The organism is Bradyrhizobium sp. CCH5-F6, assembly GCF_001556045.1.
Lineage (GTDB): Bacteria > Pseudomonadota > Alphaproteobacteria > Rhizobiales > Xanthobacteraceae > Bradyrhizobium.
Window position 1 is genome coordinate 1 of the sequence record NZ_LSIC01000064.1, and the last position, 48,877, is coordinate 48,877.

At 57.8% G+C, this 48,877-nt stretch carries 35 protein-coding genes, 1 tRNA gene and 2 pseudogenes; 14 read left to right on the plus strand and 24 right to left on the minus strand.

The annotated features are described in order from the left end of the window. A partial coding sequence (locus AX729_RS40900) for a hypothetical protein (protein ID WP_210183192.1) occupies positions 1-196 on the plus strand: 196 nt, incomplete at its 5' end. 106 nt (positions 197-302) lie between these two features. Here the strand turns inward: AX729_RS40900 and AX729_RS11785 are convergent. Genes AX729_RS11785 through AX729_RS11800 form a run of 4 tightly spaced genes read right to left on the minus strand, consistent with a single transcriptional unit; the run spans position 303 to position 5,777 of the window. Next, a complete protein-coding gene (locus tag AX729_RS11785; RefSeq protein WP_245325129.1) occupies positions 303-1,250 on the minus strand; it encodes a Bug family tripartite tricarboxylate transporter substrate binding protein in 948 nt (315 codons plus the stop codon). 35 nt (positions 1,251-1,285) lie between these two features. Beyond that, positions 1,286-2,923, minus strand: a complete 1,638-nt coding sequence (locus AX729_RS11790; protein WP_061023160.1) for a hydantoinase B/oxoprolinase family protein — start codon at positions 2,921-2,923, stop codon at positions 1,286-1,288. Beyond that, positions 2,920-4,512, minus strand: a complete 1,593-nt coding sequence (locus AX729_RS11795; protein ID WP_245325131.1) for a hydantoinase/oxoprolinase family protein — start codon at positions 4,510-4,512, stop codon at positions 2,920-2,922. Before AX729_RS11795 ends, AX729_RS11790 begins: the two co-directional genes overlap by 4 nt. 26 nt (positions 4,513-4,538) lie before the next feature. Then, complete coding sequence (locus AX729_RS11800) at positions 4,539-5,777, minus strand: NAD(P)/FAD-dependent oxidoreductase (protein WP_061023164.1); 1,239 nt, start codon at positions 5,775-5,777, stop codon at positions 4,539-4,541. 102 nt (positions 5,778-5,879) lie between these two features. On the opposite strand from AX729_RS11800, the gene AX729_RS11805 reads away from it, so the two are divergent. Further along, complete coding sequence (locus AX729_RS11805; RefSeq protein WP_061023166.1) at positions 5,880-6,791, plus strand: LysR family transcriptional regulator; 912 nt, start codon at positions 5,880-5,882, stop codon at positions 6,789-6,791. A gap of 769 nt (positions 6,792-7,560) precedes the next feature. On the opposite strand, the gene AX729_RS39590 is transcribed toward AX729_RS11805, so the two are convergent. Both AX729_RS39590 and AX729_RS11815 read right to left on the minus strand, forming a co-directional pair. Further along, the gene (locus tag AX729_RS39590; RefSeq protein ID WP_156456887.1) at positions 7,561-8,121 is read right to left on the minus strand and encodes an NlpC/P60 family protein; all 561 of its coding nucleotides are present in this window, start codon (positions 8,119-8,121) and stop codon (positions 7,561-7,563) included. Further along, positions 8,090-8,551: a hypothetical protein gene (locus AX729_RS11815; protein ID WP_061023170.1), complete on the minus strand. Its 462-nt coding sequence runs from the start codon at positions 8,549-8,551 to the stop codon at positions 8,090-8,092. Before AX729_RS11815 ends, AX729_RS39590 begins: the two co-directional genes overlap by 32 nt. Positions 8,552-8,565: 14 nt before the next feature. Between AX729_RS11815 and AX729_RS38560 the strand changes: the two genes are divergently transcribed. From AX729_RS38560 to aepY, 7 genes are all read left to right on the plus strand, one after another. Then, the gene (locus AX729_RS38560) at positions 8,566-9,726 is read left to right on the plus strand and encodes a leucine-rich repeat domain-containing protein (RefSeq protein ID WP_156456888.1); all 1,161 of its coding nucleotides are present in this window, start codon (positions 8,566-8,568) and stop codon (positions 9,724-9,726) included. An 8-nt stretch (positions 9,727-9,734) separates the two neighbouring features. Beyond that, positions 9,735-10,574, plus strand: coding sequence for an NHL repeat-containing protein (locus AX729_RS11825; protein WP_156456889.1), 840 nt, complete (start codon positions 9,735-9,737; stop codon positions 10,572-10,574). 271 nt (positions 10,575-10,845) lie between these two features. Further along, positions 10,846-11,604, plus strand: coding sequence for a phytanoyl-CoA dioxygenase family protein (locus tag AX729_RS39595; protein ID WP_061023175.1), 759 nt, complete (start codon positions 10,846-10,848; stop codon positions 11,602-11,604). 10 nt (positions 11,605-11,614) lie between these two features. Next, positions 11,615-12,736, plus strand: a complete 1,122-nt coding sequence (locus tag AX729_RS11835; protein ID WP_197433581.1) for an iron-containing alcohol dehydrogenase — start codon at positions 11,615-11,617, stop codon at positions 12,734-12,736. A 104-nt stretch (positions 12,737-12,840) separates the two neighbouring features. Next, positions 12,841-14,421, plus strand: a complete 1,581-nt coding sequence (locus tag AX729_RS11840; protein WP_061023217.1) for a B12-binding domain-containing radical SAM protein — start codon at positions 12,841-12,843, stop codon at positions 14,419-14,421. 34 nt (positions 14,422-14,455) lie between these two features. Then, positions 14,456-15,787 (plus strand): isocitrate lyase/phosphoenolpyruvate mutase family protein, encoded by a 1,332-nt coding sequence (locus tag AX729_RS11845; protein WP_063817243.1) that lies wholly within the window; start codon positions 14,456-14,458, stop codon positions 15,785-15,787. Between the two features lie 5 nt (positions 15,788-15,792). Beyond that, positions 15,793-16,938 (plus strand): phosphonopyruvate decarboxylase, encoded by a 1,146-nt coding sequence (aepY, locus tag AX729_RS11850; RefSeq protein WP_245325134.1) that lies wholly within the window; start codon positions 15,793-15,795, stop codon positions 16,936-16,938. Positions 16,939-17,070: 132 nt separating this feature from the next. On the opposite strand, the gene AX729_RS11855 is transcribed toward aepY, so the two are convergent. The 3 genes from AX729_RS11855 to AX729_RS39600 form a co-directional block, all read right to left on the minus strand. After that, a complete protein-coding gene (locus AX729_RS11855; RefSeq protein WP_156456890.1) occupies positions 17,071-17,298 on the minus strand; it encodes a hypothetical protein in 228 nt (75 codons plus the stop codon). An 81-nt stretch (positions 17,299-17,379) separates the two neighbouring features. Next, positions 17,380-17,928, minus strand: a complete 549-nt coding sequence (locus AX729_RS11860) for a CDP-alcohol phosphatidyltransferase family protein (RefSeq protein ID WP_061023185.1) — start codon at positions 17,926-17,928, stop codon at positions 17,380-17,382. A 152-nt stretch (positions 17,929-18,080) separates the two neighbouring features. Continuing rightward, the gene (locus tag AX729_RS39600; protein WP_156456891.1) at positions 18,081-18,911 is read right to left on the minus strand and encodes an NHL repeat-containing protein; all 831 of its coding nucleotides are present in this window, start codon (positions 18,909-18,911) and stop codon (positions 18,081-18,083) included. A 274-nt stretch (positions 18,912-19,185) separates the two neighbouring features. Here AX729_RS39600 and AX729_RS11865 point away from each other — a divergent pair, with 274 nt between their 5' ends. The 3 genes from AX729_RS11865 to AX729_RS38565 are packed head-to-tail and all read left to right on the plus strand — an operon-like array spanning position 19,186 to position 21,660. After that, positions 19,186-19,593, plus strand: coding sequence for a hypothetical protein (locus AX729_RS11865; RefSeq protein ID WP_156456892.1), 408 nt, complete (start codon positions 19,186-19,188; stop codon positions 19,591-19,593). Positions 19,594-19,642: 49 nt separating this feature from the next. Further along, entirely contained in the window at positions 19,643-20,476 is an 834-nt protein-coding gene (locus AX729_RS11870) for a radical SAM/SPASM domain-containing protein (RefSeq protein ID WP_197433583.1), read from the plus strand. Beyond that, a complete protein-coding gene (locus AX729_RS38565) occupies positions 20,476-21,660 on the plus strand; it encodes an aminotransferase class III-fold pyridoxal phosphate-dependent enzyme (protein WP_082770414.1) in 1,185 nt (394 codons plus the stop codon). Before AX729_RS11870 ends, AX729_RS38565 begins: the two co-directional genes overlap by 1 nt. A gap of 35 nt (positions 21,661-21,695) precedes the next feature. Here AX729_RS38565 and AX729_RS11880 read toward each other — a convergent pair whose 3' ends face one another. The 7 genes from AX729_RS11880 to AX729_RS11910 all read right to left on the minus strand — a co-directional run bounded on the left by AX729_RS11880 (position 21,696) and on the right by AX729_RS11910 (position 37,183). Beyond that, positions 21,696-22,409, minus strand: coding sequence for a glycosyltransferase (locus AX729_RS11880; protein WP_061023193.1), 714 nt, complete (start codon positions 22,407-22,409; stop codon positions 21,696-21,698). Between the two features lie 657 nt (positions 22,410-23,066). Next, the gene (locus AX729_RS11885) at positions 23,067-23,654 is read right to left on the minus strand and encodes a PIN-like domain-containing protein (RefSeq protein WP_061023194.1); all 588 of its coding nucleotides are present in this window, start codon (positions 23,652-23,654) and stop codon (positions 23,067-23,069) included. Continuing rightward, positions 23,651-24,334, minus strand: coding sequence for a MerR family transcriptional regulator (locus tag AX729_RS11890; RefSeq protein WP_061023196.1), 684 nt, complete (start codon positions 24,332-24,334; stop codon positions 23,651-23,653). Before AX729_RS11890 ends, AX729_RS11885 begins: the two co-directional genes overlap by 4 nt. A 379-nt stretch (positions 24,335-24,713) precedes the next feature. Continuing rightward, positions 24,714-28,538: an ATP-dependent DNA helicase gene (locus AX729_RS11895; RefSeq protein WP_063817244.1), complete on the minus strand. Its 3,825-nt coding sequence runs from the start codon at positions 28,536-28,538 to the stop codon at positions 24,714-24,716. An 86-nt stretch (positions 28,539-28,624) separates the two neighbouring features. Further along, positions 28,625-32,650, minus strand: coding sequence for a type ISP restriction/modification enzyme (locus AX729_RS11900; RefSeq protein ID WP_061023199.1), 4,026 nt, complete (start codon positions 32,648-32,650; stop codon positions 28,625-28,627). 4 nt (positions 32,651-32,654) lie between these two features. Beyond that, on the minus strand, positions 32,655-35,801 hold the full coding sequence (locus AX729_RS11905; protein ID WP_061023201.1) for a helicase-related protein: 3,147 nt from the start codon (positions 35,799-35,801) through the stop codon (positions 32,655-32,657). After that, positions 35,798-37,183, minus strand: a complete 1,386-nt coding sequence (locus AX729_RS11910) for a hypothetical protein (RefSeq protein ID WP_061023203.1) — start codon at positions 37,181-37,183, stop codon at positions 35,798-35,800. Before AX729_RS11910 ends, AX729_RS11905 begins: the two co-directional genes overlap by 4 nt. Positions 37,184-37,570: 387 nt before the next feature. Here AX729_RS11910 and AX729_RS39605 point away from each other — a divergent pair, with 387 nt between their 5' ends. Together AX729_RS39605 and AX729_RS11915 are read left to right on the plus strand one after the other, a co-directional pair. After that, the gene (locus AX729_RS39605) at positions 37,571-38,560 is read left to right on the plus strand and encodes a hypothetical protein (protein WP_156456893.1); all 990 of its coding nucleotides are present in this window, start codon (positions 37,571-37,573) and stop codon (positions 38,558-38,560) included. Then, complete coding sequence (locus tag AX729_RS11915; protein WP_082770415.1) at positions 38,557-41,400, plus strand: DEAD/DEAH box helicase; 2,844 nt, start codon at positions 38,557-38,559, stop codon at positions 41,398-41,400. The genes AX729_RS39605 and AX729_RS11915 overlap by 4 nt, the downstream gene beginning before the upstream one ends. Positions 41,401-41,880: 480 nt before the next feature. On the opposite strand, the gene AX729_RS11920 is transcribed toward AX729_RS11915, so the two are convergent. The 8 genes and pseudogenes from AX729_RS11920 to AX729_RS11950 all read right to left on the minus strand — a co-directional run. Then, entirely contained in the window at positions 41,881-43,638 is a 1,758-nt protein-coding gene (locus tag AX729_RS11920) for a type IV secretory system conjugative DNA transfer family protein (RefSeq protein ID WP_156456894.1), read from the minus strand. 12 nt (positions 43,639-43,650) lie between these two features. Continuing rightward, a complete protein-coding gene (locus tag AX729_RS11925; RefSeq protein ID WP_061023208.1) occupies positions 43,651-44,268 on the minus strand; it encodes an Lrp/AsnC family transcriptional regulator in 618 nt (205 codons plus the stop codon). A 176-nt stretch (positions 44,269-44,444) separates the two neighbouring features. Beyond that, on the minus strand, positions 44,445-44,765 hold the full coding sequence (locus tag AX729_RS11930) for a LysM peptidoglycan-binding domain-containing protein (RefSeq protein ID WP_156456895.1): 321 nt from the start codon (positions 44,763-44,765) through the stop codon (positions 44,445-44,447). A 1-nt stretch (position 44,766) separates the two neighbouring features. Beyond that, positions 44,767-44,985 (minus strand): hypothetical protein, encoded by a 219-nt coding sequence (locus AX729_RS11935; protein ID WP_156456896.1) that lies wholly within the window; start codon positions 44,983-44,985, stop codon positions 44,767-44,769. 1,328 nt (positions 44,986-46,313) lie between these two features. Further along, complete coding sequence (locus AX729_RS11940; protein ID WP_156456897.1) at positions 46,314-48,095, minus strand: site-specific integrase; 1,782 nt, start codon at positions 48,093-48,095, stop codon at positions 46,314-46,316. Between the two features lie 18 nt (positions 48,096-48,113). Then, positions 48,114-48,257 (minus strand): annotated as a pseudogene (locus AX729_RS41775) (DUF6538 domain-containing protein); the annotation flags it as partial. Positions 48,258-48,368: 111 nt separating this feature from the next. Beyond that, positions 48,369-48,445: transfer RNA gene (locus AX729_RS11945), tRNA-Met, on the minus strand. A 199-nt stretch (positions 48,446-48,644) separates the two neighbouring features. Continuing rightward, positions 48,645-48,877 (minus strand): annotated as a pseudogene (locus tag AX729_RS11950) (hypothetical protein); the annotation flags it as partial.

Here is a 48,877-nt window from a genome sequence, read left to right on the forward strand (position 1 = left end):
GCGTCCACCGCAAGCCCGGCTCGCGAACATGACGACCACACGATCGCCCCTCAAGAATGAGCCGGGATGGACGACACATACGGCAAATCAGAAATTCGGTAAAGTGGAATATTTTCATTGGGAGGGGTTGACGGGGGCGTCGGTGTTTTGCCCGACGGGCATTTCCCGCGAGGCAAAGGTGTACCCCACAGGCTGATGCCACCGGACCACCCGTTGCACCAACCTCAGCAAGCGAAGAGGCAGGGTCGAAAAGTCCTTTGCCGCAGGTGAATTTCAATCAGCACCGCGCCGGCGGCGCCAGCTCAATTCACCTGGGCACCCGAATACTTCACAATCGGCGTCCACTTCTTCACCTCGCTCGCGATAAAGGCCTTGAAGGCCTCAGGGGTCGAGCCCTGGACGATGAAGCCCTGCGCCGCAAAGTAATCCTTGATGTCAGGAGATTGCAGCGCCTTGTTCACTTCCGCGCTCAGCTTTTCAACCACCTCGGGCGGCGTGCCGGCCGGCGCAAACAAGCCTTGCCATGACAGCGCCTCGAACCCCTTCAGTCCCGCTTCATCCAGCGTCGGCACGTCCGGCAGCAGGGGGTGCCTGGTTTTCGAGGTGACGGCCAGCGCGCGAATCTTTCCGGCCTGAATCTGCGGCATCAGCACCAGGACATCGCCGAACGTGACCTGGATCTGACCGCTCATCAGGTCGGTGAGCATGGCGGCGCTGCCGCGATAGGGAACGTGCACCATCGAGACATCGGCCGCCTGCTTGTACATCTCGCCGGTGAGATGCATCGACGTGCCGTTGCCAGCCGAGCCGAAACTCAACTCGCCCGGTTTCGACTTGGCGAGGGCGAGAAACTCGGCTGCCGTGTTCGCCTTCACGTCGGGGTTGACGGCCAGCACCAGCGGCGCAGTCACCAACGTCGACAGCGGCGCGAAGTCCTTGATCACGTCGTAGGGCAATTTCGGGTACAGCGCCTGCGCGATGGCGTTGCTGCCGGTGACGCCGGCCAGCAGGGTGTAGCCGTCGGGTGCGGATTTGGCTACGAAGTCGGCGCCCACGGCGCCGCCGGCGCCGGGTCGATTGTCGACCACGACCGGCTGGCCCCAGGCCGCGGCGAGCTTCTCGCCCACACGACGCGCGAGCACGTCGGTGCTGCCGCCCGGTGCAAAAGGCACGACGATGTGGATCGCCTTGTTCGGGTAGTTGGCTTGCGAATGACCCGGCGCGGGCAGCAGCATCGCGAGGCCGGCCAACGCCAGCGTCGCGCGGCGCGAAATCAGGAAGCGGATCATGAGTAACTCCTTGCGGGTGGATTGGCGGCTTCGGCTGGAGCCAGGGATCCCCAGCCGCCGCCGCCAGCGGTTTCGATGATCAACAGGTCGCCGGCGGACCACGCGATGCGGGCGCGCGCAGGCAAGAGCTCGACCGCTCCGTCCACACGCAAAACCCGGGCCATCGACGTGGCGCCGGCTCGACCGCCTCGCGCGCCGCGCGCACGGCCGACATGGCGCTCGCCGCGATAGGCGATCCACCCCTGGCCTTCGAGCAGCCGATAGGCGCGCCGCACGCCGTCGCCGCCGCATTGCAGACCGGCGCCGCCGCTGCCGCGGCGGATCTCGTAGCATTCCACACGCAGCGGCGCTTCGGTCTCGATCACCTCCACGGGGGTATTGCGCGCATTGCCGACGTCGGTGGAGACGCCGGCGCGGCCGGGCGCGTGGACGCTGGCGCCGGCGCCGCTGGCAATGATCTCGGTGAACATCCAGCGTCGCCCGTCGACCCGCGTGCCGCTGAGCGCGAGGACGGTGGCCACCCCGGCGTGCGGCGCCACGCCCGTCCCGCTTGCCGACTGTGACCAGGCTCCGAGAATCGCGTTGCAGGCCAGCTTAACGGTCGCCGTGCGCGCATTGACCGCCGCCGGCAGCGCCGGATTGACCAGGCTGCCGGGTGGAAGCTTCAGCGTCAGTGGCGCGAGGCAGCCGGCATTGTTGGGTGCATCCGGTGCCAGCGTGCGCATGAAGAAAAGAGTCGCCGACAGCATCGCCGCCGGCGATGCATTGAGGGGCCCTCTCACCTGCGGCGCGGTCCCCTCGAAGTCGATCGCCAGTGTGTCGCCCTGCTTGCGCAAGCTCACCACGATGGAAACCGGCGCGGTGTCGACGCCATCGCCGTCGAGTTGATCGCGCCAGGTCCATTCTCCGTCGGGCGCGGACGCAAGGGCTGCGCGGGTCATGCGTTCGGTCTGCGCAATCAGGGCATCGCAAACCTCGGCAAAACGAGGTCCGGTGTGACGCGCGATCTGCTTCAGTTCGCGCGCGCCTTGCGTCAGCGCCGACCACTGCGCTTCCAGGTCGCCACGCAAATTGTCAGGCGTGCGTGAGTTGGCGGCCAGGATGGCGTCGATATCGGGCCGCACACCTTCGGCGCTGCGCCAGCGCACCGGCGGCAGGCGCAGGCCCTCCTGGTACACTTCGGTTGCGTCGGGCGGAATGGAGCCGGCGGCCATGCCTCCGACATCCTGATGGTGCAAATTGGCGGCGGCGAAGGCGATCACCTCGCCATCGTGGAAGACCGGGTGGACCAGAGCCAGGTCCGGCAGATGCGTGCCGCCGGACCAGGGGTCGTTGAGCAGATAGGCGTCGCCCTCGGACATCGTTGCGAGCGGAAAGCGTGCGAGCACACCGGCAACGGCCGGAATCAGCGATCCCAGCAACAACGGCAGCGAGCGCGCCTGGGCGAGCAAGCGTCCGTCCGGCAGGAACAGCGCCGCGGCACAGTCGCCGCTCTCGCGGGCGATGGACGACACGGCGGCGCGCATCATGCCATGCTGCATGCGGTCGGCCGTGCCTTGCAGCGCCAGACGCAGCGGCTCCATGCGCAGGGCGATGACCGGATCAGGTGCGACGTCGCGCGCGCGCTGGATCATGCCTTCGCCTCCAGCGCCAGCGTCTGATCCGGCGTCAACCGCCACGACCAGCCCGCCGGCACAAAGGCGGTGGTCATCGGCGCGAACAGAGAATGCGGCCCCTCGCCTCGCGGCGGCAGCGAATCCCACGGGCTTTCGCTCGCCGCCAAGCGGACGGCGCTCTCGTCCGGACCGTAGAGCATGCCCAGCGCCGCCATCACGCCGGCGTGCGGCATCACCAGCACACGGCGCATACCGGCCAGTTCGGCGATCTCGGCCGCATGCTGCGCGCCGCCGCCGCCGATGGCGACGAGCACCGCATCCGCCGGATCGAGGTTGCGCTGGAAGGCGTGGGTCTTGAGCGCCTCCGCCATGCCGGCGGCGGCCGCGCTCACGACGGCTTCAGCGGTGCGAAGCACCGACAAGCCGAGCGCGCCAGCCACGTCGCCAAGCGCGGCCTCCGCGGCGGCGCGATCCAGCACCATCCCGCCGGCCAGTCGGGTCGGCAAGCGGTCCAGGACGCACAGCGCATCGCTCAGCGTCGGCAAGTCACCGCCGAGACCAAAGGCGGCGGGCCCAGGCCATGCGCCTTGCGAGCGCGGCCCGAGGCGCAACGCACCGCCCGGCAGCACCGACACCACGCTGCCGCCCCCGATGCCGATGGACGTGATGTCCGCGCAGCGCTGGCGGATCGGCAAGCCGCCGCATTCCAGCGCGTCGGTAAAGGTCGGCCTGCCGTCGAGCAGAATGCTGATGTCGGCGCTGGTGCCTCCGATATCCAGAACGATCGCGGGACCGGAGGCTGCGAGGCCGGCGGCCACGCCTTGCAGCGCCGCGCAGGGACCGGACATGGCGAGACCGATCGGCTGCTCGGCGAGATCATGCCATGGCGCAGTGCCGCCGGCCGATCGCATCAGGCGCAGCGCAGGCAGACTGCGCACTGTCAGGGCCTCGGCCAACGTGTGCAGATAATCTGCGGCGAGCGGCTTGGCATAGGCGTCCAGCGCCGTGGTGAGCCAACGCTCGAACTCCCGCGGTTGCGGATCGACTTCGCAGGACAGGGAAACGTACAGGTTCGGAAGGCGCGCCTGCAGCGCCGCCCGCAGCGCGCGTTCATGCGTCGGATTGCGGTGCGAGAACAACAGACCGACCGCCAGCGCGCGCACGCCAGCGGCGCTCACTGCATCCGCAATGGCGTCCACGGCCGATAGTTCAAGTGGCTCCACCTCACGCCCCTCGGCATCAATGCGCCCGCCTATCTCGAAACGCAGCGGCTCCGGAAACAGCTTTGCTTCGGGCACGGCCGGCATGATCACCGGCTCATACAGCTCCTTGCGGTCCTGGCGCGCCAGCACCGGCACGTCGCGCATGCCGCGCGTCAGGACGAGGGCCACCGGCGGCTCGTTCAGCTCCAGCAGCAGATTGGTGATCACGGTGGAGCCGTGCACGACGCGGCCGACGTCATCTGCCCCGATGCCCGCCTGCGCGCACAGCCGATCGAGTGCCTCGACGACCGGCTCCGCCAGCCGGCGTCCGGCGCGCGGATGTTTGAGCGATGCAACATGCCCGTCGCTCCGCAAGGCCACCGCATCGATGAAGGTGCCACCCATGTCGACGGCGAGCGACCAGGACGCGCTCAACGGAAGCGCTCCGGCGAAAACGGCGTCAGGTCCACCTGCGTCGGACGTCCGGCCACCAGATGCGCGATCTCGCGGCCGGTCGCCGCGCCCATGCACATGCCCATATGGCCGTGGCCGAAGGCGAGCCAGGCGTTGTCGGCCGCGCGGACCGGACCGACCACGGGCAAACTGTCCGGATGACAGGGACGATGGCCCATCCAGCGCGTGACGGAGGATGTGTCGAGGTGCGGGAACAGCTGCTGTCCCTGACGCAGCAGGGCGTCGGCGCGCGCCATGTTGGGCGGCGCCTTCAAGCCCGCGAACTCCACCGTGCCGGCGAGCCGAAGGCCCATGGCCATCGGGTTGACCATCAGATTGTGCTCCACCGCCATCACGGTGTGGCGGAGTGTCAAGTTCGAGCTCTGCACGGTGACATGGTAGCCGCGCTGCGTCTCCAGCATCACCGGGCTGTCGAGCTGTGCCGCCAATGCGCCCGACCAGGCCCCGGCTGCCACCACCACGCCGTCCGCCGCCAGCGGCTCGCCGCGCTCGAGCAGCACGGCCGTGACGCGCCGGCCCTGACGCTCGAAACCGCGGACGCGGTCCCGGACGTGACGCGCGCCGTCGGCGATACAGCGATTGTAGATCGCCTTGACGAGGGCAGACGGATCGGACGTGGAGCCGTTATCGGGCGCCAGAATGCCGAAGCGAAAACGTCCCTTCAGGTCCGGCTCGAGGCCTTCCAGCTCGTCCTGTTCGACGTCCAGCATCCGCACGCCCAGCGATCGTCGCAGGTTCATGCCCCAGGCCCACTGGGCCGCCGTCTCGCGAGAGGAAAAGACATACAGGCAGCCGCTACGCCGCACCAACTCGCGGGCATCGGCATGGGCGAGCAGCGGATCGTAGCAGTCGAAGATGGGCGCCAGCAGCGAACGCAGCGCGGTGGCGATGCGCGTCACCTCTTCGCGTGATGAATGACGCAGCATGCGCAGCAGCCACGGCGCCACCAGCGGCGCATAGGCCCAACGCACCGTCAGCGGTCCCAATGGGTCCAGCAGCCAGCGCGGGACCTTCTTCCACATGCCCGGCATGCCCACCGGCAGGCAGGCACTGGGCGAAAGCGAGCCGGCATTGCCGAAGGAGCAGGCCTCGCCCGCGTCCAGCGGATCGACGAACGTCACCGCGTGGCCGTCGCGCTGCAGCCAAGCCGCGGTGCAAGCGCCGACGATTCCGGTCCCTATGACGACAATGTGCATGGAAGGGAATTCTGAGAAATAATTCACCCATCACACAAGCGAATTCTTTTAATACTGTCATCAGGTTTTCTGATAACCGGTCCATTCGCGCGAGGAGATGTGATGCGGCCCGCCGTTCTCTCCACTCTGAGCCTGCGCCAGATGCGCGCCTTTGCCGCGGTCGCTCGCGCGGGCAGCTTCACGGCGGCGGCGCGACAGATCAACCTGACGCAGTCGGCCGTCAGCATGCTGGTTCAGCAGCTCGAGGACACCCTCGGTCTGAAACTGTTCGACCGCGGCGCGGTCGTGTTGTTGACGGCGGCCGGCGAGCAATTGCTTCCCCTGGCGCGCCGCATCCTGGACGACGTGCAACAGATCGCAGAGGGCGCTTCGGATCTTCGCTCCCTTCGCACCGGCCTGTTGCGCGTGGTCGCGCCACAGATGCTGGCATGCACGTGGGTGGCGGCAGTGCTGGGCGAATTCGAGCGGGCCCATCCGGATGTCGGCCTGCGCGTGACCGACGCGATGGCGGACGAGGTGGTGAGCATCGTGCGCCGGGGCGAGGCGGAACTGGGCGTTGGTCCCGAGCGCGCCACCGGCGAGGATGTCACCAGCACGTTCCTGATGGATGTACCGATCCGCGTGGTCTGCTCGGCGAAGCACCCGTTGGCGAAGCAACGCGCCGTCTCGTGGAAAAAACTGCGCGACGAGCGCTGGGTCATTTATTCCAGCGAGTTCAACCGACACCTGGAGAGCCTGCTGCATGCGCACGACAGCTCGCTTTCCATGCAGACCGCCGTCGAGGTCAAATATCTCACCACCGCCCTGGCGCTGGTCGGCGTAGGGACGGGCCTGGCCGCCGTTCCCGACTACGGACGGCTGTTCGCGCCGAATTTCGACGTGCGTTTCATCAAGCTGCGCGCTCCGGAAATCCGCCGCCGCTACTATATCTATCAACGGCGGGGACTCGTGCTCTCACCGTCCGCGGAGGCGTTCGTCAAGCTGCTGCGCAGCGCGGCACGCAGCGATGGATGAATTCGTGCACACGAATTTGCGAGCGCACGGCTCCCAAGAGTGGCCATAGAAGTCCTACGCCTGACAATCTGTCTGACGAGCGCGCGGCGTCGCCGGCCATCTTTTTCCTGACGATCCGATTGCGCTGCGTGCCCGGTAGATGATCTTCAGTCGCAATCATTGGCTCGCGCCAAATGAGACCGCCGGTGAGCCGGCGCTGTCGCAAAGCGCTTGGCGCGCCATCACCAGATCGTGGAAAATCGGTACGTTTGGTAGCGGGGGAGGGACTCTCTACCAATCGCGAAAATTCGCAAGTAACTTCAACGAAATGTTATGTTTAGCGCCACCGGTGTCTCGTGCTGGTGATACATCAAGAGTGGTATGCCGACAACCTGTTGCCTTGAGTAAGACAGCTCACCAATCATTTGGCGGTCGGACCGTCCTATGACGGTTCACCCAATGGCACTTTCCACTCCGCCGATCCGTTTTTGGCTTTCGCAGCCGCTATGGCCCCGCTCAGTTCGGCCGCGGCATAGTCAGCGCCATCTGCCCGCACCATCGTGCAGTCCGGGAACCTCGGCAACGGAGCAGAAATACTTTCGGAAGCGCTGGGCTCGGTGACTGTCGTGTTCGATAGCCTGATCGACGGGCGCCGCTCTCGCTCGATGTCGGGAAAAAATGATCGGACTTTCCACCGACCACCAGCTTGGCTTGGCCCATCGTCTTGTAGCCCGTATCCGGTAACCCGATGCGAGGTGTCCGGGCAACCACCTATTGGCAGTACGCCGTTTCATACTTCGACGACGTGGTCCTCGATTGATGTGGCGCTTGTTCTTTTGTTTCCCTTCGCCGCGGCCCAGTCAATCGTACGCAAAGCGACGTTCTTGCGATCGAGGGCGCCCTCAATCTCGCGCCACTGCCGTCGAAACACGGTCTCGGACGTTGGATCGACGCGAACAACCATTCCGGCTGTTGAGGATGCCCATATCCACGTCCAATCTAATAACCGCACCGCTGCATGTTCGTAGATGGCGTCCTCATCCCAATCGAAGAAAGCCAATACGCATTCCTCGCGAGTATCTAGGTCTTCGATATCCTTCGTGAGATTATGATGACCTTTGCCTAACTGGTCGGCTGTCATCCAGGGAAGGTGAGAGACCCTAATCCGTAGAGCCTGCCGTACCGCCCTCACGATTAAACTAGAGCAGTCGATACCTCCATATCCTCGCCCACCAAAAACGTAGGGCAAGCCTCGTAAACGCAAGAGCGCTTTTTGAAATGCTAGTTCTTCACGGATCGGCAACTTAGGTTTGCCACCATCAACCGGCTTGATTTTCTGTATCGCCGCCAAGACTTTGAGCCCCTTCGACTACCGGTGGCCAAGCCTTCGTGGCCGTGAGAGAGAATGGCTTCCCACGAAGGACTTCGTCTCTAATCATCGAATTTGCAGAAATCGTCATTATCCCGATCACTGCGTCAAACGTGTAGTCGATGGTTGGCCAGAAGGGAGGAATGTAAAGAAGTAGTTCAAGGCCATCCTTGAGAAGTTGATTGTCTTTGCATTCAGTTAGAACGACAATACCCGGGTTTCCCGGCTTTACTCGCCCGGCCACTTCCGTCTCTTCCTTGCCAAGCCGGATGACCCCATGGACGCGCGCACGGTCCGCATGGATAATGTTCAAACCTCCCGTCAACCCAATCGGAGTTGCCCCCTCAATCGGCGCAGGCCTTTGTTCAAGCAGCGATAACGCCCATTTCCCGCGGATTCTAACGCTCGACATGAATCCTCCACGCGTTGAAAAATTATCGGCAAACAACGCTTGATGCTACCTTAGTGATAGCTTTTGGCAAGACCCCGCGTTATGGTGGCAACGCTCTTGGGTCTGAGAAATTTACCCCACGGTACTATCAGCCAATTGCGGATCGTGAAATGTTGTCTCGACTCGTCTTGTCCCACGGACGATTTCGCTCCGAAACAAAAAAATTGCTCGTGCAACGCGATGTCGAGGCTATAGATCTGTCCAGCAACGAACTAACAGAAGTCCCACAAGAAATCTTACAGCTTGCATCGCTCCGAGAAATTGATCTTAGCAACAACCGTCTCGAGACCATTCCCCACGCACTTTTTGATCTTCCCAACCTCCAACTTCTTGATCTCAGCGAAAACCAAATTCGATTTCTGCCGGCCGATCGGCCGAAGGCTGTCGGGCTTCTATCGTTGAATTTAAGTGGCAATCTTCTCGGTAGCTTGCCCGAGGGATATGCAGCCTTATCCTGCCTGAAGGAGCTCGACATCAGCGGCAATCGGCTTCGCCGCATACCCTCCCCGATTGGCAGAATGACAGGCCTCGAGATCCTTTCGGCTTTCGCGAACGGCATGACTCACATTGGCAGCCCGTTAGGATCCCTGGAAAGGTTGCGGGTCGTACACCTCGAAGAGAACTTCATAGACGCATTCCCGACCGCGTGTACTCCTCCGAACATGGTGGAACTCTACCTGTCGGGAAATTCGTTCGATCACATTCCAGATATCGGACGCAGCAAGAGCACGATTGAGGTGCTCAATCTGGAACGAAATCAGGTTTGCACTGTACCTCGATCCATTTCCGAAATGCACTCGCTCAAGATGCTGTTTTTGCACGGCAATTGCTTTACTGAATTCCCAAACGAACTGCTGTGCTGCGCGTCTCTCGAAATGCTCTTTCTGCAAGACAACAAAATACGAATTATACCGAGCGCGATCTCCGACATGTCAAAACTCCGTTGTCTTTTTCTCGGAAACAATCGGATCGAGCACTTGCCTGACGCCGTCTTCTCAATGCCGAACCTCGTGAACCTTAGCGTGGAGAACAATTCCATTACCGAGCGAGATGAGAGAGGTGAAGCGCTGCTAGTCTACAATCTTGCTGGCAATCCCCTACTTTCGAACATCGCAACTCAAGCTACCGCTCGATGAGAACCCACATGACTACGCACCAGGCCCCGTCATCGAACTATTTCGCCAAATCCGAGCCAGCTGAAAGCGCGGTCTGGCTCCTCGATTCGGAAGGTGCAATTACTCTCGCAAGTTCGGACCGCATACTGCATTGCATTGAGCCCCCGAGAAACAAGCACCTCGTCGACATCACGGTCGCAGGTAATTCGGCGCTTTGGATCGTAGCACGTGACGATTCCAATCAAATCACACTCATGAAATGGGATGGGCAGCAACTCCACGAATATGTAAGTGCCGGCCTTACGGGTGCTGTTCGTGTATTTGGCGCGCAAGATGGGGGATGTTGGTTATTGAAATCTCACCAACTCACCAAGATTGGCTCCGATAGCGGTTCCGAGATCGACCTTACTTTTGACCTTCATGATTTCCATGAAGGGCCTAATGGCGCGCTCTGGGCTGTTGGCGGAATGCGTCGGCTCGGCGGGTTCGAAGTGAGACATCTTGGCGCAGGCGAGAAGAACTGGTTTGTCTTGCCATCTCCCGCCGCCGCTGTGTCCATCTCCAGCGCTCCCGACACGACTGCGTGGAGCGTGAATGCGCAAGGAGACGTGTGGCGATTGAACCCGAAGGGAGGCGGGCATTTCGCCGAATGCCAGGTGCTGACTGGATGCACCAACTGCCTGTTCTCGAAAACGGTGAAGCATGCTCGCGAGATAAGCGTGAGTCCCAACGGAACTGTCTGGATTCTGACCCGACGCGCGGCAAACAAGGGTTATGCGATCGAATGGATCGCGGATTTTGGCAGAAAAGAGCTGCGGTCCCTTTCAGAGAGGTTCGGCGCCGTAAGAATCGCAGCGACGAAAAGGTAGCTTTTCAGCGAACGCCTCTCGGTAAATGTCGCGTTGTTAGCTTGTGCTGTTTTCGATCGATTTGTTTTGTCGAAGAGACGAGATTGACCGTCAGTAGATCATTGAAGCGATGCATCGCGATTCTCTTGGCTGGTCCACGCGTCCTTAAGACCGGGTGATGGCGCAACGGCTCCGAACCGACGAACTCTATCAAATTGGCATTGCCTTCATTGGTTGTTTGTGACACCTTGGGGTCCTTTAGATTGCACCATTGATTTTCGCACGAGCGGGGATGACGATCATGCTTGATCTGCCTACCGTTCCTTCAGAAATTGACCTGGTGAAAAGCAGGGGCTGGGCGCTCTACGAGACGTTTCTCTCTCCGATGGAGACGCGCCTGTTGGAGGACGACGTTCGCAGACTCCGCAATTCGGTTCAGCCTGACTGCGCATATTTCTACGACGTAACAGCGGACGGTTCGCGACGGTTGGCACGGATAGAGCGAATCTGGGACTCCTTGAGCGTGGTTGCGCAAGGACCGCTCGGAGCCCGGATCGAAGAACTCGCCGCCAGCTACTTTGGCGAACGTCCGGCATTGTTCAAGGACAAGCTGAATGTGAGATATCCGGCCAGTTCCGGATACGCTCCCCACCAGGACGCTGCAGCTGGTTGGGATGAATTCAGCGACAGCTTTTTTTCAGTGGGACTTTTTCTTGGACAGTCGGATTCCGAGCATGGCGGATTCGAAGTCGCGGCCAATCTCGACGGCAGCCGATACCCTAACGCTGCCGGAAAAATGCCGTTGGACCTGTTCCAGTCATTGAATCCACTCAGCGTGACCGCAAATGCCGGAGACGCACTCTTGTTAGACGGAGAGTGCCCACATCGCTCGTTCGAAAACCGCGCGGCGACGGACAGCCTGCATCTGCTGTTCACGTTCGTTCCGTCTCGACACAGCCATGCTCGAGCGGCCTATTACGAAAAGAAGCTGGCCAGTTTTGCCGACAACTTGGTCGGGGACGGTTACGAATTCCGCGTATTTAGATTCTGAGGAAGATGAAATGCCGGCAGGCCCCGATTTGCGTACAGCTGCAGCTGTGGCTCAATCCGGCGCCATATCGCGACTCTCCGGACTCGTGCACCAAACGCGATTGCAACCAGTTTTTGTCGTTGGCCGACGGTCATTTATTGCCAGCGGAGCCGCGCAGGCCGTTCGGTGCCTCTTCGGCGCAAGCGCCGACATATTTTCGGTCTCAGATGGGCTACCAACGGTGGCGGACGTGGCGCGCTTCCACGATGCCTTTAAACCCGGCTCATTTTGCATTGTTGCGATCGGCGGCGGCCACGTCATCGATACAGCAAAGATTCTATCCCTCGGAGAGCCGGACGCGGCAATACTCGAATCAAAAATTGCCGCTAAGGACGATCTAGTGAGGCGAAGCCCTCTCCTTGCCGTGCCCACTACTCATGGATCCGGGAGTGAAGCCACGCCTTTCGCCGTGGTCTACATCAACCGTATCAAGTTCTCGGTCGATCACCCCACGCTTTGCCCGGACGCCGCCGTCCTCGATCCAGATTTGATTTTGAGCATGCCGGACGCCGATCTCGCCTCCAGCGGGCTCGATGCAATTGCTCAAGCCATCGAAGCTGTTCTCTCCGTGAGAGGCAACGCCCGAACCACCGCCCTTGCGCTACAGTCGCTCGCACTGTCATGGCGGGCGTTGCCGGATTTTCGGCGCACGCGGAGCAAACCCCAAGCCCAACAAATGTTGACGGCCGCACACTTGGCCGGCCTTGCTATCGCTCAGACGCGGACGACGATTCCGCACGCACTGTCATACCACCTGACAGCGTATCACGGACTGCAACATGGGCACGCGGTGTCGCTCTCGATGGCCAATTATTTGGAGCGCTTTGCCAAAGCATGCGACGACAGCGCTTTCCCCTCGTGCGCCTATTGGAGCGGACAACTGGCAGCAATATGCGCTGAAATTTCAGCTACAGGGTCGACCGCAAAGCACGTCTGGAACAACTACGTCGCTTCGCTTGGCCTGCCGTCCAGACTGAGCAGCATCTCCCCGAATTTCAGCTCGCACACGCTTGCTGGAAACATCAACGCAGATCGTTTCAAGAATTCGCCGCTTGATCTCACCCCGGACCAAGCCACGGCGCTGTTTTCCTGAAAAGTTCACGAGCCGAGTCGAGGCCATGAAAGACCCCAAGGTCCCAACAAGTGCAGATCGGCAACGAGACTGCAGGCCATGCGCATGGGCGCCGGAGTGAGACGATGACGGCGCGCGTCGAGGATCTGAAGACTCTGTGCGTCGATCCGGCGGCTATCCCTGCCGTGACTTATGTTTCGATCAGGGACGCGAGGAGCGAAAAAGCCAATCGAAAGATTCAGCGTGTACTTCTCGTGTCGCCTTCCGCGACGCTCTTTCATGCGGACCTGCCGCGATGCACATATCCACTCGGCCTCGGATATATCGCCGCGGTTCTTGAGCGGAGCGGATATCTCGTCAGTATCATCGATTGTCTCGTTGAGGGTTACGACCGCCGGTGTCCGGTTGCGACCGACGAGGAATTCATCACGTATGGCATCGACAAAGCAGAACTGGTGGCCCGCATAAAACAATTTCAGCCCGACATTGTCGGCGTTTCCAGCATATTCTCAAATCAAGTCGACACCATCACTCAAGTATTCGACGCGATCCGCCTAGCAGCTCCCGGCATCCCGATAGCAACAGGTGGCGCACATGCCCGATACTTCCCCTTCAACTATATTGAGGACTTCGGAGTCGATGCGGTCTTTCTGAGCGAGTCCGAGGCCTCCTTCCTGCAGTATCTAGAGGCGCTGAACGGCTCCGGCGCGCTTCAGGATATCCCGGGACTTATCGCCCGGACCGAAGATGGTTCGCTGATCAAGAATGACAGCATGGGCCTGATTCGGCAGAAGCATCGGGATAGCCGGGGATTCCTAGCGGAGTTGGACGAAATACCATTCCCGGCCTGGCACCTTTACAATATGGAGGAATATTTTCGCATCGGAGCCTATCAGTCGCCGTATACGATCGGCAACCGCGTTGGACAGATCTATACCAGCCGTGGCTGCACCGCCAAATGCACCTTTTGCACGACCACCAACTTCTGGGGCGGAAAGTTTCGGCGGCGCAGCCCGCAAAACGTCGTCGATGAACTCCGGGCGCTTAAGACTCACTATGGCATCGACGAATTTCACGTGCAGGACGACAATATCACGAACGACAAGAGCCACGCTGGGACCCTGTTCGAGGAACTTAAGGGTATCGGCTTGCCCTGGTGCACCCCTCAGGGGACCGCGCTTTGGCGGATGGACGAAAATCTGCTCGACCTCATGGCCGCATCAGGGTGTTATCAGGTCACATTTGCCATCGAGAGCGCATCACAGCGCGTCTTGAATGACCTGATCAAGAAGCCGCTCGATCTCGGCAAGACGAAGCATCTCATTCGCTACGCCCGTACGCTGGGAATGATGACGCACGGCTTTTTCATCGTTGGAATGCCGCCGATGTTTGGAAAACCCGGTGAAACGTTCGCGGAAATGCAACTCTCATTCGACTTCGCGGCGTCCTCCGGATTGACCAGCGCATCATTTTTCACCGCGACGCCGATCGTCGGCTCCGTATTACTTTCAGAATGTCTCAGGCAGGATTTCGTTTCAAGGGAAACGCCGCTTTATCGCATGTCCTACAAACAGGGCCTGATTGACGTTCCCGGACTCTGGAACGGCAGACAAGTGGCATCACTCGCCGCGACATTCAATCGTGAGTTCAATTCCGGCAAGCCGCGCAGATCGACGCGGCGCGAATGGACGACCAGTCAATATTAGCCTCCCTTGAACCAGAACTGATCGGAAAGCAACGATGTCAGTTGAAACGGACAAAAAAGATCATACTGATCTGGTCTACGTGGGAATGGTCGGCGATATGCTGCACGCGGGCCATATCAATATCCTAAACAAAGCGAGAGAGCTGGGCCGAGTGATCGTCGGCGTTCTCACGGACGAAGCTGTCGCCGGCTACAAACGAATGCCATTCCTGAATTTCGAGCAACGGATGGGTGTCATCAGGAATCTCCGCGGCGTCGAGGAAGTGATCCCGCAGCATTCGTTGAGCTACAGGGAGAATCTCCTTAAACTGCATCCCCAGTACGTCGTCCATGGCGACGACTGGCGTTACGGCGACAAAGTCTCGGCGGCCAGGCACGAGGTGATCCAGATCTTGTCAATGTGGGACGGCAAGCTTGTCGAGGTTCCCTATACGCTTGGCGTATCTTCGTCGCTGATCAACCAAGCCCTGCAGGAAGACGGCGTCGTGGCCCAGATCCGGCAGAATCGGTTTCGTCGACTCCTCGAAGTCAAATCGGTCGTAAGGCTCATTGAGGCGCACAACGCCTTAGCTGCGGTGGTGGCGTATCATGCCAGGGCGGAGGGGCTCAGCTTCGATGCACTATGGCAGAGCAGCTTTACCGATTCCGCCGCCCGCGCCAAGCCCGATGCGGAGATCGTCGAACCCGCGCAAAGGCTGGCAACCGTAAATGAGATCTTCGATGCGACCCCGCTGCCGCTTGTCTACGATGGCGACACCGGCGTATCCGTCGAACGCGCATTTCAACTAGCGAAATCACTCGATCGCGCCGGCGTGTCCGCTCTCTGTATCGAAGACAAGGTCGGCAGCAAGCGCAATTCGCTGTACGGCCGATCCGCGCAAAGAGCTCAACGACAAGCCAGCGTGCCGGAATTTATCGAGCGCGTGCAAGCCGCGAAGAAAGGCGTCGGAGTCGGCAGGCTGATGATCATGGCTCGAATAGAGAGCTTTGTGCTCGGCGGCGGTCTGACCGATGCGCTGGACAGGGCTCAGGCGTATATCGACGCAGGCGCGGATGCCATCTTGATTCACAGCATATCGAAGACAGCGGATGAAGTTACGCGGTTCGCCACCGAGCTGCACAAGAGCGGTTTCAATTCGCCGATCTTTGCCGTACCGACCACTTACGGAAAGACGCACGAGCAGGAATTGGTTGACAGCGGAATCAAGGGAGTTGTCTATGCCAATCAGCTTCTTCGCGCGGCGTACCCAGCGATGGTCGAGACGGCATCGCGGATCTTGCGGACCCGCAAGGCTGAAGACGACGAATTGTCGAAGATGCTGGCCCCGACCAGGGAGCTTCTGGAATTATTCCCCGAGGAATGGTGACCTTGATGATCTTCGAAATGATCCGCTCGGAAGGCGTGGACTTCTTTACCGGCGTTCCCGACTCGACGTTGACCGACTTTTGCTCGCACGTCAACTCCGACACCGGCATAACGCAGATCGCTGCAGCTTGCGAAGGGAGCGCGGTGAGCATCGCGGTCGGGCAAGCGATTGCGAGCGGGCGGACGCCTTGTGTCTACATGCAGAATTCCGGATTGCCGAACGCGCTCAATCCACTCCTGTCGATTGCCGGGCGCGCGTGCTTTGACGTCCCCCTGCTCCTCGTGGTCGGCTGGAGAGGCCAACCCGGCCGTCCGGACGAACCACAGCATGCCGAGATCGGCGCGATCACGGTAGGTTTCCTGCAGGAAGCAGGATTTGCAGTGAAGATCTTTCAGCAAGAGTCCGATTTGCCTGCGACAAGGAATTTTGTGCGGCAGGCCTTGCGGCAGAATCAGCGTGCTGCCGTTGTTGTGGCAATGAATGTGGAGACCTCCGCGGCCGATCATCGGACCGGATCAGCCGACGCTGCAACGAGCATGGCCAAGCTGCAGGCGCTCCGCACCATACTAGGGGCCGCCCCTAAAAACTCGATGATCGTGACTGGTATAGGGCATACTGCTCGAGAGGTTATTAAGCTACGTCACGAACGCGAAGAGCAGGAATTCCTTGACCTCTCGTGTGTTGGAGGAATGGGTTTTGCAAGTCACGTCGCAATTGGAATGGCCATTTCAGAAGATCGACGCCATGTGATCTGCATCGATGGTGACGGCTCATTCCTTATGCACGGGTTCGGTGTCGCCGTCGTGGGCCGGCACAAGAGCCTGCATTTCACCCACATCCTGATGGACAACGGAAGTCATCAATCGGTAGGCGGCTATCCAGTCTGCAATTCAAATGTGGACTATGTCACGATCGCACAGGCGGTCGGCTATTCTAAAGCCGTGTCAGCACGGTCGGAAACAGAGCTTTCCGCGGCCATACGCTCCACTGGGCTGGCCAAACAGACCACTTTCGTCCACGTTCCCGTTCGACAAGAGAAACAAGCCGGATTGCCTAGACCTAAGCTTCCCCCGTCGGAAGCCAGGAAGCAATTTCAACGGCACCATGGGCTTGGATCATTTCGCTTCAATGCGTCAGCGACGGATGCGTGAGCCAGATCAAAAGGCTGGATCGCTTTTGTAAAGGCTGTACGCGACGAGACCGCCGCGCGTAACTCGCCGCACGCTGAATGCTTGACGCTGCCCCAACGTGCGGCTGACGAGTTGTCGTTTGGCAGATCGCCCCTACTTCCGGAACTTCGCAAGCAGCGCAGACATCGATGCCGCGAGAGAAGCTTGGTTCGCAAGCTTTTTCATGTTCGCGCTCAGGCTCGCCATCGTTGCTTTATCCAGACCGTGGCCAGCCTTTGCTTTTTCCATAGCAGCCAGCGGACCTTTCGCGATGTCGAGCATCACAGTGCTCAACGACGCCATTATCTTGTTCGAAAGTTCGTCTGCAGTGTGGTCGGCCATTGAAACCTCCATAAGAAGGTGAGGGACATTAAGCGTTAAAGACTTGCTAGCGAAATTGGGAGTCAATTTAAGGACGTAACGTTACGCCCTTTCAACCCAATAGTAAATAGTACAATTGATGACCGTTACCACGATAGCAACGGCGACCCATACAGCGAGACCCAAGTGTGGAAGGCCGACCAGCCCCGTCATCCAGATCAAGTTGGAATTAATCGGCATCAGTGGATACAGCAATGCCGTCAGGCGGTGCATGACCCAGTAGTTTTTGGTCCGGTCGTAGCCGCTGTTGACGATAAAATACGTGAGATGAAACATTTGGTCGGCTACCAGCGCTGTTCCCAGAAAGAGCAGAGGACTGAGCATGGAAAGCGGTGTCCCGTAACCGGTAACAATGCCGATGATCAGCGCGGCCTGACAAACCCAGTGAAAGATCTGCTCGAGAAAGGCGCCCGCGTTGGACGGCTTATGCCTCGCTCGAGCGAGATCCCCGTCGAGACAATCGAGAAATCCCGCCGACAGAATGCATAGTGATCCGAGAAACGAACAGCGCCCTGTTCCCTGAGCAAACAGAAATGACGCTCCAATGTACATGGCAGCCCACGCGACGGTGATAGCGTCAGGCGCGATCATCCTATTTAATAGGAGCGTGGCTAGTTTCCGCGAAGCCGGTCGCATTGGCCTGTACAAAAAGGAATCAGTTGATTGTTCTGGCATAGCCAACCTCGTTACATCCGAGTCGCTCGACTATTCCCGCTGTTTCCCAACGGCAATTGAGTTTGAACCTACTGCCTTTTCCAACTCAACAAACTGCCATCCGCTTGCGTCGTGCTCGCCGCGATTGAAATCGCTCCATTACGCCGCGCCGGATATAGTGGAGTGCACGAGGCGCGGTTCGAAATGCGGCCGATGGAATAGCCATTGGGAGCGGTAGCCGCGGATAGGAACCAAACGACGCCGTCGGGCCCAACGCTCAGGTCTCTGACCGCCTCTTTGCGAGGCGTGTACAGACAGTTCCGGCAATTTGCATCCGCACTGCATTCACGAAAATTGCCCGCTCCATTCGGATGGAAACGCCAAATGTCGCCGTGCGAATTCGCGCCCCAAGCTGTACCGTCTCGTGCACCCGAAATCCGGACAGCGCTGGCGGGCTGAGGAAGCTTGAACCAGTCTTTGGAGACTTGATCGCGGCGCCAGACCGCAAACCCGCCGCGACGACGTTCTCCGCCGACCGCCCAAAGCGTGCCATCGAGGCCTTCACTGATTTGCACAGCCTCGAAAGGCAACATTGAAGTTTGGCTCTGAAAACAATGGTCCGTTGACGTCAGGCTTCGTCCTTGCAGCAACCAACAGTCATCTGTCGATGCACCCGCGATCAAGTAGGGAGACGTGCTTCTTACTTCGCAGAGCCAGCCGGAATGGTCCGAAGATAACTTCAAGACGGCGTATATTCGCCGTTCAGCCGCCCATGCCGTGACCCAGACTTTGCCGGAGCAGGAGACAACGATCTGCAGGGCGTGCCAGTGCCGCTGCAGGGGTATGAACTCGACTTTTCCATTGGTGGGATCCAGGCGGAACACGCGGCCGAGATCATCTACGGCCCACAGTATGGACATCCTCGCATCCACCTTCGCCGCTAGTCTAGCGGAGAGACGAGGCGCCGCCGCCAATTCAACGTGTGCGGAGCAGCCTGCCCCGGTATCCACCTGCGAGACCATCCCTTGCCCAGTCGATCGACTGCTCATCCTTCATCACCAACTTCGCAACCAAAAGTTTTGAGCCCCTATGCAATCACAGATTGATGGATTAATCTAATTTTATTGTGCTGGGTTAGGCTGGGGCCGTGCAGCAAACGCCGTCCCACAGTAGCGCTAAGAACGGGGTAGACAGATGGCATCGGTCAGGATTCGTGGCCTTTGGAGAATTTCGCTGACGGCTCACGAAGGCGCAAAGCTGAAGGTGACCACCGCTATCGACGAGGCGGAGCTTGAGGTGTTTACAGCCACTCGGTCGAGCTTGAGCGGGGAGTTCCGAGTGGGAAATAAGAAGGTACCAGTCAAGGGGCGGGTCAAGCCCGGGAGCCCAGCCGTCGTGACGATCTCAGAGGCGACCGCGAGCGGTGGACCGGTTGCGGACGGGCTCGAGGCCATAGTCTACATTCCGCCCTGGTGGCCAACCGTGGACTACGAACACGACCTTGTGTTTGGCACGATGGTCATTGGCAAAGGCTCTAGCATCCGCGATAAGGAGCTGAGATCAAGGCTAATAGCGATTATGGGCGTGCAGCCGTTTGCATGAGTCGCGAATGCTAACCGGTAGGGGAACGGCAACTAGGGTGTGGGTGTGGATGGACGTCTCCGGCACCTGCAACCTTGCGTGTCGCGACTGTTACACCAAGCAAGCGCACCAAAATACCCTGATGTCACCGGTTCAATTTCGCCATGTGCTCGATAAGCTTTCGTCCGGTCCCATCTCGGTCGCGAAACTGCATCTCAACTGGCGAGGTGAACCGCTCACCAACAAACGACTTCCGGAGTTTTTGCAAGGCCGATTGGATGTCCTACCTCTCGCGCCCCTCGAAATGCATACTAACGGCATCTTGCTCAATGCAAGAATGAGCAAGCAGATTGTTGCGCATTCCCGGTCAGAGGACATGTTCTACGTGTCGATCGATGGCGGCAATCCGGTGGCGCATGAAGCAAACCGCGGTACCGATACTTGGGAACCAGCGTTGCGCGGCCTCGAGACGCTGTTGGATGCCCGAGATGCTGCGAGCATCGATGCTCCCAAGGTCGGCATCTACGAAATTCACTACGGTGATCGCACGCGGTATGACGCGAAGCTGATTGCGCTTTCTCGCCGCTGCGATGCCTGGACGAGGGTCCTACCGATCGGTTCGCATGGTGAGGAATCCGCGTTCGAAGCCGGCGAGGTACCGAGCGGCCCTTGCTTTTGGGCGGGCAATTCCCTCGCCATCACCTCTGCCGGTAATGTTCATATCTGTCTGCTTTCATTCCGACCAGACGGCATTCTCGGCAATATATTCGATGACGATATTTACTCCATACTGGAGAATGCGCGCAGATTCCGCTCCACACTCATAACCAGCGGCCGTCGCAGCGTTTCCCACTGCAGCGTATGCCGGAAGACCGCTGGCGAATTGGATGAGCCGCAACTTTGATGTCATCGCGCAGCAACACCACCGATCCTCCCTTCCATTTCAAGGCGGCCCGCGGAAGCCACATATGGGACGAGCAAGGCAGGCGCTATACTGACCTTACCTCAGGATGGAATGTCGTAAACGCCGGATGGAATTGCTCCGAGATACGCGATGACTGGCATCGCCACATCGACAATCTAACGTATCGGCCGGCATGGTGCATAGACGATTGTTACAAATGGCTCGAAGCTGCACTTGCCGATTTAGCGCCCGGCTATGTGATGATCCCGAGTTGTTCTGGCGGGGAAGGAATAGACAACGCGCTCAAGATAGCTAGACTCGTGACCGGCCGTCCGGGTGTAATTTCCATCGCAGGCTGCTACCACGGTAGCAATACGGGCGCCGCGTTGGCTGCGGGTCACGATGTCTCACATCTCGAAATATTGGATCTGGAACGTCTTCGGGTGGTGATACCTGTCCCCAGCGGCGACGCCGACTTGCCGCAAATCGAGCGCCAGATACGTCAATCCGAGGAAGCAGGCGCAATCGTCTTCGAGACGGTGCTGACCAATGCTGGTTGTCATGTCGTCTCGACAGAATTTCTCTCCCTCATCAGCCGCTTGGCAACTGAGCTCGGAATTCTGCTGATATGCGACGAGATCGGAACAGGGCTTAACCGCACCGGCAGCCTGCTGTCATGCCAGCATCGCGACATCAGGCCCGATATTATTGTTTGCGGAAAGGCCCTGACTAACGGGCTTTACCCGCTTTCCTTATGCCTTGCTTCTCAGAATCTCGTCTCGTTTCTCGATCCCGAGGTATTCGCCTCGACCTTTGCTGGAGCGCCGTCAGCGTCAGCGGCCGCGCTGGCAACCTTGCGCTACCATGCCGAGCATGACCTAGGCGCACGTACGAGGCAGACTGCGGCCGAACTTCGCAAGCGGCTGCTCGAGAATATGTCAGGGCTCAGGTTTGCCGCCGGCCTACACGGCGATGGCCTGGAAATCGCGTTGCATTTGAATTGGGTGCACGGGCAGTCTGTAGGCGCGACACCCAATGGCCTCCTACGAAATTTGCGACAGAAGGGCATTTTTGCAACTCTCTCACCCGGTGACTGTCATCTAATGATTATGCCACCGCTGAATTCGGAAGTCGCCGACCTTCTTACCGCCGCAGACTCAATTGCGGATGTGGTATCAATCTGAGCCCGGAGCTCGCCGAGAGCCACTGAAGGCGATATTCAATTGATGAGGAGGCTTATGCCGTCTGGTAGTGGCCGAAGCTCCCAGATATGGCCGGGCACGTCCAGAAGATTGGAATAGCTGGCCTGCCATTCATGTTTCGGATCGGCCTCGAGATATTTGGTGTACCTCGCCCGCCGCATCGCGGCAGTTAGACCCGCAAAGTGCGCGATCCTTAACCGGGTACGATTCCACAAATGACGACCTATCTGGACCGGCACAGGTTCGAAATGAAGAACCTTCTTTGGCAGAGTGTAACCTGGGCGATAGCCAAAAAGGCGATAGACCCATAGCTTGTTCTGGTCGAAGTGATTCCCATCTCCAATCATCCGCAAAACTTCGAAGCCGTAGACCTGCTCGGGCCTAGCATCGGTATCAATGAAATGCATCAGCAGTGGTATGTCGCTCGCAGGAATGACCTCATCAGCGTCAATCCAAATCACCCACTCTGGCGAAAAGTCGGCGCACGCGTCGAGCAATCGCTGTCGGTTCTGAGAATCGTTCCAGCCTTTATAACTTGGGCGCGGACAATTGGTCAGCAACGCCTTGACCATGGGTTCCGCCTTCAATAGGACGCCCGTGTTATCGGTGCTACCGTCGTCTAGCGCAATGATGCCCGAACAGAATGTTCTTACACAGTCGAAATAGCGTGGCAGGAAGACCGCGCCGTTTCTGACCGGTAGGAGGCACATCAGTCTACGGTCGAGACCCATCTAAACATCCACTAATCCACCAAGAAGCTTCGCACATCGATCGGAACGCAGGCTCGTCGCTAGACGACGTCGACTACATCAAGAGTATCGTCTGCAACCCATTGCTCACAAAATAGATCGGTTATCGGACTTCTTAAAGAGTCCTTCAAAAAGTCGCACGAGCCAATTTTCCAACGAGCAGGAAAATGCCGACCTTCGTTCAGGACTGCAATCCAGGCGCGCGCGATAGCGGCGCGGGCCTTCCGCAAGGATGCAGCGCGAGCGGCAGGATGCTCCCATCCGAGCGGGAGGGACTCCCTACCATTGGGAGAGATTCATAAACAACGTCAACAAATTGGACAGCTTTGACGTAATCTGCGTCTTGTGCGTGTGATACAAAATTGGCACGACAAGCGCAAGGCCGGGCACGTCTCGGTCTTCACCGGTATCGGCTGCCGCAGCTTGCGCGAGAATGACAACGCCAAGGGCCGGAGCGTTAGATCGCGAAGGGCCAGCGGAAAATCCTTGCAGCACCACGCACTAATCCGCACTCACGAAAAACGCTGCCCGGCCAGAAGCCGTAGGAGTAGGAGAACCCGAGGAAGTCGACCTTACAGACCCGCACTTTGCACGATCTTCTCGTCCAATTTGGTGCCGGCTGAGAGGGGCGCGCTCTGTTCACTGGCCCTTTGCTGCGTCTGTGTCCGCGTAATCAAACAAAGGTCCATCGCTGGGTTTCGCAGGTAGATCCTTCGCCTTCTTCCGCCGTTTGGCGGCCCGGGTCCGCTGCTCAATTTTCAGAAGCTTTGGGTCTTTGTTCGAGACCCAGCGAAGCCTGCCATTGTCCACCCAGTTACAGGGCACATGATAAAATGAAGCTTTCTTTGCCCTTTTGATCTTGGCAGCAATAACAGGCCACCAATGAATCAGAAGCGCGCACTTGCGCCAAAATTTCCAGTCCGACCATTGCGCTTCAAAGAAGATGACTATGAAGCCGTGTTCGATAAGCGCTAACCGCTCATGTGGCCTGCTTTTCATTCGAACGTCGCCGGATATCACGACCTTTCCCCCGTCATCTGCAAACCGCTTCAGCCAAGGCACATCATTCTTAGGCTGGTAATCATCATCTCCTGGCTTTGGGGTGTAATCGGCTGCCGCCTTGATTACGAAGTTTCCCGATATTTTACGAAACTGTTTCTCACTGGCGAAGTTCTGTAAGACCTTCACCAGTCCTATAGGAACGTTTTGATCAAACGCGACTTTCAAGCAGCTATCGCAAGATTCTCCTCGAATTTGACAGCCTCGCGAACGTGCCGGACTTGAATCTCAAAAATATCGGCAACGAACTGGGCGCTTCCCTCGACTTTGACTGCTCTCGCAATCGTATCCGTCGGAATATTGCTGCGCTTCAGTACGGGATGACCAAACTCGATGCGTGGGTGAACAATTACATTCGGCGCTATCTTGGGCCTAGGTGTCCATTCAATGGCTTCGCCCTGCGGATCAAAAACTACGTCCTCGCGGAGCGACTTCATTACGACAGAAGGAATCTCATAATTTTTGGACCGAAGATCATAGACGAGCATCAACCCGTTTCGCCGGGCGATCTCAGCAACGATCTTACGCCCATCTGTCTTAAACACGGTCTTGGTTGCGAACGGATGGGGATGACTTAGCGTTTCCCTCGCCTCAGTCATGATGCGTCTAATTTCACGTAAATGTACGCCGGCCTTAACGAACCGTGCGATAAAGCGCAGCTCCATCAAATTTGCAAAGCTGACTGCGGTCTTGTCACCAACTCGACCAAGCTGGTTGACGATAACGGGCTCTTGTTTGCGGGTATGCCCCTCTACCCATACGCGCACAGACGCTTGCGGCGCGCCGACAAGCTCTGCCGCTTCCGGGATACTGTAGATCCCAATTTCAAGTAGGTCCGGACACGCCATGCTATCTTGCTTCGTGCGAATCCTGCTTCGCTGTAAATTAGCGAAACGGCATCGTCACTTCCGATCCTCTGTTTTCAGCTCAAGACTTTGGACATTTTCATGAATCGTCCCCTCACGATATCGCCTCCCTGTGGACAAGTCAGCCGAAATCTCCACTGTGACGCTTTACGATCGCCTTCGTCTTACATTCAGTCGCCATGACCTCGCGCCGGTAGGGCGCCACTAGCCGATCGATCAACTCTTCGGGCAGTTTCTTGCAAAGAAGCGCTGATCTGGGCCCGGTGACCGGAAGCCATACGCTCTGCATCGGCCATCTGATTTCACAAGATGGCTTGTTTCTGACCCGGATGCCCGCATTCGAGGACTGCTCATATAGTCGCTAAATAGTGAGCAACTCTTTCAACTGACGCTGAATCGACGCCGAGTCGATGCCGCGCTCTTCGCTAGTCGTCACCAGGGTCCCTGACTCGCCGCCGCCTTCCTCACTCGGAAGGACGCCTTGCGCCCGATACCAATCGAGCTTGCTTTGCCAACGGCGGCGATACGCTGGCTCGGCCATCATCCCGAGGTGTTCTAGAAAAATTCTTTGACCAGTTTCGGCGTCGTCGATCGTGAAGTCCGGATAACGGACGCTTCCGTCACGACCGGTAAAGGGCTGCTCGTAAGCATACGGGATCTCAAGCCCGTGAAGCAGATTCGCGATTATTACCTCCGACTTTGATCGGACGAGCTCGCCCCTGGCGGTGCGGTGAATCAATCCGTCTTCAAGGAACTTGCCGACGTATTCGACCGGCCTCGGGTCTCTGAACAGGTTAGTGATTCGGCGGAATGTCTCCGAATGCTCAGCAGATGATAGCTTCAGAAGGGAACGCACGTCGCCTTGATGAAGGATAACCACATGCTCCCGTTGGCGGGTCAGAGCTGTGTAGAGCAATTCTCGGGACAGCAGCCGACACGGATTTGGGACCACCACAAAGGTAACACCGAACTCACTGCCCTGGGCTTTGTGAATGGTTAGCGCATAAGCTAACTCCAGAGGCGCATCGCCTTCGTCGCCGAAATCACGCTCTGCGAACCCGTATTTGAAGCCGAGCTGAGACGAAAACTCGACCTCCATCTTCCAAGGCAAGCCCTTCGGCTTCCAATTTCTTCCCTTGAATTGCCCCACGACGAGTCCGATTTCGCCGTTGGCCAAATAGGGTTTGTCGACCTTGGGATACACGTCGTAGCGTCGCGCATTTGAAATATTGATGACCTTGTCCCCGTACAGAATGCCTTGTGGTCCTAAAGGCTTACACGTCTTACGGTCCCAATGCTTTTCGGGCTCTGCCCAGGCGCGAGACTGTCGGCGAAACGATTTCTGCAACCATCGGTTCAGACCATCGACGCCGGTCTCACCTGCGCGCACCGGCGATAGGATTTGCCAGGATTCGACGTCGACGCCCCCGCCCTTGCGGCGCTCGACGCCCTCCGCGTCTGGCTCATTCCTCGAAAGATTGAAATACACAACATCGTTGTAGAGGCGACCTCCCAAGCTTACTTCAAAGCATGCACTGTCAGCAGCACCGGCCGGGACTTCGCCTTCTGCTATCGTGCGGACTGCAGTCTTGATCTCCGCGAGTAGTTTCGATTGGAGATCAACATCGCTCTCCCATCGGATTGCGCGGATACCGACGGCTTTGCCGGACGCCAATCGATCCCACGCTTCATCTGCGCCGGGATCTGGCGCTTCATTTCCGAACCAACGAGAGAGAATGATGTCATCCCGCACGCCGCGAGTGCTCGCGTTCATCTGCTCGGTCTGGCGGCGGACGATCTTCAGTTCGGCATAGCCTCGCGGCCCTTTTGAGGCTTCTTTCGAGCCGCTCGCTGCAACAAATGCGACAATATCGACGAATGGCCGTCCGGCTCCTATTGGCGGCAGTTGTCTGGGATCGCCTACAAGAATCAAACGTTCCACTGCAGTGGTCTCGATAGCATCAAGAGTCGCAGCAAGCTGATCTTCGGTTAACATCGACGATTCATCGATGACCACAGTCTTGAAGCCACGCTCTCGGTTAGGAGCGTCCGTGACGCTGTACCTACCCGTTTCCGGATTATATCGCCCGAGACCCAACAGGAATTGTGCGAGCGTAAACGCTTGAGCGCTCTTCGCACGCTTCTGCATCTGGACCCGCGCCTTGCCTGTCGGCGCGAGCAGAAGGACGCCGCCTTCGGCGATAGACGAAAGGGAAAGCAGCGCGGTGAGAAGACTCGTCTTACCGGTGCCTGCCGGACCGATTAGCACTGAGAATCTCGACCGATAAAGCTCCTCTAGCGCAGCCGCTTTCTCGCGCCGGGCGAGCTCTTCCGTGTCAGGATCTGTCGCTTCCGCAAAGGGCGGCAGCTGTTCATCTATCAGCGCACGCCATTCATACTCGCCTCCGTGGATCTTACCCGCCAGACGTCGCTTCACGCGGGCAGCAATTAGCTCTCGGGATCGATCGTATTCTTTCAACTGCCAGGCAGGAGCGCCATCTGCCATCTGCGCCGGCGTCAAGCGCTCGTGCAAAGACGTGCCAAATGTCTCCACCCAATCGCCGCCTATACTGCAACCAGGTACAACGTCCAAATCTCGCACCCTCTGAACGAGCCATGACTGTGGCAAGAGGGTGTGCCCTTGACCGGCCCCTTCGTCGAGCGTTGCCATACATAATGCCCGAACACGCCGAGGGTCGATGGCCTCAGAGCAACGCGATGGTTCTGGAATCGGCAAGGCTTCCGATACTGTAGCGTCGGGGAAAAGACCGCGATCGACTGTTCTCACCGAAATCGGGTCGATGCGCGGCCTATCGTCCTCGAAGCACCGATATGGATTGGCAATAATCTCCGTATCACTTGCCACAATTCCCGCGCGGACGCGTTCTTCTGGCACAAACCAACGCGTCGCTTGGTAGGACGAGATCTCGAAGCGCGCAAGCAGCTTCAACAAAGCGCGCCGTTCTGGCTTAAGGCCGTCCCACAGTTTTGCGGCACTTGGGCCTATGGTGGATCCGAGGTCGGCCGGCAGCGGCTTTGGATCGTGAAGGATTTTGTCGACCGCCGGCCAGGGATCCCGGACTTCGTTAGAACCATCCGCGTGAAGCCGCTGTCCAATGGCGTGCGCAATCAAAGTCCCATGGGTCAGTCCAAAAGCCGTTAGGGCTGAGCCGAGTCCGGGAAACGCCCCTCGAAGGCGCCATAGCCGATTAAGTTGCGCATCAACCCAAGCGCGAGCGATGGGCCAATCGCCTGGCACCAGCTTCTCCAGCTTCTCCAGCTTCTCCAGCAAAGAAGCGCATGAGAGAAGGACAGTGATGGCCTGATCGTGAGTGACATGCTCGGACCCCATCGAAAACGCATCCCGATGCTCATCGGGAGCATGCAGGACCAAGCTCGCCAGATCGACGTTCGGATCCTTTGCCGCAAGTTCGAGCAGATCGTGATAGGGCAGTAGAAAACCGTCGCCAATCGTCGGACGAATGGAATGATGTAGATTACCCTCCCACAAAACACAGCGCATCGCGTCAGACGGCGCATCTTTCCCATAAACGTACTCGACCGGGGGGTCGACCTTGAGAACGCGACCAATGCCAACAATAACCCGCCTGCCGTCTTCCGTCAGTGGAGTCCGCTTTGCGTAGAAAAAGACCAGAGATTCTTCGGGCTTGACCGCTCCAAAAAATGTCTCCAGCATCGCGAGCTGATTGCGGCGTTCCTGCACCCACAACTTGTCAAACGTAAGGTTTGGCTCGACTTCAGGCCGGAAGCCAATCTTGTACTGCTCCGCCTTGGCCGGAATGCCTGTTTCTGCTTCCTTCATCATCCACGCAAAAGGAACTGCCGCCGCGGAATATGCGGGGTGATGGAATTGACTGCCCCTAAAATGTTTGTAAAGCGGATCGTGGCTATAGGGATGTTTCACATTGCGCGAATAGCCGAAGGGCGACATGAAAGCGCCCCGCTCCGCAGCGCAAGCTGGCAATCCGGCTCCGTCCGTGTTCCAGGCATTGCCTGCGATCCCAGCTTCAAAATCATCTTCTTTCGTTTCGGCAATCCGAGGGAGGATCAAACACGACGTATTGCCGCGCGGATTGGTGCACACTTTGCCTGCCCATCGCCCATCGTGCCACGGCACACGAACGGAAACGTGCATTGTCGGCAACTGCCTCGCGCCTTGGATCATAAGCCCCCCCTTTACGACGAATGTTTTTTAGCGCTCACCAAAGCCCTATTGGAGCGGACCATCACGCCACCGGTGAACCAGAGGGCTCAATCGGATCTTCGAATCTCTGAACCAGCACTCTCCAACCGGCCCTCTCGCAGCAATCCATTGATCAAAGATCGCGCCGCGTCTTCTATCGCTGGCCCAGTCCGGCGGAATCCCATCCACCGAGCGAACGAGCGGACAGCCTCTTCGCGCGGGGTCCACTGCCGCCCCTGCAAAGAAGCCAAGAATTGCTCCTTCAGAAAGTCGCGGTCGTACTCTTCAATTGCTCGCGCAAATAGACGCACCACCCCGCGATCACTCGCGGTAATTCCGCGTCGTACAGCCGCCCGCATGGCACCATCGAGTTCGTCGTAAATCCGCGCTCCTGTGCGTTCGTAACCCAACTCTCGCGCAAGCGCGTCGATCGCCGCGTCCCGTTCTCGCTCCTGCCCGTCGCCGAACAGATTGCGAATCCTGCAAATCAAGTCCTCACGGACCAACTCGTCGGATTCGCTACCCCGAACATCGAGCCCACCCGATGCAGCCGATTCGTGGGACGTGGTATCGGGTTCTGCTGCTTTCAGAAGTTGCGACGAGACCGTTTGATATATGGGCGCCGCTGGGTTCGAATGCTGCAGGGTCGTCACACTGCCCGCATCTCCGTCCATGGTGATACTCCGGCCGTGCGCGTTTCCTTCCGCGAATGCACCCGGCCAGCCGCCATCTGCTTCTATGACCTCGTCAATCCTCTTCATTATCCGGATCGTCTCAGCGAGGGCGACTATGATCTTTTGATAGTGCTCAATTTCCTTCCTAGAGAGCGTGCGGCCCTTGCGGTCCTTGAGCCACTTCTCGCAAACTTGATAGCCGCCGACACGGAAACTCCAAACGTCCTCCCGCACGCCTTTGAAACCGACGATTTGCGCCTTGTCCACCCATACGGTATCGCGCGACCATGAGATTTTTTCGACCTCGGGCTGGCGGCCACCGATAAACTCGGTGATCGGCTTGGTGAGGTTGGGCGACTTCAGCAAGTGTATGTCGACAAGATCGCGGCCGAGTCGACTAAGACTGAAAAATAGATCCGGGCTACCGGGGAGCGGAATTCGTGGAAAGTCTATCTTCAAGAACTCCGCATAACGAGCACGGAAGCCGGGACCGCTTAGAACGGCGTAGATGTAATGAAACACGTCCTCCGGGCTTACGCCCTCTGGCATTCCATGCGAGTTAGATCGCCTTAAGCCCAATCTGCGCTGGAGACCCTGCAAGAACTCCGAACCGAGATTTACCTGCTCTTCTAACCGCAGACCCCGTTCGTTTGAACGCAAGTGCAACGGAAAAACAAAGGCGTTATTAGACGTTTTCGAAGATAGAAGGATTACTTCAGAGAGCGTGTTGCTAACTAACGTATGGCAGAACGCTTCGCCTTTAGTCATGCGAGAAGTAATCAATGCCAGATTCTTCCCATCAATCATGTGTTGCATGACGGGCCAAGCCATGCCCCAAATCAATGACTCGTGGTAGAATACTCGTCGAACATCGAAGGGGCGATAAAGCAGCGGTTTAATGAAACTAGCGATGTCTTTGACTTGCTTGATTCGTTCACGCGAACGCCGGATATTCCAACCCTTCTTAATCGGAATGCCAAGTTTCTCACAGGTCGCCTCATCATCCAGTCGTGAATCACGGAATGCCTGAGCGCGTTCGATTATCGGCCCGGATTCGAAGTCGATTACGTACGAATCTCGAGCCGTAATCATTCCCACGCTGTGTAGCGGAAAGACGGCCGTCACCTTGGGCCACGATGAGTATTCTCTAGATCCGCCCTGAGAGATAGCCCGAAACAGAAAGAGATCGGGCTCGCTCGATACGAACTCCCACGTGCATTCGGTAACCGATTTTGAAAGTAAGTATGGATACTTGACAGCATTTCGGTCTCCCCAGAGATCGCTCTTCCGTATCGAAACACCGCTACTTTCCACTTGCTTATGCTTCGCGCCCAGAAAGATGGCTACGCCAGCGTCTTTGATATCAAAGACATTCTGATCATCCGACCCATCTGGCGCCACCTCACCACGATTTACATTTCCATGAAGATCGAGAATCCAAATATTGAGAAAGTTCTGCATTAGCGACCATCGCACTCCGCGGAGTGTCGGATTGTCAATGAACCCATGATTACAGATAAGTCCGCAGACGCCCGAACTAGTTGCAGTCAGAGTGTCTTCAACAAATGCAATAAACTTGATGTAATCGTCCTGCAGGTTCTTTTCGAGTTGGAGCGCGCCTCGCTCGTCCAACCTCGCGCCGTCAATGAATTTAAACCTAGAGACGAGATTACGCGCCTGTGTCGTCAGATTCGCCGAAAGGGCCGAATACGGCGGGTTTCCGATCACCACCGTAAACCGTTGCCTTCGTTTGATCTCGTTCACGGCTTGAGCTTCGTGCGCAAGCGCTGGAATAGCGAACTCGAATCGACCCGAAAGGTCGTGCTGCGGTTCGAGTGCATTTGTTAGGTAGATACGCGCCCGCTCTTCGCTGCTAAAACGGTACCCAGTCTCATAGAGCTTGAGCCCAACCTTTAGATGTGCGATCGCATAGGGCGCCATCAACAACTCGTAGCCGTGCAAGCGCGGTAGCAGATGTTTGGGCACGTATTCGTTCCAAAGCGCGTCGATCTTTCCCTCGCTTAGGTTCTGCGACCTCCACTTGGTTAGCAGCGTCTTGTGAATGAGGTCGATTACCTCAACGAGGAAGGTGCCGGTGCCGGTCGCGGGATCGAGGATCTGGACGAAGGGCTGATCGGGTGAAACGCCCTCCGGAATGCTAAGCTCACTATTGGATTTTATAGCTTCGCCCCAAGAGGTTGTGTCGGCGAGGCCATCCTCCAGACCATATTCAGCGCGCAACAGCGCGTCGACCGACCGTACGATATACGACACGACCGGGCGGGGAGTATAAAAGACGCCACGCTGCGCCCGCTTCTTCGCGTCGTATTCCTTGAGGAAAAGCTCGTAGAAGTGAATCACAGGATCTTCCTGCGGGTTCCTATCCCCGAAGTCTCGGACGACGGCTTCCATATTAGAATTGTCAAGCAATTCGACGACTTCGCTTACTCCTAGTTCGTCGAAGTCAATACCCGGTCCGCCCGCCTTGCCGCGCCGCCCGCCCACATGAAGAAAGGTCTCCATCAGCTCCCGCAAGAACGGATTGGTGCGCATGTGGGCAGCAAAATCGTCCGTCGTCTTCTTCTCCGGATCGGCGATGCGGGCTGACAGCAAACCATAAGCAATGGTCTGCGCGTACATGTCCGCGAAGCCGTCAGCGTCGAGGTCGTGGACAAGCGCCTCTTGAAACGCCCTCATCAGCTTGGTGAGTGGGCCGGCTTCCGTTTCGATAGCGAGGGCAGCCTTAATGCGATCACGGATGGCGCGTGCCATCTCGGCCAGACGAATAGATAGCTGTTGCGATGTTGTAACAACCTCGCGGTGGCGCAAGTTGAAGGCTGTGCGCCAACCTCTTCGCCAAGCCTCCACGTCTTCATCGTCGTCCGGCCAAGCCAGGTGCTCCGTCAGCTCCTTGGCTACATTATCGAGGTGAAGTGCCGTATCGAGATTGTCCCAGCCCAACACCTTGAGCGTAGGCAAATCGTGACCATCTTCCGCCCTTGAAAAGTGCGCGAAGCTAATCTGTCGCTCGTCGCCCTCGCCGTAGTTTGAGATGAACAGCAAGTCATCCGCCGCCCAGGCTGCCCGCTCCGCACTGTTAGCAGAAGGCCGCTTCTTTAGCGCGACTTGGCTAAGGATGCGGCGCAACGCGACGACAGGCAGATTTTTCGGTTCGAACTTTACAAAAAAGATGCCCCACGGCTGCTTGGATGAGAGCGGGCGCAGACGCTTGATCTCCTGGATCTTCGCGGCATTCTGAGCGTCAATACCAAGCTCAGCGGCCGTGAAGTCGTAGAACAGATCGTTTACGTCCTCGAACGAGTCTCGGGCAATGGGCCATCCCATCTCATCGCGAAGGTAAGCGATTAGCTGGTCGAAGCGTTTGATCTTCGCAAGCGCAGTACGGTGATCGGTCGCCATATGCTTAGCCCTCGTTGAGTTCCATCCAACACTTGAGTGCCGGCTTCACACCCACCGGGGCATCCACCCGTTTGAGGTACGTGTTCTTGATATGCTTCTCGATCTTGCCACGGAGATCGATCAATATCTTTTCGTCCATCTTACAATGCCGCGGCGTCTCCGCTCCGGAGCGAATGCTGGCGACGATCTCACCTGGTTCTTCCAGAATGGTATTTCGGTCGAGGTCATACAGATACCAACGAGCCGTACCGGCTTCATGGGAGAATTCCCCGGTCTCTTTGTCGAGTGCCGGCAAACTGTAGCAAAAGAAAACACCGGCCGCGCCTTTCCGCGGCCGTTGCCTCCCGCTGAAAAATCCGCCCGGCATTCCCCTGAGGCGATCCTGAAGCGCTGGATCACTCAAAAGCAGCGATTGATATTCGAGGTGCATTTCCTCAATCGCCGTTTTGGTCCCCTCATAGGCGTGATTGAACTCCTTGAGCGCATCATAGTCGTCATCGGGCCGCAGAAGTTTCTTTCCCTCAATTCCGAAAGTCTTCGAAATCAGCAGCGTCTTCTGAGTCACCTTGGTGTACAACGTCAGAATTGCATTCAATTCGTCTGGGGGTAGAAAATTCCAGAAACTCACCTTGCCTCGCGACGAGGCGACATCCGGATGATCGCCTATAAGGCGCCTTTCGACTTCTGGATTCATTCGACGATCAACACGGCCAATGCGTTGCATCAGTCGAACCGGATTCCAGTGAATGTCGTAGTTGATCATCCGGGACGCATCTTGGAGGTTCAGGCCCTCTGAAAGAACGTCCGTTGAAATCAACACTCGGATTTCGTCGCGACCGCTGTCGAGCAACATCTTACTCGTGTGCGCATTGTAGTACGGGGAGAACCGTTGGATGACATCCGCACGATTTGTCTTCGTTGCGCTGTCAACCTCCGCGACTCCCGTAATGCCGGCCGCCTCCAATTGACGCTTCAAATAGCGGGCAGTATCGGCGAATTCGGTAAAGATCAGAACTTTCTGTCCGGCCAGCTCCTTTGATTTCAGAAGACGGATGAGCTTCTGCAGTTTGTCATCGTGTTTCGTTTCGAACTTTCTGGCCTCCTCTATGAACTGGACGATCTGATCCAGGTCTAGGAACGTCTCTGACATCATCTCCGCGACGTCATAATCCTCTCTCTTGAGGTGCTCCACTGCATCGAGCATCTCTTGCGGTACGACATCATCGTCAAGATCGCTATCTTCGTCTGGCCAGAGTTCGAGCTGCCGGGCTGCGGCATAGCCCAGGACCTCAGCATTCTGAGATTTCCAACGTTCGAGACGTCGCTTCTCCGACTCGGTTTCACTGTGCACCTCAAGAAATGCCAGCAACTTCCGGAGCAACCGATCACACGATAGCTCGAACGCAGCGACGGAGCTTTCAAATCGCTTGAGAAAATTGGTCCTGATGAGACCAACGACCTGTTCTTGTCGCCCCTCTTCAAGGGGATCTATGCTCTTATCGCTGCCCTTATACCAGGCGAGAGGGTAATACATGGGCAGGGTAAACAACGGTTTCTTACGGGTGAATGCTTTCTCAAACATCTCCAGCAAGCGCCCGTACGTCTTCCGAATGGAATACTCGGCGACTTGGGGCGGCCTTCGATCTGGGAACACCGCCGCGTTATTCGACTCGCGCATCTGGCTTTCGCGCGCGTAAGCCCTGCTTCTCTGCACTACGAGACTCTTAAAAATCTCATCGCTCGCGAGAAATTCCTGCACCTCGCCAATATGACCCGACACATCCGCGACTTCAGGGCCGACCGATTTTCGCAATTGCTTTTCGATGTTGTTGAAGTGCGATCGGAGGTTATTAACACCAAGCGTTCGGGCGAAATAGGCTTCGTCCCGCCGAGTGAACAGCTCCGCCATATGACGAAAATCACTGATACGGTTATTGATCGGTGTGGCCGTGAGCATGAAGACGCTCTTCGGACGCACCGTCGAATCCAAGAGATCGTAGAGCTGATAATATCGTGACGGAAGGCTCGCGCCGTCCGACGACCTGCGAACTCCCGGGTTGCGAAAATGATGAGCTTCGTCGATGATGACGACATCGGCCAATTCTGCAATACGACGAAATCGCTCCGGGAATTCACCCTTCCGCCCGAGATCAGTATGGCTGAACACTGCCAAATTACTGAAGTCGGCGTTACCCCCCACTCCGCCAATATGAGGGAGATATTGTCGCAGATGAGGATCCCAAACGCCGTCCTTGGCAGCCTTCGGCGCAAATAGCACGACGCGTTTCCCTTCGTGTAAAACCAGACGTTCGATCAGCATTAGCCCAACGAAGGTTTTGCCTAGGCCGACGCCGTCACAGAGAAACGCTCCTCCATGTTGCCTTGCGATCTTCATCAAGGCCCAATACGCCTCCTTCTGGTAACGATCGATCCTCGAGAACATCTTCGAGCGCGTCTCGTCCCACTCGGTCGCGGTCAGTTCGTGACCACGGAAGAATTCGTGCAACGACTTGGCGTAGACATCGAAAGGCGAGTAGAGCCGCACATGGCGCGATATCGCCTCAAAAATGAGATCGGTTACGTCAACCGCTTCATTCCAGTGGGCATCAAACCACTCCTGGAGCTGGGTGACCTCGCGCGCGCTTTGGATCTGAACGTTAAGTTCAATATTCTTGGTCAAGCCCGGCATCGTGAAATTGCTTGACCCAACCAACGCTTGCGAGCCGACGACATCAAGCCTCGCGTGTGTAATATACGTCTTGGCGTGAAACTTATCACGGTCATAGACCCGACACTCGATCTGCCGGGACTGCAGTGCAGTTAGAATCGCCGGCACACCTCGGAGAAACGGGTTTGGTTCTTTCGTCGCTTCCAGGCTTCTGTCGAGCTCATCAACCGCCTTTTTGACTACAGTGTCCAAGAAGGCCTTTCTCGTTCGATGCGAGGTGTCGGCTCCCATAAGTATTCGAATCTTGTCAAGCGACTGCCACTTGCCGTCAAGCGCCAGAATGGTGCCGATATCGAAATAGCCAGTTGCGATGTCAAAGCCCTTGGCTATTTCGGTCCACTCTTCGAGATACCGCAGGGCGGTCCAACCCGAGACACTGTTGTCGACAATGAAAAGATCGCGGCCCTTTCGTTGCTCGTTCATGACCGAGCTCCGCGAGCAGACGCAACCACAGCATGACGCTTCAGAACTTCGGTCTCGAAGGCATCAAGGACGAGATCGTACGAGCCCTCATTTTTGCCAACCTTCTGAGGATCCGCACGGAATGCATCGAGAATCACGCGGTATTTCTTCACAATTGCTTCCAAGTGCTCGTCCAAGAACTGGAAAGGATCTTCCTTCCAACGCACGTGCCCATTTGCGTCCTTCTCCATGAGTGCCCGCAGCCCATAGACCAGAGGCATGATCAGGCCGTCCGGATAGGCGTAGTCGACTTCCACATCCGTGAAATGAGCGCGGGGCTTCGATCGCATCCGGTCCGCCATTTTGACTACGGCAAGACCCCCGAAGCGACCTTCGCGATCGCCATTGTAGGCCGCCGGAAACTCCCGATAGATCTTGTCGTAAAGCTCAGGCAGCTGGCCGGCAATGACAAGCGCGCTGTGCACCGCGGCATTGTGAAGTTCGTGCGTGTAGTCTCCATTGGAGGCCCTGGAGACACGTTCATCACCCATCAGCGTATCGAAATGCTTGGCGAGCTCGCCCTTGTTCCGATAGATATTCTGAGGCGGGATTTTGAATTCCACAGGCAGGTCAATTACCGACAACGGAATCCATGCGAGCGCGATCAAGTCGCGTACTTTGACCTCGCCACCATCATTCGTTTTCCACTCGACGCGATTCGCGATAGACGGCTGAAGGGACTTGCGGAGGTATTCGTAGAATCCCTTCTTATTCGCCTTGGTCTCCAACGTCAGTTCGACGTTGTTATTGCGGGCCGCGCAAATATCAAGAAGAGAGCTATTGAAGTCATCCACGGTCTCGCTGTTGGTGATGTCGGCGGGGACAAGAACCTCCACCGGTACAAGAAAGTCGAGCGGCCCACCTCCCGCTTCTTCACCCGCAACGCGCTTTAGCTCGGCAATCTCTTCGCGGTTTGCAGCCCAAGCGTCTTTCAGTTCCGTCCAGCGCTTGATCTTTTTGAAGATGCGATCATCGCCGAGAGCCCGCGCCAAGACGTAGGTGCCGATAGCAAGCATGTTGTGCCCGCCATCCAAGATTCCCTCGATCTTCGTATTCTCGAAACGGATTTCGTACCGCTTGCGCTCAAGCGCGGCGTAGTTTGAGGCGCCGACGAGAACCCCCTTTGTCTTGAAGGGAAAAGTGTCGGGGGTGTCGCAAATGCTCTCGATGATATCTGCAGTTACCGGGCCGGCCTTGGCTTCGCGAGGATTCGCTTCAAGATCCGCTGCATCAAACAGTTGCAGCATATTCTTGGCTCTGACAAAGCCCACAATACGGCGGACAGGTCCTTCCGTCTGCTCGGATACCTGCTCAAAACGGATAACGACTTTGGCGGGATTCATTTCGGTTCTCCAAAAAGGAGAGACCGATTCTAGTGCGGACTCACGTAATATGACGGCTCAGGGGGCGCAAAAAATACAAAACTATCCCAATGAAGCCATCGCTATCCAGCGACATCACGACCAGAACCGTCTCGGGTTCTTGTTTCAGCTTCCGTCCGGAAGCATCATCAACATGCACAATCGCCGGTTGTTCGTCAAGATGTCTGTCGAACTGTCGAAGGGTAACGCTTGTTGCGGCGCGGCACAAAAAGTTGGTGGAGGATTTCTGGGTGAGCGACCCAGACACCGGTAGCCGGAAGTCTGAGGCGCAGCCTCTAGACGAAATCAAGAAACTGGACCAGTTGTCCAGGTGACCTGACACAGGCCAAGGGATTCGGGAATCGCTAGATGCGCGTGGGGGAAACGCCGTCTGAAAAGCCAGCATTGCCATCGCAGACGGTCACTGCGCCATTGACTCATTGGCTGCGGGAGGATTTTGAAATCGGGCCCGATGCGATGACCGATGTCGACCCCTGGGACCCACTATCGACGTTTCCCGCGCCTGCTCCTCCGGATGCCGAGCTTTGTCGCGCTGGCGCAATCGGCTCGGGCGACTTCTGGGACCCGGCACCTGCGGGCCAAACCGACCTGGAGATTGCCAACGTTTCGAGCTGGCAGGCCGATATACGGCTTCCCGACTTCATTCCACATGCCGCAGAGAATCCCTTCTATCTGGAGCTAAGGGCTCCGAGCAGCAGCGACAAAGCCCTTCAACGAGCTCGGTGGCTTGTGTCGTTGCTGGACCTGCCTCAGATCGAACGCCGACGACGATTTGAGCAACGCTTTTCGGAATTGTTTTACCAGTATCCCCATGCAGCAACGTTTTCTGCACTTGCCGACTTGGCCCTAGAAAATGCCGACGCCGACGACGTTTGGTCGGCCTTCGAGCTAAGGCAGATTTGGGCGTCGTCGCCTTCGTGGTGGAGTATGCGACGCAGAGGATCGCGTCAGCCGCTCATACCCGATGGCGGCGTAAACATGCTCGGCTGGGCACGTTCATATCGGTTCGTGGTGAATAGAAAAGGTCTTCCGCCAGAGGCAATCATTGAACCCGACTGGCTCGATGATTGGTTGGAATTGTCTATAGGCGATCCACTGTACTGGCGATTTATCGACTACGCGGAGGCAAGGATTGAGGCATTTGCAGCCGGAGTGCTCGCCTCTCCCGTCCCTCCACGACGCCACATTAGTTCCTGCCCAATGGTCACAATAGACGGCTTCAATTTGTTCGATAGCTTTTCACGCACTGGGCTTTTGTGCCGCGGTCAAACCGAAGCGGTGGCCGTGACAAGTACAAGCTCCGAAGACGTCCTTACCCCTAAGAAGGTTCGCGCATGAATGACTTAGTACCCATTGAGAATGCGTGGGTGTGCCGAATCAGCAATCCGTCCGAGATTGGTTTCGTAAGACGAATTTTCGACCTCGGTGATGGGCCGACCATCGAAGTCGATTTCGGACCAAATGGCTTATCGCGGCTAAAACCCGGAGACTGGGGCTGCGGTTTGCGCCCCGGCTTCACTGTGCAAGACGTCCCATTGTCAGGTGTTCGCGAGACCTTCGGAACCGGAACGGTGATGAAGATCCGAGAGCTCGCCACGCGCCATCAAGCCCTCGTTCAGTTTCACATGACGGGTCACACGCTGTGGCTGCCATTCGAGCGCCTGCGCAGGATCATGGATCCCGACCTGCGCTATCGCCGTTCTGAACCGGCGACACCGGATTCTGCCGATCGTCTCGCACTAAATGTCATGGCCCATCTCCTTCGGTCATGGAACGAGGCTACCGGCGCCCTGGACCGATTGGACGTCGATCCGCTTCCTCACCAAATCGGGCTAGTTCATCGCATCTTAAATTCAGGTCAGACAAATTGGCTGATTGCAGACGATGTTGGCTTAGGAAAGACGATCGAGATCGGGCTTCTTCTAGCTGCGCTCGAAAGACGTCAGAACATCCGTCGTATCCTGATTGTCGTTCCCTCAGGCCTGACCCGGCAATGGAAGGAGGAAATGCTCCTCAAGTTCGATCGCCGATTTCTCATTTATGGAATTGACTTCCGCGTGTCGGACGCTCGGGAGTGGGGTCTCTATGAACGCGTCATCGTGTCTCTTGATCTTGCAAAGCCGCGCAGCGCCCAAGATGACGGACGGGACGCTGATACAAGCTTTGGAGTGTTCATGGCGGCCGGAGCGTGGGATATCATAATCTTTGACGAAGCCCACCGCCTGTCCCGCGATGAACAGGGTCGATCCACATTGCGGTTTCGGCTTGCCCAAGGATTGCGTGAACGTACCGATGCGCTTGTTTTGCTGACAGGCACACCTCACCAAGGTGATCAGGGAAAGTTTCGCAACTTGCTGACCTTGGTTCGTCCTGATTTGGCAACCTTAATCAATAACATAGATCACACTCCCGATGTGGTGCGCGAGATCATTCTAAGAAACCGAAAGATTGACGCCGTTGATATGGACGGCAAGTTTCTCTTCCACGGTTTGCTGGTCCGGCGCGTTGAAGTGGAGACTGATGAACAGTTTGCAGATCTGGAATCGCGTCTAAGACAGTACCTGTCTCGGGGGTACGGCGCAGGCGATGCCATTGGCGGCAAGGAAGGACGAGCTGTCGGCTTCGTCATGACGATCTATCGCAAACTTGCATCTTCATCGGTTGCAGCCCTTTGGATTGCTCTACGACGACGACTTGATCGACTATCCCAGCAGTCGGCGCCTCCCGAAGACAAGGCCCAAGCGTTTGATGAAGATGATCAACCAGAGGCCGATGACAATTTAGACCAGCATGGACCGGCACAAAAACGCCAGCCGTTCTTCGAAGGCGAAGAGATCATGCTCAAGGACCTGATCGCACGTGGGGAAGCGTGCATGAGAACGGACAGGAAAGGAGCGGCTCTCGTTGAAGTCGTGCGCGAGGCGGTCCATGAGCAGGGCGAAAAGATCCTTATCTTTACGGAATTTCGGTCTACTCAGGCGTATCTACTCCATCAGGTTCAGCGCCTCCTCGGAGTCCGGCCAGCATTAATTCATGGCGGCATGACAGTGGATGAAAAGCGGGAAGCGGTTCGGTCCTTCGAAGGTGAAATCCCCGTCCTTATTTCTACGGAAGCAGGTGGCGAAGGTCTGAACTTGCATAAACGGTGCCACATCCTTGTAAACTTCGACTTACCTTGGAATCCTGCGCGTCTAACGCAGAGAATGGGACGGCTTTACCGATACGGCCAGAAAGAACGGGTCGTGGCCGTCAATTTCCATGCGCGCGACACGATCGACAACGAAATTGTTTCAACCGTAGTTGACCGTGTCGATACGATCGTGCGCGAGATGAAGAGTGTCGGACCAGAGTTCGACGAGCGGTACGCGGCAGAGGTCATGGGCGAGCTCTTGGAGCGCGTCGATATTTCTGAACTATTGGATGAGGCCCGCAACGGACATGTCGAGCGGACCAAGGAACGCATTGATGCTGCTATTGCGGAAGCAAGCAGGGCTAAAAAACTACAAGACGAAGTCCTTAGTCAGATTGATCGACTGGATACTCGCAAGCAGTCACTCAGCGGCTACACCACTGCTAACGTGGCCGCGTTTATTCAGCGGGCTGCCACGCGATTTGAAATCGAGGTAGTTCCGTCGCCTGACCTCGAACATTTCACCCTCCGCTTGCCTTCTAATTTAAGAGGCACTTTCCGGGAATTTGGAAATCGAACGGTGATAGCGGCCACAACTCGACGAAGAGATTGGAATCCGGGGAGTGAAGTGGTCCTGATAGACTTTTCGGGTACCTTCTTGAAACATCTCGTAACCTCTGTGACAGCGGCAGAGTTCGGCGGATCATATGCCACCTTTGCGGAAGATTCTAACCTGCCTAAGTTCTTTGCCGTCTTTTTGGCACGGTACCAGGACGACCAAGGGCATCGCCAAGGTGAAGACTTGATTGTTGTTCAACAAGAGAATGAATCGTTTGCCATTGACGGACAATTTCTCGGTCGCCTTTTTGACGCCCCACTCCGCGAGGCGGATCCGATCAAGCGGGATCCGTTAGCAAAAAAGGCAGAACTGGATGCGGCGAGAGATCGCGCTGAACTGGCGATGGCGAAGGTTGTCACGCAATTCCGACATCCAAACGACTTGGTTACATTGGCGATCGCAGAGTTAGGTTCGCCTCTCGGGGATTGAAGCAAGCCAACCGCGATCGGACTAGATCAGATCCAGATCTGGCGTCAGACTGCTAAAGTCATATTGCATCTCCTCTGCTTTCGGGTTGCGCATGCAACCGACTAGCCGAGCGGCAATGAGCCGAGGGAAAGCCGTTGAGCCGAGGGAAAGCCGTCACAGGTCGGAAATCGCGAGGTGGTGCGGGCCGGAGCGTTCGCGACTACACGGCTCGCGCGTTCCGCCTAAAGGGATGCCTTGACGGCTGGGGCGGCACGCCCCCAAACACGTGGGCTATGTCATGTCATGCCCAAGAAAGTGCGGCTGCAGGAGCGGCCCCTTGTAGGCGCAGGATCGACGGTGACCGCAAGACCGATCCAGAGATGAGACGCAGGAGCGTCAGCATAGCGCCGACCGCCAGGTCGGGGCGCCGGACCGACTGCCCCCGGCGAGTGGTTCAGCTTGATTCTGTGCAAGCCCTAGTCCTTTCGCACTCGCACCATTTCAAATGGAGCTCTTTCTGACCGCTATCAGGTCCGCCGTTCCGTTGTTCCTATTGAAGACGTATGCGCGACCTCTGGGAATAAATTTGAGGTCGTCGGGATGGATTCGAAACTGCCGTACTGCGCGAGCGGATGCGTCTCCAGTGAAGCGGTCGGCCTGTATTTGAGCGGTCAGCTCGATGTCGGGATAGGTACCCAGGTATCTGGCCAGCAGTTCTGCGTCATCAGGATCACCCAGCTGATGGCAGATCACGGTATTCACAGACGCTCGAACCTGACGACCGAACGATCCACCGAGCTGGGGAGCTCCCGCATCGAAGTCAGCGAGGCTTTGCGTCGCGAGGGTACCGCAGACGCCAAATGTCCGGCCCATGTTGATCAGGTTGAGCACATTCGTCGTAGAGAAGACGCTGAATTCATCGAAGAACAGCCTCCAAATTGAACGGGAGGTCGTTGTTACGGCTTTCAGATCATTGATGATAAGTTGGCCGATGAGAGGTGCGGCATTCTGAAAAAGCAGGGGAGGCAAGACGAAGAGGACGACCGCGCCTTCCCGCCTCGCCGTCTCCAGATGCAGAATGGGTCGACCTTCGCGCTTCGCCCTCTCAGTGTCAAATAATGTGCCAAGCGCGCTGTTTGCGATAAACCGGATATCGGACTTCACGCCATCGATTGAGGTCTTCTGCGCCACTGCATGCTCATTGATTTCGCGGATGAGCGCTACTCGCGCAGGGTCAGCAAAGCCACGGCGCCCGATGATTTTCAGCAGAGCGTTAATAGACAGAAGTTCCGACAATTGGACCAGATCAATTGGCCGGTTCTCGAATGCGAGTACTTTAAAGGTAGTTTGCAAAAATGATCTCGCCAGAGATTCGTGGTGGGGCTCCGTGTGTTCGCGCAATCTCATGATGCGGTCAGCCTTCGCTGTGAAGTCACCACAGGAAAGCGCACTGTACGCGCAACTCTCAGCGATATTGAGGGTGTTGAAGACGTAGACTGGGCGGCCCTTTGCTTGAGCATACTTGCGCACGCGCTCCGCAAACTCCACGTCGCCCTTGCCGTCGGCAAGGACAAGTCCTTGGCCGCGGTCGATGCTTGACTCGATCAAATTTGCGAGCGTGACGGTTTTGCCTTTGCCGGTTGAGCCGCAGATGAGGGTATGATGGTTCGCGTCGGCGTCGCTGAACCAATACCAAAAGCCTATCAGGAAACGCGTGCCCAACAACGTATGGTGACGGCGAAGTCCTGCAGATATCCGTGACGCCAGCCCAGCACAAATGAGTGCTATTGGAGCGCGTTTGACCTGCGGAACTCCGCCAGTCCGCTGTAACAGAGCCATACGTGAATTTCGTCGGCTTTGCGCAACCAATTCAAAGGCGCTGCCAACTATCATACCGACCGAACCGAGCGCGAGCCGATCAAAAAAGAGCTCGGTAGGATCGAGCCAAATCCGGAAGGTGACGACCGGAAACGTGTGATGGGTCCACGTAGCCGAATAGGCATCATATGCAATCGCCCAGACATTGGGAGGCGAATCCAACGAGAGTGACAAGACCAACAACGCCACGGCCATGGCTCCGAGAGCGAACGCAAGATTTGGACGGCCGAAAAATCGGCAAATGGCGACGGCGGCGAAGGCGGACATAAGCCCAATGCCGGTCAAGGCCAACGTTGCCGTGGCGATCAGCAGACAGAGCAGAGCTCCCGCGAGCATGAACGTGGGGAAATCCATCGGCTGTTCACCGGATTTGGCGGGCATTAGGCGTTCCCCTTAGGGCTCGGTCGCGGTGTTCTTCGCAAAGCGCACGATCTTTACGTGGTCGAGACCGACGGCCGCCCGCGTGATTGCAGCGGCGACCATGGCGGAGTCGGTCAGGTACCAAATCTCTTTCGCGCCGATGTCGGTGGTGTGCTCGGCCATAATGGCCGAAAGACGCTGGCGCGATTTGACGGTGAGCTCAAGTTCGATCGTGTAACGGTGGCCACGGAAGTGCAGATAGCCATCCGGCAGATGTTTTGCTTTCGCCAGCGCCCCCGAGTGGCGAAGCCTCCGCACAGGCTCGAACAACGAGCGTGGAAATCTAGCCGTAAGCCCACGCGCCATGTCGACTAAAAGGCTGTCGTGTCGAAAGTCGCCGGTACGAATTCCTTTCAAGGGCGGCAGGCTGTCGCCGGCGACCAAAGCCCCGTCCGGCGTCACCACGATGGGATTGGCGCTCAGAATGTCCACTGTGGTCCGCCGGATCAGCCCGGCTTCAATCAACAACCGAACCCGTCGCGCCGCTGTACTAAAATCGACACCCATCCACTTGGCGATCTGGAGCACGCTCACGAAGCCGAACCCATTGGTCCACTGCAGGAGGGCGATATCACGTTGCGTAATCTGCACTGAAATCCCCTATTGATGACGCCCCGCCGCCGACCACCCGTAGAGCAACCTGACCAAGTGCATGAAACTCTCGTGGAAGGCGCTTGGTCAGGTTGCGGAAGACGGAGGAAGTGCTGTGGCGGCGGGGTTTTTGCGCGAAAGGGTGCCCAGCCGAGCTGGGCACCCTAGTGGGTGGGTCAGCGAGGAGCCCTCATGGCATCGCTGATACGGATTTCATCGCCCGCGTGAACGACGTCGCTCCGGATGTGAGGGTTCCCCTCCCTCAGAAGCCTCTCGTCGGTGTGGGTCGTCTTCGCGAGTTCGGCAAGGGTCGTTTCCGCCGTAACGCGGCTCCAGCAACCTTCCGGCAGGCACTCGAAAAACGTCCGCTGATCGACCTTGACTAGCAGCGCCGTCGACTCCCGCGCAGCGAACAGAAGCAGGACGACGCAGAGCAGGCTCAGAGCCACCAGGCTGCGAGATACCCACTGGAACGTACGCAGGGTCTTTTCCAGCAACTCAGCACTCATAGCCGTGCGCCCCCAACAGGCTGAACATCGCTTGGGCCTCCCAGCTGCCCGGCCGCTCGACCATGAGAGCGACGTCCTCGAGCAGCATGTGCACGAGGGCCGCCATGGTGAGGGGGCCGTTCGTGCAGTCTTTCCGACCCTCGATAGTGGCGAGAAAGATCTCGACCTGGGCCGCGATTTCGGGATCGATATCGAGTTTGATCTTCATTGGTTTGCCTCTTTGGTACCCGTCGCCTCCGGTAGCTGCCCGCTTCCGGAAGTCCTTCCGGAAGCTTCCAAGCTTCCGCAGCACGAAGGAAATGATGTGAGCTTGGAGAAGAGACGGGCCCGGTGCCGGCGAACACGTCCCCGCGCTGTGGCGCGATCCAAGTGGACGCGAGCAACAACTGCCCGGGTCCAAACGAGATTGGGAGAAAGATGGCGGCCGTCACTTCGGCCACCCTTCCGCGCGTTATCGGGTCCGGGACCCCGCAGCAGGCCAGGCTCCGTCGTCGTGTTACGACTTTGGCGCGTACGCACCGGGTACGCGCTTGTGTCCCAGGCATCTGGGGGAGCTCGGTGTCAAAGATGCTCGCCTCGCGCAAAAAGTCAAGGAAGTGCTGCCAAGTCGCTCCTGCCTCAGCCGCCATTTGGTTAACTCCCGTTAACATGGCACTCGCTTTAACGGACATTGAGGTCGTGCTCGGCTGTAGGGGGCGGCCAGCTCTGCGGCCGCGTGCGCTGTGTGCGACGGCGCTGGTGGCTCGCCTACAAGGGCGCCAAGGATCAGAGCGGTCTTGGTCGCTTGAGCTGGACGGCCTGCAAACAGGATCCAAACGACGAGCTCATTCCGCTTCTCAACCCCGAACGCGATGGATTGCCCGGTGAGATGCTAGGGCTCACCTGGGATCAGGACCGTCTGCCCCTTCGAGCACCGCTCGTCTTTTCGGCTCTTCCTTGGCATCGTCGTGCTCGCCCGCAAGGGACGCTGCGCTCTACGCCCTTGCGCGCTGCGCGCGCCGGAGCCGGCGGGTCGCCTGCGACGGCGGCTCCGGGGATCAGACTTCGTTACCGAACGCGAACGCAACATTCACGGAAATGGCCCACGGTCTTTCAATAGTGCCAGCGCAATGGGCCGACGGCTCGCTCAAACGCGCTCATATGATAGCATCCGCTGCTCCGCTTGGGTCGTGAAGGCGCCTGCGCGGCCGCGTTTTCTCTCTCCCAGGGGTTTGGTCGTTACGGCTTAGGCGAAGGCCACGAACTCGATAGAGTTGGTGTTTCAACCGAGTAGAACTCGCCTTCGCCGAGGTTGGAAGAAGGCGGCCGTAGGAGCGCGGCGTTAGCGAACGCCAAATGCGGGAACGCGGGACCGACTACCTCCGATTCCGTCAAGGCCGCCATTCCGAGTCCGGAATCTGCCTGGCCGCGCGCGCGGTGCAGTAGGACGCGCGGCTCGCTATCGCAGCGACGTAGACGCAACATGTCGTTGCATGGAAACGCGGCGAGCCTGGTTGGAGGATTGGATATGACCCAAAAGCAAATGGTTATGGGTCGCTATTGATACTGTTCAGCCCGCTTTGCAAGAACCGCTTGCAGCCTGTCGTCCCTCGTACGTTTGTCGATCTTCCACGCCTCTACTAACCGCAACTCCCCGCGCTCGGCCTTTCGCTTTGCCCGGAGCAATATCTTGGCGAGACGCCAGATCGTCCTGTTCGTCAGCTGTTGGACGATCTTGGCCTGTTGCTCGCTGATCACCTTGGGACCGTAGCCATCTGAAACGTTACCCTTGGTCGAGTGGCCAAAGATCACCTTACGGGACCGTTCGCTCAAGCCTTGAACATCGTCGATCATGCCTTTGAAGGCGTGGCGCGCCGAGTAGTTTGAGAGTCCTGGCCGGTGGATCTTCAGCTTCTTGAGGCCATAGGTACACGCCTTCGTCAGGACGTGGCTCCACATGATCTGCTCAGTCTTGGGCCGCACATACACCTTCCAATCCGGGAAGAGCCACTGCTCGTACGCCTGGTCTTCGATAGCCGTGAGTTGCTCTTCCGAGAGGTGATCCCGGCCACCAGCCTCTTTAATCTTTGCCTGCCGGTAGGCGCTCACGATCGCATCGCGATATTCGACGATCCCGAGCTTGAGCAGCAGCCGATGGATCGCAATCCATCGGTAGGCCGATTTCGTCTTGCCTCGCGTTCCACCGGGCTGAGGATCGAACCGCTGCTTTTCCGTCTCGTCAGGCGCAAACGGGGCATACCGGAAATGCGGCTCACCACGGAAATCCAGGATGTCGCGGCACCGCAGCTGCGCGATCTCGCTCGGACGCATGCCGGCGAGCAATTCGATTAGATTGGCCCAGTAAAAGTATCCTTGGACGTGCTGAGGTCCGGAGATCCAGCAATGAGCGACGCTCTCGCAGCCCGTGAACGGTGGCGCGCCGAAGAAAGTGAGGACCTCTTCTTCATTATAAGCATCCCGCTCTGCTGCGGGGCGGTTGAGCTTGGTGCCGAATTCAAAGGAAGGGACCGGACCATAGGCGAACCAGTGCTCGACCGCGAACTTCCAGAATGCATTCAAGGCCGGCGCATACTTTCCATCCAGGGTCGTTTGACTGACGCGCTTGAGCTGGACGATTTTTCCATCGCGCTCGCGCACCCAGCCGTGCTCGCGGGCCGCAGACCAACGAAAGTATAGGGAGCGCTCGTCTTGTCCAAATCCCTTCGGATGCGGAATCTCGGCAACTTCTTTGGTGATCGTCAGGAGGTGATCCCCGTTGATGTCCAACATCACGGGATCATTCAGCAGGTTGATCACGAAAGTGACGATTGGAGCGACCTCACTCTCGACGCGACCATCGAAGCCCTGGGCCCTCTGGGCGGTCACAAACCGGGTCAGCACCTCCGACATCTTGAGCGGGACATACTTGGTGGATTGCACTGGGACCGGCCGGGCCGGCGCGAGCGGCACTTCAACACCAAAAGTGCGGATCGCCACATCAAGCGGAGGTTGCACTAGCGGCTGGCTGGCAAGCGCATACTCCAGGCGCTTGCGCTCCAACTGTCCTCCGACGGATTTGCTCTTTTCGAGAGCGTTGGACGCACGGCTGTTCTCACGGACAAGCGCCACGAAGTGCTCGTCCCAGCCGGGCACGATATCGTTGGGCTTGAGGTTCAGGGAGCGCACGGCGTATTGGGCGCAGAACGCCGTCGACTGAAATGCACGTCGCTCGACAAAGTCGGCTTCGTCTCGAACGGGCTCGACCGCCAATGCCTGCAGCCGCGGCCACAGCGCCTGCAACACCTCCTTCGGATCTTCGGCAGCCTTGACGTTCATCATCCAGCTCGCAATTCGGGCGGCCCGGCGAACGGCGACCCTCTGGTCGGATGTCCGCAGGCTTATCCGAAACGCTGACTTGGATCCCGCCGCCAGGCAAGCCGGCAGGCGCGCTCTAAACAGGTATCTGCCGTCCCGGCGGGAAACGTAGGCGTGGCGAGCCATCTTCAAGACCGTGTCCAATGTGGGGGACACAGGTCACGCCGCCGCGACGGAATGTGGCCAATTTAATTGAAATCACTGGAGAATTTCAGGCATTGGTAGCTACCCAATGCATGGTAGCGGGGGAGGGACTCGAACCCCCGACCCCAGGATTATGATTCCCGTGCTCTAACCAGCTGAGCTACCCCGCCACAGGGATCGCGGCGGCGACGAAGGCCGATCTCGCGAACGCGCGGCATATAAAGAAGGGGGCGGCGGGAAGTCAAGCAAAGCTGACCGCCTTTTTCCGCGGTCACCGAGGCTAGGTCGGCCCAAGCGTCTTGCCTTTTCAATGAGTTCGTCGTGTCCGGGCTTGTCCCGGGCATGACGACGTTTCGGGTGAGGAACGACCTATTTCGGCCTGACCGTGGGATCGCCGCCGGGGCTGCCGGGCGGCGGGATCACGGGGGTGTTGCTGCCGGTGTCGGGGGCCGGGGCGTGCATCTCGGGATCGACGCCGGAGGGCGGGCAGAGCACGCCGTCGGATTTCGCCAGCCTGTCGCCGAGCGGTTCCCGGGACTGGCCGATGGTGGTGCCGTCCGCCTGACGGCCCGGGCGGTCCTGCGGCGCGCAATTGGTCGCGT

Bases quoted from the DNA above. Each gene is read 5' to 3' on its own strand.
- AX729_RS11790 (WP_061023160.1), bottom strand. From the start codon at position 2,923: ATGATCCAGCGCGCGCGCGACGTCGCACCTGATCCGGTCATCGCCCTG.
- AX729_RS11795 (WP_245325131.1), bottom strand. From the start codon at position 4,512: ATGGGTGGCACCTTCATCGATGCGGTGGCCTTGCGGAGCGACGGGCAT.
- AX729_RS11800 (WP_061023164.1), bottom strand. From the start codon at position 5,777: ATGCACATTGTCGTCATAGGGACCGGAATCGTCGGCGCTTGCACCGCG.
- AX729_RS11805 (WP_061023166.1), top strand. From the start codon at position 5,880: ATGCGGCCCGCCGTTCTCTCCACTCTGAGCCTGCGCCAGATGCGCGCC.
- AX729_RS11815 (WP_061023170.1), bottom strand. From the start codon at position 8,551: ATGTCGAGCGTTAGAATCCGCGGGAAATGGGCGTTATCGCTGCTTGAA.
- AX729_RS11825 (WP_156456889.1), top strand. From the start codon at position 9,735: ATGACTACGCACCAGGCCCCGTCATCGAACTATTTCGCCAAATCCGAG.
- AX729_RS39595 (WP_061023175.1), top strand. From the start codon at position 10,846: ATGACGATCATGCTTGATCTGCCTACCGTTCCTTCAGAAATTGACCTG.
- AX729_RS11835 (WP_197433581.1), top strand. From the start codon at position 11,615: ATGCCGGCAGGCCCCGATTTGCGTACAGCTGCAGCTGTGGCTCAATCC.
- AX729_RS11840 (WP_061023217.1), top strand. From the start codon at position 12,841: ATGACGGCGCGCGTCGAGGATCTGAAGACTCTGTGCGTCGATCCGGCG.
- AX729_RS11845 (WP_063817243.1), top strand. From the start codon at position 14,456: ATGTCAGTTGAAACGGACAAAAAAGATCATACTGATCTGGTCTACGTG.
- aepY (WP_245325134.1), top strand. From the start codon at position 15,793: ATGATCTTCGAAATGATCCGCTCGGAAGGCGTGGACTTCTTTACCGGC.
- AX729_RS11855 (WP_156456890.1), bottom strand. From the start codon at position 17,298: ATGGCCGACCACACTGCAGACGAACTTTCGAACAAGATAATGGCGTCG.
- AX729_RS11860 (WP_061023185.1), bottom strand. From the start codon at position 17,928: ATGATCGCGCCTGACGCTATCACCGTCGCGTGGGCTGCCATGTACATT.
- AX729_RS39600 (WP_156456891.1), bottom strand. From the start codon at position 18,911: ATGTCCATACTGTGGGCCGTAGATGATCTCGGCCGCGTGTTCCGCCTG.
- AX729_RS11865 (WP_156456892.1), top strand. From the start codon at position 19,186: ATGGCATCGGTCAGGATTCGTGGCCTTTGGAGAATTTCGCTGACGGCT.
- AX729_RS11870 (WP_197433583.1), top strand. From the start codon at position 19,643: ATGGACGTCTCCGGCACCTGCAACCTTGCGTGTCGCGACTGTTACACC.
- AX729_RS38565 (WP_082770414.1), top strand. From the start codon at position 20,476: ATGTCATCGCGCAGCAACACCACCGATCCTCCCTTCCATTTCAAGGCG.
- AX729_RS11880 (WP_061023193.1), bottom strand. From the start codon at position 22,409: ATGGGTCTCGACCGTAGACTGATGTGCCTCCTACCGGTCAGAAACGGC.
- AX729_RS11890 (WP_061023196.1), bottom strand. From the start codon at position 24,334: ATGGCGTGTCCGGACCTACTTGAAATTGGGATCTACAGTATCCCGGAA.
- AX729_RS11895 (WP_063817244.1), bottom strand. From the start codon at position 28,538: ATGATCCAAGGCGCGAGGCAGTTGCCGACAATGCACGTTTCCGTTCGT.
- AX729_RS11900 (WP_061023199.1), bottom strand. From the start codon at position 32,650: ATGGCGACCGATCACCGTACTGCGCTTGCGAAGATCAAACGCTTCGAC.
- AX729_RS11905 (WP_061023201.1), bottom strand. From the start codon at position 35,801: ATGAACGAGCAACGAAAGGGCCGCGATCTTTTCATTGTCGACAACAGT.
- AX729_RS11910 (WP_061023203.1), bottom strand. From the start codon at position 37,183: ATGAATCCCGCCAAAGTCGTTATCCGTTTTGAGCAGGTATCCGAGCAG.
- AX729_RS39605 (WP_156456893.1), top strand. From the start codon at position 37,571: ATGCGCGTGGGGGAAACGCCGTCTGAAAAGCCAGCATTGCCATCGCAG.
- AX729_RS11915 (WP_082770415.1), top strand. From the start codon at position 38,557: ATGAATGACTTAGTACCCATTGAGAATGCGTGGGTGTGCCGAATCAGC.
- AX729_RS11920 (WP_156456894.1), bottom strand. From the start codon at position 43,638: ATGCCCGCCAAATCCGGTGAACAGCCGATGGATTTCCCCACGTTCATG.
- AX729_RS11935 (WP_156456896.1), bottom strand. From the start codon at position 44,985: ATGAAGATCAAACTCGATATCGATCCCGAAATCGCGGCCCAGGTCGAG.
- AX729_RS11940 (WP_156456897.1), bottom strand. From the start codon at position 48,095: ATGATGAACGTCAAGGCTGCCGAAGATCCGAAGGAGGTGTTGCAGGCG.